Genomic DNA, 57,320 nt, shown 5'->3' on the forward strand with positions numbered 1-57,320 from the left:
GACGCACTTCCCCAGCGCCAGGTTCTCCTTCGGGCAGGGACCTCGAAGCATTCGCCTTCTCGAACAGTCATCGCCTTCTCGGAAAGTCAGCACCTTTTCGAAAAGTCATCGGAAATCATGAAAGTAGGAGCCGGAGCAATCATGGTGGATCACGAGGTGAACGAACCCTCGGATGCCGATGGCTTCGCGCACGTCCCCGTACTTCTGCATCGTGCCGACGATCTTCTCGGCCCTGCCATCACCGCCGTCGGTGACGGTGGCGAAGGCGCATACATGATCGATGCGACGTTGGGGCTCGGTGGCCACTCCGAATTCTTCCTCGGCAAGTACCCGGGCCTTCACCTCATCGGTCTCGATCGCGACACCAACGCACTCCGCATCGCTTCCGAGCGTCTGGCGCCATTCGCGGGCCGAACCACGTTCGTGCACACCACGTATGACGGGATCGAAGACGCGCTCGAACAGGCAGGTCTGCCGTCGACGGAGTCGGTTCACGCGATCCTCTTCGATCTGGGTGTGTCGTCGATGCAGTTGGACGAAGCCGACCGAGGTTTTGCGTACTCGATCGACGCCCCTCTCGACATGCGGATGGATCAGACGGTCGGGCTGACCGCGGCAGAGGTCCTGAACACCTACAGTCACGGCGACCTTGCTCGCATTCTGAGCACGTACGGCGAAGAGCGGTTCGCCGGAAAGATTGCGTCCGAGATCCTTCGGCAGCGTGAGCGTGAACCATTCACCACCAGTGCAGCTCTGGTCGAGTTGCTGTACCGAACAATCCCGGCGGCCACGCGGCGTACGGGTGGACACCCGGCCAAGCGCACCTTCCAAGCGCTGCGGATCGAAGTCAATGCCGAGTTGGATTCGCTTCGTGCGGCCGTTCCTGCCGGGCTCGATGCACTGGCAGTCGGTGGGCGAGTGGTGTTCATGTCCTACCAGTCGCTCGAGGATCGAGTTGTGAAGGCGGAGTTGGTTCCCCGCTCGAAGTCCACCAGTCCCGAAGGTCTACCGGTCGAGTTGCCGGGTATGGGGCCGGAGTTCCGCATTCTCACCCGTGGCGCAGAACGTGCGTCTGAGCAGGAAATCGAAGAGAACCCACGATCAGCTCCGGTGCGTTTGCGTGCCGCAGAACGCATTTCCAGGAGGCGGGCATGAGTCGTCAGGGCAAATCCGGTGCAGCGCAACGCGCATACGACAAGCGCACCGCACGGGCGGCAGGCCGGACCGGAACTGCCGCTGCTGCCGGCCCGTCGATCTCTCCTCGGGCGATGCTCAAGGGGCGGGTACCGTTCGTGGCCTCCGTTATCGGACTTCTGTCCATCGGTCTCGCGGTGACTCTGCTGCTGACCACTCGCGCTGCCGAGGATTCGTACCAACTCAGTGATGCACGTGCATACAACCAGTCTTTGGTCGAGCAGAAAGCAGCGCTCGAACGTGACTTCCAGTCGCGTAACTCGGCTCCGGAGTTGGCAAATCAGGCAAGCGCTCTCGGCATGGTCCCCGCCAAGGACCCTGCACGTCTGGTAGTTCATCCGGATGGTTCGGTCGAGGTCGTCGGAACGCCGACTCCCGCGACTGCCGGCGCGATGCCGCCGCTCGATGCGCCCACATCGGTGCCCGCACCGACCGCGACACCGCCGCGCACCACAACGCCGGTTGTTCCTGGAGCCACGCCGAGCGTTCCGAATAACACGCGAAACCTCGCGCAGAGTGAACAATTGGTTCCTGTGATCCCCACGACGACAGCACCCGCCACCACGACGGCGGTGCCTGCTCCGCCTGAGGAACGTCGGTGAGTCAGAACTCCCGTAACAACCCCGGTCGGCGTCCGCGCCGCTCGGCCACTGCCTCATTTCCGTTTCGTCAGCGAGTCGGTCGTATCACCATGTGTGGTGCGCTCGCCGTTGCGGCATTGCAGCTCTTGTGGATTCAGGGAATCGATGCGCCGAGCCTGGCTGCGGAATCTGCGAATCAACGAACCACGACGCAGGTCGATCCGGCCGTACGCGGCTCGATAACCGATCGCAACGGAAACCCCCTCGCGTTCACCATGGAAGCCAAGGCGCTGACTTTCCAGCCGGTGCGAGTACGCAAGGAACTCGAGGAAGCGCGCGCGAAGAGCATCGAGCAGGGCGCCGAGGGTGACAAGCAGGCGCCGGAAGTCAGCGATCGCCTCGCCGAGATCGCCGCCGGAATCCACGCCAAGCTCGGCGATACCGTTCCGGAAAAAGATCTGCTTCAGAAGATGAACAGCAACGAGACTTTCACGTACCTCGCTCGCAGCGTGGATCCGGCGGTTGCTGCCGAGATCTCGGACAAGTTCCGGGAGGTCGGCCTCGAGCGACAGGACATCCGCGAGTACCCCGGTGGCTCTCTGGCGGCGAATCTCGTCGGCGCGACCGGCTGGGACGGGCACGGTTTGCTCGGCCTCGAAGATTCGATGGACTCCACGCTCGCCGGAACCGATGGATCCGAAACGTACGACCGCGGTTCCGACGGCGCTGTGATCCCTGGTAGCTGGCGTGACAAGCAACCGGCCGTCAACGGTTCGGGTGTCGAGCTGACCATCGATTCGGACCTCCAGTTCTACGTTCAGCAGCAGGTCCAGATCGCCAAGGACAAGTCGGGCGCCAAGAACGCTTCGGTTGTGGTCATGGACTCCAAGACGGGACAGGTGTTGGCCATGTCCAACGACAGCACCTTCAACCCCGCGATCGGCATCGACAAGAACGCGCCGACAGCCGAAATGGGCAATCCGTCGGTCAGTACGCCGTTCGAGCCCGGATCGGTGAACAAGATCGTCACCGCAGCAGCGGCCATCGAGGACGGCAAGACAACTCCGGACGAAGTTCTGCAAGTCCCGGGCAGCATCACGATGTCCGGTGCCACAGTCAAGGATGCGTGGGATCACGGTGTGGCCCCGTATACCTCTACCGGTGTGTTCGGAAAGTCCTCGAACGTCGGCACCTTGATGCTCGCTCAGCGAGTGGGCGAGGATCGCTACGCAGACATGCTGAACAGGTTCGGCCTCGGACAACGCACCGACGTCGGACTTCCCGGCGAGAGCGCGGGCAGCGTCCCGAGTCGCGATCAGTGGTCCGGCGGAACCTTCGCGAACTTGCCGATCGGGCAGGGTCTTTCGATGACAACCTTGCAGATGACCGGGATGTACCAGGCCATTGCCAACGACGGTGTGCGAATTCCTCCGCGAATCGTGAAGTCGACTGTCGATTCTTCCGGCACTCGGACCGAGACGCCGCAGCCCGAGGGTGTCGAGGTGGTCAGCGCCCAGACAGCGTCGACGGTTCGGGACATGTTCCGGTCGGTCACTCAGGAAGACACCGGCAACCAGCGAGGAACTGGTGTTGCCGCGGGCGTCGAGGGATACCAGGTCAGCGGAAAGACCGGCACCGCGCAGCAAGTGGATCCCGCGTGCAAGTGCTACTCCAACTCCAACTACTGGATCACCTTCGCGGGAATCGCGCCCGCGGACAACCCCCGATTCGTGATCGGAATCATGCTCGACGCACCGGTTCGCGGTGTGGACGGCGGCGGCGGTCAATCGGCAGCACCGTTGTTCCACAACATCGCGTCGTGGATGCTGCAGCGTGACAGCGTTCCGATGTCGCCGGACCCCGGTCGCAAGTTGGTGTTGCAGGCGGACTGATTGCGGTGTGTCGGTTTCGACAGGGTCTTCGGGTGAATCCCGGACACGGTAATCTCAAACGTCGCAGTAACCTCATTCATCGCAGTACGCCGAACTTTGCTTGCGCTGCGACCGCCATAGAACAACGACCGCGATAGAACAACGACAATTGCCAGGAGTCGAGTGACAGTGCCGAATCGTTTGCAATCGTCGAACTCGGACGGCGCTCCCGGGACGCGTCCGACACAACCGGTTGCTACCGCGATCACGGCGCTCTCCGAACTGTCCGGAGCTCGCCTCGAATGGGTCGGGCAACCGGGATCACAGTCGTCGGAGGTCGTCGTCAAGGGCGTCGACCTGCGTGCGCAGGGAATCGTGGCCGATGACCTCTTCGCCGCTCTGCCCGGTGCCAGGACGCACGGCGCTCAGTTCGCCGTCGACGCTCTGGGGCGCGGTGCGACCGCGATCTTGACGGACGAGGCCGGCCTCGAATTGATCGAGGCCGCCGGCAAGGCGCCCGACCGGTCCGTCCCGGTTCTCGTTCATCCGAACCCGCGGGATGTGCTCGGTGAGATCTCGGCCGAGATCTACGGCCGGCCCTCGGAGAAGATGCAGGTCGTCGGCATTACCGGCACATCCGGCAAGACGACGACGTCGTACTTGCTCGAAGCAGCGATTGCCGGAGCCGGCCGCAAGCCCGGCCTGGTTGGCACCATCGAGACTCGGATCGACGGTCGACGGGTGCCCAGCGCTCTGACCACGCCGGAAGCTCCGCAACTCCATGCGCTGTTCGCCGTGATGGCAGAGCAGGGGATCGATACCGTCGTCATGGAGGTGTCCAGTCACGCGCTCGCTCTCGGACGCGTCGACGGCATCCGCTTCGACATCGGCGCGTTCACCAATCTTTCGCAGGACCACCTGGATTTCCATCGGGACTTCGAGGAGTACTTCCAGGCCAAGGCTCGGCTGTTCGATCCCGAGTCGACGGTGCGAGCCGAGCATGCCGTCGTCTGCGTCGACGACTTATGGGGTCGACGGATGGCTGAGCTGGCCGCGACCGACGAGAGCGATGCGGTGACCACGGTCTCGACCTCGACGGCCGAGGCCGAGTGGAAGGTCGGCGCCGTCCAGGTTGCCGAGGACGGCTCGCAGACCTTCGAGTTGGTCGGACCGGACGGACAATCGTGGCCCGTCTCGCTTCGCCTCCCCGGTCGATACAACGTGGCCAACGCAGCCTTGGCACTGACTGTCAGCTTCGCGGCCGGACTCGATCCGGACGCTGCTGTTCGAGCACTCGGAACGGTGGATGTCCCCGGACGGGTCCAGCGGATCGACCGTGGGCAGAGCTTCCTGGCAGTCGTCGACTACGCCCACAAACCGGCGGCACTCGAAGCCGTGATCGCCACCCTGCGCAATCAGGTTCCCGGCCGAGTGGCTGTGGTCGTCGGTGCGGGCGGGGACCGCGACGCCGGCAAACGCACCCTCATGGGCGAAGCTGGTGCGAGGGGCGCAGACCTGCTGATCGTCACCGACGACAACCCGCGCACCGAGGATCCCGCGAAAATTCGCGCTTCGGTTATGCAAGGCGCCATCGACGTTCCCGAATCCGAACGCGGCGAGATTCGCGAAGTGGGGGACAGGGCGCTCGCGATCGAGCAAGCAGTCCGGTGGGCGCAGCCAGGCGACGTAGTACTGGTGGCAGGCAAAGGCCACGAAGTGGGTCAAGAAATCGACGGGGTCAAACACCCATTCGACGACCGCGAGGTGTTGGGCGAAATGATCGGCCGATTCGCGATCAACACAGCACATGGAGGCAAGCAATGATCCCGATGACGCTCTCTCGGATCGCCGAGATCGTCGGAGGAACCCTGCATGACGTCGACGATCCGTCGACTCAGGTGACAGGAACCGTCGAATTCGATTCGCGCAAGGCTGGTCCAGGTGGACTGTTTCTCGCACTCCCCGGCGCACGCGTCGACGGTCACGACCATGCGGAAGCGGCGGTGGCCGCCGGTGCGGTGGCGGTGCTAGCAGCGCGGCCGGTCGGGGTTCCGGCGATAGTTGTCCCGTCGGTACCGAACGACGGTCCGAGCGCTGTGATGTTGCTCGAACATGACACAGACGGATCCGGGGCTGCCGTCTTGCATGCCCTCGGCCTCCTGGCCAGGGCCGTGGTCGACGAACTGGCAGCAGAGGGGTCGGCTTCGGGGGGCGGGCTGACGCTGGTCGGTGTCACTGGTTCGGCAGGCAAGACCTCGACCAAGGACCTGATTGCGGCGCTGCTTCGCGAGCGCGGTGAGGTGGTCGCCCCACCAGGCTCGTTCAACAACGAACTGGGTTTGCCGTGGACTGTGCTCCGCGCCGACGAGAAGACCCGCTTCCTGGTCCTCGAGATGTCGGCCCGTGGGGTCGGTCACGTCGGCGAACTGACCAAGATCGCGCCGCCGAAGATCGGCGTCGTTCTCAATGTCGGCACCGCCCATCTCGGTGAATTCGGTTCGCGTGAAGCGATCGCGGTCGCCAAAGGTGAACTGGTGGAAGCACTCCCGTCGGCAGCCGACGGTGGAGTTGCGGTCCTCAACGCCGACGACCGCATGGTCGCCGCAATGGCGAGTCGAACCAAGGCCCGGATCGTATTCGTCGGCCAGTCCGAAGACTGCGACGTTCGGGCGACCGACGTGGTTGTCGACGACCAGGCCCGGGCTTCCTTCACGCTGAACTGTTCACAGGGTTCTGCGCGTATTCGCCTGGCCGTTCACGGCGAACATCACGTGAGCAACGCTCTTGCCGCTGCGGCCGTCGCACTCGAAAACGGCCTCGCGGTTGCAGACATCGCTCGTGTCCTCGAGGGCACGAAGGCAGCGTCAGCGAGGCGGATGGAAGTCACCGAGCGCGCCGACGGCGTCACCGTCGTCAACGACAGTTACAACGCAAATCCCGATTCCATGCGCGCTGCGCTCAAAGCGTTGGTGTCCATGGCGCGATCGGATCGGCACTTCGGGCGCCGTAGCTGGGCTGTGCTCGGTGAGATGGGTGAACTCGGGCCGGAATCGGTCGTCGAGCATGACGCGATCGGTCGCCTGGCCGTCAGACTCGATGTCAGCAAGTTGATCGTCGTCGGAACGGGCCGCACCTCGCGTGCGATGCATCAAGGTGCGGTGATGGAGGGGTCGTGGGGTGACGAGTCCGTCGTCGTGCCAGACGCAGCTGCGGCAATCGCCATTCTCGAAGCGGAACTTGAACCGGGCGATCTCGTCCTGGTGAAGGCGTCCAAGTCGGTTGAACTGTGGACGGTCGCCGAAGCGATTCTGGCCGCAAAGCCCAGCGACAACACCGGTGACGCGAACACCGATGGCGAGAACGGCGATGGCGAGAACGGCGGGGATTCGCAGTGATCCAGATTCTTCTCGCCGCAGGCATCGCGCTGGCGGTCTCCATCATGCTCACGCCGATCCTGATCAAGGCGTTCTCGAAACAAGGTTTCGGGCAGGAGATCCGAACCGAAGGTCCAGCCAGTCACCAGGCCAAGCGCGGCACTCCCACGATGGGCGGCGTCGCGATCCTGACCGGAATCTGGGCCGGCTATCTCGGCTCACACCTCATCGGTCTCGGCATGGACAACGCGGAGGGACCGTCGGCGTCCGGCCTACTCGTTCTCGGTCTGACCACCGCGCTCGGTGGAGTCGGTTTCCTCGACGACTTCATCAAGATCCGCAAGCAGCGCAATCTGGGACTGAACAAGACAGCGAAGCTGGTCGGCCAGTTCGTCGCTGCCATTGCCTTCGGAATTTTGGCCCTGCAGTTCCGCGGTGACGACGGGCTGACTCCGGGCAGTGTTCATCTGTCGTACGTCCGCGACATCGCCACCGTCTCACTCGGTTCCGTGGTCTTCATCGCCTTCTGCTACCTACTGGTCAGCGCCTGGTCCAATGCCGTCAACCTGACCGACGGCCTCGACGGATTGGCCGCCGGAGCGATGAGTTTCGTTCTCGGCGCCTACGTCATCATCACGTTCTGGCAGTTCCGCTACTCGTGCGAGACGAATCCCGGTAAGGGTTGCTACGACGTCCGAGACCCGCTCGATCTCGCGGTGCTCTGCGCGGCAGGCGCCGGCGCGTGCATCGGTTTCCTCTGGTGGAATGCCGCACCCGCCAAGATCTTCATGGGCGACACCGGTTCTCTTGCCCTCGGCGGCATGCTCGCCGGATTGTCGATCACCACCAGCACGGAACTGTTGATGGTGGTCATCGGTGCACTGTTCGTCGCGGAGGCCGCGTCGGTGGTGATCCAGGTAGCGGTGTTCCGGTCCAGCCGACGGCGGGTCTTCCGAATGGCACCGTTCCATCACCACTTCGAACTCGCCGGGTGGGCTGAAACCACGGTCATCATCAGATTCTGGTTGCTGGCGGCTATTGCGTCGGCTATCGGATTGGCCCTCTTCTACAGCGAATACCTCGCAGCGCTCGGAGGCTGAAAACCATGACCAGCTCAGCGGATTCCGAGAACGACCTGTCCTGGCTCCGCGGTACGCGAGTGCTGGTCGCCGGTGGGCGGGTGTCCGGTCAAGCGACCATCGAACCTCTCGTCGCGCTCGGCGCTGTCGTGACGGTCGCCGATTCGACCCTCGACTTCGCGCAGCGCTGCGCCGAACTCGGCGCGGACATGGTGACCACCACCTCGATCGAGGATGCCCCGGATTCGATCACCGAGTACGGGCTCGTCGTCACCAGTCCGGGTTTTCGGCCGGACGCACCGATCCTTGCAGCGGCCGCCGGTCACGGGATTCCCATCTGGGGAGACGTCGAGTTCTCGTGGCGCGTCGACCACAGCGGGCACTTCGGCGGACCCCGTAAGTGGCTCGTCGTGACGGGGACGAACGGCAAGACCACGACGACGTCGATGCTGGCCTCGATTCTCGACGCCGCCGGAGTTGTCGGCCGAGCCTGCGGGAACATCGGGCTTCCGATACTCGACGCACTCGCCGAGACGTCGCCGCGCGTGGAGTACCTCGCTGTCGAACTGTCGTCTTTCCAATTGCACTGGGCGCCTTCGGTGCGTCCGGATGCCGGCGTCGTCCTCAATGTCGCCGAGGATCACCTCGACTGGCACGGCGGAATGAGCGCGTACGCCGAGGCAAAGTCGCGGGCGCTGAGTGGAAAGGTCGCGGTGGTCGGCCTCGATGACGCAATCGCTTCCGAACTGGGAACTCGCGCAACTGCAGACATTGTCACCGGGTTCAGATTGGGTGAACCGGGCGAAGGAGAACTGGGTGTCGAAGCGGGACACCTCGTGGACAACGCTTTCGGCGATCACGTCCGCTTGGCCGAAGCAGCTTCCATAGATCCGGCCGGCCCGGCAGGCGTCATGGACGCGCTGGCCGCTGCCGCTTTGGCGCGGGCACTCGGATTCGAGGCCGACGTCGTCGAACGCGGTCTGGCCGCACACAAGGTCGGCCCACACCGAGGGGCCGTGGTCGGTCGTGTCGGGTCCGTTGTGTACATCGACGATTCCAAGGCCACCAATCCGCACGCAGCCAGGCCGTCGATACTCGCGCACGACCGCGTCGTCTGGGTTGCAGGCGGTCTGCTCAAGGGCGCAAGCGTCGAGCAGTTGGTGAGCGAAGTGGGACCGAGACTGTCCGGCGCCGTTCTTCTCGGCCGTGACGCCGGTGTGATCGAGGACGCGCTGGCGCGACACGCGCCCGATGTTCCCGTGGTGCACGTGCTGTCGGGGGACGATGAAGCGGTGAGCGAAAACAGCAGCAACTCGACTCTCACCATCCGGCTGCCGTCGGGTGCCGACGCGGATGCCGTCATGGCCGCAGTGGTCGTCGAAGCTGCCGAGTTGGCGTCCCCCGGCGATGCAGTTGTACTTGCCCCGGCCGCCGCGTCCTTGGACATGTTCGCCAGCTACGGACATCGTGGTGACAGTTTCGCCGCCGCCGTAGCCGCATTACCCGATCCGTTCACGGATTCGCCTGGCCAAGCCGGGAACTTGCTATGACCAAGGGTCCCAAGACCCGAATCGGTGCCTGGTTGGCGCGGCCGTTGGCGTCGTTCCACCTGGTGGTGACGATTGCCACGATGTTGACTGTCTTGGGGCTCGTGATGGTTCTGTCTGCGTCGAGCGTCGAGCAGTACGTGTCCGGTGGCTCGGCATATTCGTTGTTCACCCAGCAGTTGATCTTCGCGATTCTCGGGGCGGTGCTCTTCTACGTCGCGCTGCGGATCCCGGCGAGAGTGCTCCGGCAGTATTCGTTTCCGCTGTTCGTCGTCGTGCTGATCATGCTGGTACTCGTTCTGATTCCGGGAATCGGCACCGAAGCGCAGGGTGCGCGTCGCTGGTTCAACGTCGGTGGATTCTCGGTGCAACCATCGGAAATCATGAAGGTCGCCTTGGCGATCTGGGGCGCGCATCTGTTGGCCTCGAGACGTCCGGACGACCGATCCGTGAAGTCGATCCTGATTCCGCTCGTGCCCGCTGCGATGCTGGTCTTCGCCTTGGTCGTCGCGCAGCCGAACCTCAGTACGACCATCGCACTGGGAATCATCGTCGGGGCCTTGCTGTGGTTCGGTGGGCTTCCACTGAAACTCTTCGGCTCGATAGCGCTGACAGGCGTTGTCGGCGCCGCTGTCCTGGCTATGACGGCGGGTTATCGATCCGACCGAGTCCAGGCCTTCTTCAACAAGAGCGATGACCTGCAGGGCAACAACTATCAGGCCAAGCAGGCCTTGTATTCGCTCGCAGACGGCGGCTTTTTCGGTCGCGGACTCGGGCAGAGCGTCGCCAAATGGAACTACCTACCGAACGCGCACAACGACTTCATCTTCGCGATCATCGGCGAAGAGCTGGGATTTTTCGGCTGCGCTGTGGTGATCGGTTTGTTCGCTGTATTCGTGTACACGGGGCTGCGGATCGCAGCCCGCAGCATCGATCCGTTCTGGCGGCTCCTGTCGGCCACCGCAACTACCTGGATCGTCGGCCAGGCGATGATCAACATCGGTTACGTCATCGGACTGCTGCCGGTGACCGGACTCCAGTTGCCCTTGGTCTCCGCCGGTGGTTCGTCCTTGGCGATCACGCTGTTCATGTTCGGCGTCATCGCCAATGCAGCGCGCCACGAGCCAGAAGCAGTTGCCGCTCTGAACTCCGGGCAGGACGGCAAGATCTCGAAGTTGCTCAGACTGCCCAAGCCGGTGCTGTACCACCCGCCGTCAGGGGGCCGGCCTATCCGTCGACCGAAGCCCGTACGACAGATCGAACCGGCACGCGGACGCGACGGCCGGCGCGCGATCGAGACGGGCGATCGACGCAAGCGGGCAGATCAAGGCGCTCGCCCTTCCGCGGATTCCAACCGAGGTGCGGCCGCTGGGTCACGGAAGCGCACCGCGGGAGGGCAGAATGGTCAGCGTCGGCAGGCGCCGACACGTAGGGCACAAGATCCACGAGAAGTTCGAGAGCGAGGAATTCGTAGGTGAGCGGCAACAAATCGGCTCTGTCGGTAGTGGTGGCAGGGGGAGGCACGGCTGGTCACATCGAACCCGCACTTGCGGTCGCGGACGCGGTCAAGGCCGCTCAGCCCGACACCAGGATCACCGCACTCGGGACAGCACGTGGTCTCGAAACCACCTTGGTGCCTGCCCGCGGGTACACACTCGAGCTCATTCCGCCGGTTCCGCTTCCTCGTAAGCCCACGATGGATCTGGTGAAATTGCCGACACGCATCCTCGCCTCGGTGCGCAAGACCCGTGAGGTACTCGACTCCGTCGACGCCGACGTGATCGTCGGTTTCGGTGGTTACGTCGCGCTTCCGGCGTATCTTGCCGCACGTGGTGGTGTTCTTCGGCGCCGACGCAAGATTCCGATCGTCATCCACGAGGCGAACGCCAGTGCCGGCATCGCGAACAAGATCGGTGCTCGCCTGGCGACGCGGGTGCTTGCCGCTGTTCCGGGTTCCGGAGTGAAGAACCGCGGCGATCAGGACGCCGAGATCGTCGGCATCCCGGTTCGCGCGTCGATCGCCAATTTCGATCGAGCGGGACTCCGCTCGCAAGCTCGCGAGTACTTCGGACTGCCTCAGGACGGTCCCGTTCTGCTCGTCTTCGGCGGATCGCAAGGCGCGAAGTCGCTCAACGACGCGGTGTCCGGCGCAGCGGAAGAACTGGCGAAGGCCGGGATCTCGGTCCTTCACGCACACGGACCCAAGAACTCCCTCGAGGTCACGCAGTACTCGGAGACGGCACCGTATGTGGCTGTTCCTTATCTTTCGCGGATGGATCTCGCGTATGCCGCAGCCGACGCGACGATCTGTCGTTCGGGCGCGATGACGGTCGCCGAGGTCTCGGCGGTCGGACTACCGGCCGTTTACGTTCCGCTGCCGCACGGCAACGGTGAACAGGAACTCAACGCGAAACCCGTTGTCGCAGCGGGCGGCGCGATCATCGTCTCCGACAACGAGCTCACGCCGACGTTCGTCGCCGGCACCGTCGTCCCGATGCTGAGCGACAGCGCGCGCCTCGACAAGATGAGCAGTGGCGCTGCCAATGTCGGGCACCGCACGGCGGCAACCGAGATCGCACGGATCGTGCTCGACATCGCGGCAAAGGAAAACGCCGTCCAGGAAAACGCAAGGGGAAACCGATGACCGCGCTGCCCGCCCACCTCGAGCGAGTACACATGGTCGGAATCGGCGGTGCCGGTATGTCCGGCATCGCTCGAATTCTGCTTTCCCGCGGGGGCCTTGTCTCGGGTTCGGACGCCAAGGAGAGCCGAGGAGTCCTGGCGCTCCGTGCACGCGGGGCACAGGTCCGGATCGGCCACGACGCCGATGCTCTCGACCTGCTGCCAGGTGGACCGACCGTCGTCGTCACGACGCACGCAGCTATCCCGAAGGACAACCCGGAACTCGTCGAGGCCGCTCGCCGCGGAATCCCGGTGATTCTTCGGCCGGCTGTCCTTGCATCACTCATGCAGGGCAATCGCACGTTCCTGGTTTCGGGAACACACGGCAAGACGTCGACGACGTCGATGCTCGTGGTCGCCCTGCAGCACTGCGGTTTCGACCCCTCGTTTGCCGTTGGCGGCGAACTCAACGAGGCGGGCACGAATGCCCATCACGGCAGCGGTGACGTCTTTGTCGCCGAGGCCGACGAGAGCGACGGGTCGCTGCTTCAGTACGACCCCAACGTGATCGTCGTGACTAACATCGAGGCCGATCACCTCGACTACTTCGGCAGCGTCGAAGCGTATGTGAAGGTGTTCGACGATTTTGTCGACAAGCTACGTCCGGGTGGACTTCTGATTGCTTGCCTCGACGATCCGGGATCTGCGGATCTCGCGAAGCGAATCGTGGCCTCGGGTCGTTCGGACATCCGTGTGCTCGGTTACGGATCAGCGGATGCGCAGGAAGTGGAAGCGGGCACTGCCTTCGAACCTGTCGACGGCGTCGAGGTCGGAGTCCGACTACTGGGCTTCCATGCACACGACGTCGGGGGAGTCCTGCAGTTCCAACTGGCCGGCGAGAGCGCCGCGCGAACCGTGCGGATGGCAGTGCCGGGTCGGCACATGGCGCTCAACGCACTTGCCGCCCTGCTGGCCGCCCGTGATGCGGGCGCCGAGACTGAGGAGATCGTCGAGGGGCTCGCCGGATTCGGTGGCGTCCACCGCCGCTTCCAGTTCACCGGCCGCGAGCGTGGTGTCCGGGTGTTCGACGACTACGCCCACCATCCGACCGAAGTTCGCGCGGTTCTCGGCGCGGCCGCGGATCTGGTTCGACCGGAAGATGATTCGTCGTCGACCAATTCGGCAGCCGGACGTGTGATCGTGGTCTTCCAACCTCACCTCTATTCGCGCACAGCGGCATTTGCCGTGGAGTTCGCGCAGGCACTGGACTTGGCCGACGAGGTAGTGGTTCTCGATGTCTACGGTGCTCGCGAAGAGCCGATGCCGGGAGTCAGCGGTGCGCTTGTCGCTCAATCGGTCACCAAACCTGTTCACTATCAACCCGATCTGTCGCAGGCACCGAAGCAGGTGGCGGCGTTGGCTCACCCCGGCGACATCGTCATCACGATGGGCGCCGGTGACGTGACCATGCTCGGCAAACAGATCCTCGATGCTTTGCGTTCGGCGCCGCATCCCGCGCCGCGATGACACCCGACGCACGAAGTCGTCGCGGGCGTCGAGATCCTCAAGCCAGGCGAGCCACCAGTACGCGTCGGCGCAGTACTCGTACCGAATCGCGATACTCGACGCGGTCGACGGAGCCGGCTCCCGAACCCACGCCGACTCGTAAGTGGTTCAAGCGACCGCTGATCGTGGCACCGCTGGCAATCGTGCTGGTGGTGGGAATTGCGCTGACGGCCTGGTTGTCTCCGGTGCTCTCGGTCCGGGGCACCGAAGTTCTCGGTGCGACGACGGTCAGTGAGGAACAGATCCTTTCGCTCCTGGCAGTACCGACCGGTCAGCCGTTGATGCGGGTCGACACCGGCGCCGCCGCCGCACGTGTAGCGACGATTCCGAAGGTTGCCTCCGCCCGAGTGCAGCGGATGTACCCGTCGACCATTCGCGTCACCGTCACCGAACGGGTACCGGTTGTCTTCGTCGACTCACCCGAGGGTGCACACCTGCTGGACGAGAAGGGTGTCGACTTCGAGATGGGAGTCCCGCCGCCGGGGGTTCCGCGTCTGGTGACACCGACGCCGGGATGGAACGACGAGCCGACGCTTGCCGCGCTCGAGGTGTTGTCGGTGTTGCCGCCGGATCTGAGATTTCAGGTGGGAGAGGTTGCCGCTCGGTCGATTTCGAGTGTCACGCTGACTCTGCTCGACGGTCGCGTCGTAAACTGGGGCGGTGTCGAGCACTCGGATCGTAAGGCTGCCGTGACGCTTCCTCTGTTGACTCAACCGGGGCAGACGTACGACGTGTCCAGTCCTGATCTTCCGACGGTCCGATAGCGCACGGTGCACCCGTGCGCCGGTGCGTGGCAAATACTTCGGTGTGTCTCGGCGCGCCTAATGGCGGAACGCGACGACGGTGCATAGCGTTTCGTTTCAGATCGAATACTTGACATAACTCTAACCCTGTGGTTGAGGTTTAGAGTTTATCTCGAACACCAGCAGTAACAAATACACCAGCAGTGACAAATACAGCAGCAGTAAAAAGACAGCAGCACTGACAAACAGCGTGAAACACGACACGGAAGGCGAGAGCCGATGACGCCCCCGCACAACTACCTCGCCGTAATCAAGGTCGTCGGCATCGGCGGCGGCGGCGTGAACGCAGTCAACCGCATGATCGAACAGGGACTCAAGGGAGTCGAGTTCATCGCGGTCAACACGGACGCGCAAGCCCTTCTGATGAGTGACGCCGACGTCAAGCTCGACGTCGGTCGTGAATTGACCCGTGGCCTCGGCGCCGGTGCTGACCCTGAAGTGGGTCGCAAGGCAGCCGAAGATCACAAGGACGAGATCGAAGAGGTCATCAAGGGCGCCGACATGGTGTTCGTGACCGCAGGCGAGGGTGGTGGCACCGGAACCGGTGGTGCCCCTGTCGTGGCAAGCATCGCCCGGAAGCTGGGCGCACTCACCGTCGGCGTCGTGACTCGGCCGTTCTCCTTCGAAGGCAAGCGTCGTGGGGGACAGGCGGATGCCGGAATCCAGGCGCTCCGGGAGTCCTGCGACACGCTGATCGTCATTCCCAACGATCGCCTGCTCCAGTTGGGTGACGCGGCCGTCAGCCTCATGGACGCCTTCCGCAGCGCCGACGAGGTTCTCCTCAACGGTGTCCAGGGCATCACCGACCTCATCACCACCCCGGGTCTGATCAACGTCGACTTCGCGGACGTCAAGGGTGTCATGTCCGGTGCAGGCAGTGCGTTGATGGGCATCGGATCCTCACGTGGTGAGGGACGCGCGATCAAGGCGGCGGAATCTGCGATCAATTCGCCTCTCCTCGAAGCATCGATGGAAGGCGCCCGCGGCGTTCTCCTGTCGATCGCCGGCGGTAGCGATCTGGGCCTGTTCGAGATCAACGAGGCGGCTTCGCTGGTGCAGGAAGCCGCGCACATCGACGCCAACATCATCTTCGGAACGGTCATCGACGATTCACTCGGTGACGAGGTTCGTGTGACGGTCATCGCTGCGGGATTCGACGGAGGAGCTCCGGCTCGTCGTCCCGTGGAGTCGACCGCACAGGGACGTGGAGCTATCGGCGCCGGGCGCGCGGGTGAGGTCGGCCGGTCACCGGTGGCCGCCGAACCTGCTGGCGAGCAGCCGATTTCCGCAGCGCGCGAGACGACGGGTTCGGGTAGCTTGCCTCCGATCGGTGGCCCACGCCATGCGCCGGTCCAGGAAGACGAGGGCGACGACGACGTCGATGTGCCTGTCTTCATGCGTCGCTGACGCAGGGCTACAAACAGTTTCGAGAACAGGGTGCCCGGAATTTCTGGGTACCCTGTTCTTGACTGGATGTCCGGTCACGTCTGAGCCGGACGACAACTTTCGACGTTTGTGAGCACACTTATCTTGAGTACCGAGAAGTCGACCACCCGCACCCGCATTCGCCGCGTCGTGACCAGCCGAGCTGGTGGTGTTTCCGCGTCGCCGTACGAGTCGTTCAATCTCGGCGATCACGTCGGAGACGATCCGGCAGCCGTCGAGGCGAATCGCCGTCGTCTGGCACGCGAAATAGGCGTCGAGCCTGACCATCTCGTGTGGATGGAACAGATCCACTCGCGCAACGTCACTGTCGTGACGGAACCGACCGACGAAGTGATTCCCGTGACGGACGCTCTGGTCACCACCGTTCCCGGCCTGGCGCTCGCCACCCTCAGCGCAGACTGTGTTCCCGTTCTGCTCTCCGACGAGGAGGCCGGTGTGATCGCGGCAGTTCATGCGGGACGGATCGGTGCCCGCATCGGTATCGTCCCGCGTGTCCTCGCGGAGATGGTGCGACAGGGCGCGGACGTCTCACGTATCGGTGCCTTCCTCGGCCCGGCAGCGAGCGGACGCCAGTACGAGGTTCCCGCCGCGATGCGTGCGGACGTGGAAAAGCACTTGCCGGGCAGCGCAACTCGCACCGAGAAGGGCACGCCGGGACTCGATCTGCGTGCGGGACTGCGTAAGCAGTTGCTCGCCGCGGGTGTGTCCGGTGTTGCCGAGGACCCGCGGTGCACGATCGAGGATCGCGCGTTGTTCAGTCATCGCCGAGAATCTCTGACCGGGCGTCAAGCTGCAGTGATCTGGATGGAAGCGCCCGCAGCGCAGGAAACCGTCTAGGCAGAAATGCGCCAGACGGATATGCGGCTGACAGAAATATCGACGGCACTCGACTCGGTGCGTGCGCGGCTGGCGGCCGCCTGCCTTGCCGCCGGTCGTGAAGTTTCCGACGTAGCACTGCTGCCAGTTACCAAATTCTTTCCGGCGTCCGACGCCCGAATCCTGTACGAACTGGGTTGCCGTGAATTCGGTGAGTCTCGTGAGCAGGAAGCAGTGGAGAAGGTCGCGGACTTCGACGGCGCTGCTCAGAGCGGCGCGATCGACGATCCGGTTCGCTGGCACATGATCGGGCAGTTGCAGCGCAACAAAGCGCGTTCGGTAGCGAAGTGGGCCTACGCAATTCACTCGGTGGACAGTGCACGACTGGCCGATGCACTCGATCGGGCGGCGCTCGGAGCTTTGTCCGACGGGGAGCGTAAAGCGCCGCTGCGGGTGCTCATCCAGGTAAGTCTCGACGGAGACCCTGCGCGTGGCGGAGTTCCCACGGGAGAGCTAACTCCTCTCGCCGAGCGGATCGAATCAGCCGAAGGTCTCGAATTTGCGGGACTGATGGCCGTCCCGCCACTTGGATCAGATCCGGACGAGCAGTTCGAAATCCTCCGCAGGGCACATCTTTTGATTCTCGAATCGCATCCTCGGGCAACCGAACTCTCGGCTGGCATGACCGGTGATCTGGAGGCCGCATTGCGCCACGGATCAACGTGCGTGCGTGTCGGAACCGCACTGCTCGGCTCACGACCAGTAATCTCGAGGTGATCGCTCAGGTGATCGCCCAACCCGTCCACACCGCTGCGACCGGTCGCAGTCGGATTGATTCCGCCGCGCCAAGGAAGGTCGATCAATGAGCAACCTGCATAAGTTCAAGGCTTACTTCGGCATGGTTCCCCTCGATGACTACGAGGACGAATACGTGGAGGAGCCCGATCAGGCTCGCCGCGCACCCCGTCGTAGTCACGACGGCTATGCCGAGCGCGACGACCGCGAGTTCGTCGAACCTGCCTTCTCGAAGGCGAGCTACGCGCCCAGTCGTCGTGACGAAGAGGACGCGGAGTTCGATCGCTACGATTCCCGGCCCCGCGTCGACACCGTTCCCAGCCGCAGTAGCCGCCCGGCGATGGCGCCGCGTCCGGCAAGCCGTGGAAACCTCGCGGTCGACGCCCGTGCAGAGCGTCCCGAAGCGCGACGTGCGCCTGTTGTCGATGACGGCGGCCCGCTCGCCAAGATCACGACACTGCGTCCGCAGAGCTACGCAGAGGCCCGCACCATCGGTGAGCGGTTCCGCGACGGCACTCCCGTCATCATGGATCTGGTCGACATGAGCAACGCCGACGCGAAGCGTCTGGTCGATTTCGCGGCCGGCCTGGCGTTCGCATTGCGTGGTTCTTTCGACAAGGTAGCCACCAAAGTGTTTCTTCTCTCACCGGCTGACATCGACGTTTCCGCTGAGGAACGCCGTCGTATCGCGGAGACGGGTTTCTACAGCCAGAAATGATGGTCTCGACCGCAGTCCGGCCCCTGAGCAGGGGTGACGTGAGCACATTCGAACGGCGGCCCGTCTCGGCGGACGCCGCATTCGGACCCATCGCCGGCCGTTACAAGACGGACTCGATGCGGGCCGGTTCCGGAATTGCTGCGGTGTGTCTGTTTTGGACACACCGCAGAAGTCAGGCAGAGTGAGGGTGTGGACGCGCTTCTCTCTGTGATCTATCTGGTGCTGGTTGTCTTCTGGCTGTTGCTGATCGGCAGAGTGATCGTCGAGTTCGTTCGTTCGTTTGCCAGAGATTGGCGACCGACCGGATTGGTCGCAGTCATTCTCGAAACCATTTTTACGATCACCGATCCTCCGGTGAAACTGCTCCGCAGGTTGATCCCCCCGATCAACCTCGGTGGAGTTCGCTTGGATCTATCCATCATGGTCTTGCTTTTCATCGTCATCATCCTGATGTCGGTTGTTCGCTGAGCGCAGTCCGAGTGAGTGGTATGCCAGAATGGAAGCCATAACTCATCCGGTGGTTCGCCACTACGTAGACTGTGTTGCAACTGAATGCTTGCTAGACCGCCAAATGACGCGTGAAGGGATCCTTCCATGCCGCAACTGACTCCAGCTGACGTGCACAACGTTGCGTTCAGCAAGCCGCCTATCGGCAAGCGTGGCTACAACGAGGACGAGGTCGACGCATTCCTCGACCTCGTCGAGCAGGCGCTGTCGCAGCTCATCGAAGAGAATGCGGACCTGCGCCAGCGCGTAGGTGAGCTGGATCAGGAGCTCGCGGCTGCCAAGAAGTCGCCGGCACCTGCTCAGCAGGCAGCACCCGTCGCAGCGCAGCCCAAGCCGGAGCCCGCTCGGGTTGTCGAACCGCCCAAGCCTGCACCCGTTGCAGCTCCGGTTCCCGCCGCCGCTGCCGTTGCAGCGCCGCAGAGTGGCGACACCCACATGCAGGCCGCGAAGGTCCTCGGACTGGCTCAGGAGATGGCGGATCGCCTCACCAACGATGCCAAGACCGAATCCGAGCAGCTGCTCGGCAGTGCTCGCACCAACTCCGAGCAGCTCATGAGCGAGGCTCGCAGCAAGGCCGACGGCATGATCGCGGATGCGCGCAACAAGTCGGAGGCAATGCTGACCGACGCTCAGACTCGCTCCGAGACCCAGCTTCGCCAGGCTCAGGAGAAGGCAGACGCTCTCAAGGCAGACGCCGAGAAGAAGCACACCGAAATCATGGCGACCATCAACCAGCAGCGTTCGGTCCTCGAGGGCCGTATCGAGCAGCTGAAGACGTTCGAACGTGAGTACCGGGTGCGCCTGAAGTCCTACCTGGAATCGCAGCTCGAAGAGCTCGAACAGCGTGGCTCGGCCGTTCCGGTCGACGGTGGACAGGATTCCTACAGCCCGTCCTTCGCCAAGGGAAACAGCTGACCGAGAGCGCCTCGTCGGCTCAGCTATCGGACCGGACAAAGGTTGATACGTGCTGGTCGTGACGTTGGTTCTCGCGGGAGTTGGCTTCGCTCTCCTGATCGTTGCCCTGACCACAGGGTCGCTGATCTGGGCGTGGGCATGTATCGCGATTTGTGTAGCAGGTGCCGTCCTCCTGCTGGTCAGTGCGCTGACCAGCAGGAAGGCGGTTCCTTCGTTGGATGACCCGATATCGGGCAGCGGCGTGTCGTCGCCTTACGGTCGAGTCGAGAGTTCCTCGGATTCCTCGACCGATGATGCAGCTACTGCCAACGACGACAATCAGGGAAACCACGGCGGGTCGCCGGGTGCCCCCGACAAGACCTAGGGCGAGTTCCGACAAGGTCCAGGACGAGTATTAGACTGTCCAACACGAATACCAGGCTGTGATCCGGCAATCACCGGGGAGCTTTCGGAAGAACGGTTGTCGACGCTTTCGTACGTGTCGAGGACCCAGTAGAACCGAACGGGTGAGCCCGTCACAGCTCGATCGAGTGGCAGCTCGAGATCCGGTGTGAAAGCACGGATCTGCGGGGTGCAAACGGGGTGGTACCGCGGTGTCGGCGCACAAGCGTCACGTCGTCCCCGTGCCGAGTCCGACTGGCACGAGGAGATCGCCATGGCGAGTAACGGGTATCCCAAAGTCGACTACGGTGTCCCCGCCGACACCGGAGTCAAGTTCCCCGAACTGGAACAGAAAGTCCTGAAACAGTGGGACGACGACGACACCTTCCGTGCGTCGGTTTCCAATCGGGACGGTAACGAAGAGTTCGTTTTCTACGACGGACCGCCATTCGCAAACGGTTTGCCGCACTACGGCCACCTGCTGACGGGGTACGTCAAGGACCTGGTGCCGCGCTTCCAGACAATGCGTGGACGCAAGGTCGAACGACGCTTCGGCTGGGATTGCCACGGCCTTCCGGCAGAGCTCGAAGCGGAGAAGCAGCTCGGCATCAAGGACAAGGCCGAGATCGAAGTCATGGGTCTGGCCAAGTTCAACGAGTACTGCAAGGCCTCGGTGCTCAAGTACACCGACGAGTGGCGTGACTACGTCACCCGCCAGGCGCGCTGGGTCGATTTCGACAACGACTACAAGACCCTGGACGTCGACTTCATGGAGTCCGTCATGTGGGCCTTCAAGGAGCTGCACGACAAGGGCCTGATCTATCAGGGCTTCCGTGTGCTGCCCTACAGCTGGTACGAGCAGACTCCGCTGTCCAATCAGGAGACTCGTCTCGACGACGCGTACAAGATGCGTCAGGATCCTGCAGTCACGGTCGACATGCCGTTGGTCGCTCCGGGTTCACCCCTCGACGGCGCAAACGCGATCATCTGGACCACGACTCCGTGGACACTGCCGTCCAACTTGGCCACTGCGGTTCATCCCGAGGTCGACTACGTCCAGGTGCTCGGCGAGGACGGAAAGCGGTACGTGCTCGCAGAAGCACGGGTAGCTCATTACGCACGTGAGCTGGGGGAGGACCCCGAGGTCGTTTCCCGTCACAAGGGCGCCGAGCTGGTCGGACTGTCGTACACACCGCCGTTCGACTTCTTCCTCGGACATCCGAATGCGCACGTCGTGCTCTCGGCGGACTACGTGACAACCGACTCCGGAACCGGAATCGTCCACCTCGCACCGGCTTTCGGTGAAGAGGATATGGACGTGGCCACGGCCAACGGTATCGAGGTCGTACAGCCGCTCGATCCGGGTGGAAAGTTCACCTCGATGGTTCCGCCGTACGAGGGCCTGATGGTGTTCGACGCCAACCCGGTCATCATCAAGGACCTCAAGGCTGCCGGAAAGCTGCTGCGGCACGAGACGATCGAGCACTCGTACCCACACAGTTGGCGCAGTGGGCAGCCGCTGATCTACATGGCGGTTCCCTCGTGGTTCGTCGCGGTCACCAAGTTCCGAGATCGCATGGTCGAGCTGAACAAGGACATCACGTGGGTGCCCGAGCACATCCGTGACGGCCAGTTCGGCAAGTGGCTCGAAGGTGCACGAGACTGGAACATCAGCCGAAACCGTTACTGGGGCAGCCCGATCCCGGTGTGGGTGTCGGACGATCCGCAGTACCCGCGTACGGACGTGTACGGCTCGCTCGATCAGTTGGAGGCAGACTTCGGTGTGCGTCCAACCGACCTGCATCGCCCGATGATCGACGACCTGGTCCGTCCGAACCCCGACGACCCGACCGGGAAGTCGATGATGCGCCGCGTTCCCGAGGTGCTCGACTGCTGGTTCGAATCCGGTTCGATGCCGTACGCGCAGGTGCACTACCCATTCGAGAACCGTGAATGGTTCGAGGGCCATTTCCCGGGCGATTTCATCGTCGAGTACAACGGGCAGACTCGCGGCTGGTTCTACACGCTGCACGTGCTGGCAACCGCACTCTTCGATCGTCCGGCGTTCAAAACCGTTGCTGCGCACGGCATCGTGCTCGGTGACGACGGACTGAAGATGAGCAAGTCCAAGGGCAACTACCCGGACGTGAAGGAGGTGTTCAACCGCGACGGCAGCGATGCCATGCGATGGTTCCTGATGTCTTCGCCGATCTTGCGCGGCGGAAACCTCATCGTGACCGAGCAGGGCATCCGCGAAGGCGTACGTCAGGCGTTGCTCCCGCTGTGGAACGCCTGGAGCTTCCTGCAGTTGTACGCGCCGGAATCCGGTGTGTGGCGTACCGATTCGGAGAACATCCTCGATCAGTACATCCTGGCCAAGCTCGCTACCACCCGCGACGTGATCACCGAGGCCCTCGAGGTCAACGACATCGCCGGCGCGTGCGACGAGCTTCGGTTGTTCTGCGACGCGCTCACCAACTGGTATGTGCGACGGTCTCGTTCGCGGTTCTGGGACGAGGATCGCGACGCGATCGACACCCTGCACACCGTGCTCGAGGTCGTGACGCGTCTCGCTGCGCCGCTGTTGCCGCTGGTGTCCGAGGTGATCTGGCGCGGGTTGACCGGGGAGCGCTCGGTTCACCTGGCTGATTGGCCGGAGGCGTCGGAGCTCCCCGCGAACCCCGAGCTGGTAGCGGCGATGGACGACGTCCGGACCGTGTGCTCCACGGTGCTGAGCCTGCGCAAGGCACAGAATCTGCGAGTTCGTCTTCCGCTGCCCGAGGTCACGGTTGCGGCGCCGGATGCCGAGCGTCTGCGTCCGTTCCTCGGACTGATTGCCGACGAGGTCAACGTCAAGAAGGTCGATCTGACCGATGACGTCGACGTGCACGGGCGCTTCGAGATCGCGGTCAACGCGCGTGCTGCAGGACCGCGTCTGGGCAAATCCGTTCAGACTGTCATCAAGGCGGTCAAGGCGGGCGACTGGACCGAGAACGCGGACGGCGTCGTAGTTGCGGCGGGCATCGAACTGCTGCCCGAGGAGTACACGCAGAAACTGGTTGCAGCCGAGCCTGATTCGACGGCTGCATTGCCAGACGGTGCGGGACTCGTCGTACTCGATTCCGTCGTGACGGAGGAACTCGAAGCCGAGGGCTGGGCGAAGGACCGTATCCGTCAGTTGCAGGATGCGCGTCGTGCCGCCGGTTTGGACGTCTCGGACCGGATCAACGTCGTACTCGAGGTTCCGCAGGACTGCAAGGAGTGGGCGGAGCGTCATCGCGAATTGATCGCCGGTGAGGTTCTGGCCACCTCGTTCTCGGTGGGTGAAGCGGGAGACGACGCCGTCGATCTCGGTGACGGTATCCGCGCCGCGATCACGAAGGTCTAATACCGCCGTAACTACTCCGGCTCCCCGATGAATGTCTGTTGTCGGGGTGCCGGAGTAGTTTGCTCTCATGAGTACGAGCAAGGAAACCGTGGCGCGCATTCTCGAGCAGTTGGAACCGCTCGACGTGCGGGCAAGGGCGATGTTCGGCGAGTACGGATTGTATTGCGACGAGAAGATCGTGGGCTTGATCTGCGGAGACGTTCTGTTCGTCAAACCCACCGAGGTCAGTACGGAGTTCGGATCAGAGGCCGATCTGGCTCCGCCGTACCCGGGAGCGAAGGATTACTACCGGGTGACGGAGCAACGGCTGCAGGACCTCGATCACCTGCACGCCTTCATTCAACGGACTGCCGACGTACTACCCCTGCCGAAGAAGAAGTCGCCCAAGAAGAAGGCGCGGACGTAAATTCTGCACCTACTTTTGAGAGAACCGTAACTCCCGATGAATCAAGGTGATCCCACACGAAGTCGCAGGTGGGTGCTGCATCTCGACATGGATGCGTTTTTCGCTTCCGCCGAGCAGTTGACGCGTCCCACGTTGCGAGGTCGGCCGGTGCTGGTCGGCGGCTTGGGCGGGCGCGGAGTGGTGGCCGGGGCAAGTTACGAAGCGAGAGTTTTCGGTGCGCGTTCGGCAATGCCGATGCACCAAGCACGCCGGATGGTCGGTGGCGGAGCGGTGGTATTGCCACCGCGGATGTCGTTGTATTCGGTTCTGAGTAAACGCACCTTCGACGCGTTGCGCCTTCGTATGCCGATCCTCGAGCAATTGTCGGTGGACGAGGCATTCGGCGAACCAGTGGAATTGGCCGGAGTCGGCGCCGACGAGGTCCGCGCGTTTTGTGAGGACCTGCGGGCGTTGATCAAAGCCGAGACCGGGTTGGTCGCCTCGATCGGTGCCGGCGCAGGTAAGCAGGTCGCCAAGATCGCGTCGGGACTGGCAAAGCCCGACGGCGTCGCAGTGATTCCTCCCGGGATGCAGCACGAGTTGCTCGATCCACTTCCGGTGCGAAAGCTGTGGGGGATCGGCCCTGTTGCCGAGGAAAAGCTCAAGCGTCTCGGCATCGAAACCATCGGAGGGTTTGCCCGCACTCCCATAGCGGAGGTGGCGTCGATACTCGGAACCACTGTCGGACCGGGGTTGCATCGGCTCGCGCAGGGGATCGACGACCGGCCGGTCGCGGAGCGTGCCGAATCCAAGCAGATCAGCGCGGAATCCACGTTCGCCGCAGACATCGTCACGATGGCGCAACTGCGCGCGGCCGTCGAAAGTAGTGGTCGCGCAGCATTTTCCAGGCTGGAGAAGGACGGAAGAGCAGCTCGCACCGTCGTACTGAAGCTCAAGAAGTCCGATATGAGCATTCTGACGCGATCCGTGACGTTGCCGTTTGCCACCATCGACCGCCAAATCCTTGTCGCGACTGCGCAGAAACAGGTCATCGACCCGCAGGAATTGGGGCCGATTCGCCTCGTCGGTGTGGGATTCGCCGGTTTGTCCACCGTTCGGCAAGGATCACTTTTTCCCGAGTTGGATCAGGATGTTCCCGGCTATCCGGTCGAGACTCTCACGGGCGCCCTCGATGAGGCCGAACTCGACGTTCCGGTGGCCGCACGCGTCCCTCAGCGCTACTGGCACCCTGGTTTGGACGTGAAGCATCCAGAATACGGACACGGTTGGGTGCAAGGCGCCGGGCACGGAGTGGTGACAGTTCGCTTCGAAACCCGTTCCAGCGGAACGGGAATAGCCAAAACCTTCGCCGAATCGGATGAGGTGCTCGAGGTAGCAGATGCGGTCGAGAGCCTTCTCTGAGGATGTCCTTAGACTTTTTCCGCTTACCGTTGGGTAATGTTGTCGACGATCCTCGAGCAAGCACGATGTTCGACTGACGCTCGAATGTGAACACCCGAATGGATAGGACTGAGAAGTTGAAGCTTCAGAAGATGACCGTTGCAGCCGTGGCGATCGCAGCAGCCCTGACGATGACCGCTTGTGGCTCGGATGACAAGACCGACTCACCCACCACGACGTCCAAGAGTGCGACGGCCACCACCAGCACCACGGACGTTGCAGCTCCCGAGCTCCCGACGTCTGCTGAGCTCAACGGCAAGGTCGCTCAGGCACTCGACGAGACCGTTCCGGCCGCAGACAAGGTCAACCTCGTCCAGGGCGCCGAGCAGGATCCCGAGCTGATCAACCAGGTCGCCGCTGCCGCCAAGGCTGCCGGCGCGCAGGTCGAGATCCTCGACCCGGTCACCGACACGGGTAGCGAGACGGCCGCAGCTTCGCTGAACATCGTCGTCAACGGCCAGCCGCTGCAGCAGGGTCTGCAGGCTTCGTTCGTCTACGAGGACGGCGTCTGGAAGCTCTCGAAGACCACCGCTTGCCAGATCGTCGGCGTTGCAGGTCTGACCTCGCCTGCTTGCGCTGCTTGATCTCTGCGCAACACCTGAAACACCAGAGCGGCCGTCGACCCCCGAAAGGGAGTCGGCGGCCGCTCTTCATGCAGTGAGCGTCGTCAGTGATGGAATCCCTCGGTGACGCGTGGCCGCGGCATCGGGCTGTCGAGTTCGTCGAGGAACGCGGTTTCCTCTTCGATGATGCGCAGCAGATTGGCTGCCAGGTCCATGCTCAGTCCGTTACGAACCACGATGCGCTGCACTGTCAGATCCGAGAGATCGTCCGGCATGGGATAGGCCGGCACCAACCAGCCCTTGCCCCGCAGCCGGTCGGACAGGTCGTACAGCGTCCAGTTGGACGTGTGGCCCTCGGCGAGGCGCCACGCGAAGACCGGGATGTCGGAACCGTCGTTCCACAATTCGAAGGCGTCGAGCTTCCCGATTCCTTCGGCGAGGAATTTCGCCACGTCCTGTGAGGACTGCTGGATCGCGCGATAGCCGTCGTGGCCGAGACGCAGGAACAAGTAGAACTGCAGGATCACCTGAGCACCGGGCCGCGAGAAGTTCAGCGCGAAGGTCGGCATACTGCCGCCGAGGTAGCTCACCTTGAACACGAGGTCGTCGGGAAGTAGATCCTGCGATCGCCAGACCACCCAGCCGAGGCCGGGATAGACGAGTCCGTACTTGTGCGCCGAGGTGTTGATGGAGTGCACGCGCGGGAGCCGGAAATCCCATTCGAGTTCCGGCTGTAGGAACGGGGCGATCATTGCGCCGGAAGCGCCGTCGACGTGGATGGGAACGTCGAGTCCCGTCTTTTCCTGGATCGCGTCGAGTGCCTTCGAGATTTCCAGGACCGGCTCGTACATCCCGGTGTACGTGACACCCATGATCGCGATTACGCCGATGGTGTTCTCATCGACGTACTTGTCCAGATCGTGACCGTCGAGGGTCCGGTGTTCCTCGCTGATCGGCACGTAGCGCGCCTCGACGTCCCAGTAGTTGCAGAATTTCTCCCAGCACACCTGGACGGCGGAACTCATGATGAGATTTGGTTTTTCGGTGGACTTCCCCGCGGCTTTTCGTGCGTGCTGCCAGCGTCGTTTCATCGCCAGGCCACCGAGCATGCACGCCTCGGACGAACCGATCGTCGAGGTACCGATTGCGTCCTTGGGGGAGGGCGAGTGCCAGAGGTCGGCAAGGATGCGCCAGCAATAGGTTTCGATCGCGGCGGTCTGTGGATACTCGTCCTTGTCGATCATGTTCTTGTCGAACGACTCGGTATACAGCTTGGTGGCGTGGTCGTCCATCCACGTGCTGACAAACGTCGCGAGATTGAGCCGCGCATTGCCGTCGAGCATCGTTTCGTCGTGGACGATCTGATAGGCGGTCTCGGGAAGCATGCCGTCGGGTTCGAGTGTGTACTTCGATGCAACCGAATCCTCGCCAGGCCTCGAGAAGATCGGATTGACGGCTACGTAATCGGTGTGATCTGACCTTCTGGGTTCCGGCATGAACTCTGGCTCCTCACATCAGTGTGTCGCGTTGGTCTGTTTCGTACCTACTCTCACCGTTCAGTGTGGACGGGCAGTTGTCAAAGGGTCTGTGGTCCCGAATCATTCGCGTAAGGCCGAGACGGGACTAATCCGCTCGTTGTCAGGGCGTTTGTGCGCGCAGGCGATCGGCGGCGGCCGACGCCATCGAGTGCAGCACGTCGGGGGCGATCGGACTCGGCGCAGTTGCGGACACCTGGGTCAACGTGGTCCCGACTGCGGCCACGATCGCATCGGCGACCAAGGTGAAACCGCCACTCTCCGTGATGATTCGGAAAGCGAAAGACGCGTCGCCGACGTTCGGGTCCGATGCTCCGCCGACGCGATAGGTGATTGTCGTTCCGTCGGCATCGGTTCCTGAATACTCCGCACACCCGGCCAGCGTGGTCTGAAGTTTCTCGAAAGCTGCTGCTGCCGCTGCGCCGTCGGCGTACGAAGCAGAGTCCTGATCGATGCTCGTGAAATCGGGGCCGGTGAACATGTCGGAGAGGTCGGCGACGGATCCGGCGGCCTGGGTGGCTATCGGTGCCAGAACCTGAGCGCAGACGGCAGGGTCGGTGCTCGACTTGTCCGCCTCCGAACTCTCCGGCGCCGGTGCGAGGCCGAGGTCGTCGACCGGGTCGGGAACTATGTCGAAGTCCGCAGGTAGTTCGGAGAGGGTGAGCGCGGCTCGTTGCAGCGCATCACGGTCGAGCGGTGCCCCGCTCAGCGGTGGGGCCGGAGCAGCTGTGAACGGCGCCAAGCCGACCTGTGGGGCGGAAACCTGCGTAGTTGTGTCAGCACTAGGAGAGTCGTCCGAGCCGCAACCGGTGACGACGAACAGTGCCGCCGTTGTTGTCAGGCCCAGTGCGAGCGACCGGCGTGTCACGATTCCCACCGAATGCTGTTGGAGATCGTCTGCCGGATCACCGAGGAGCTGTCCGGATCGCCGTACGCCTGGTCGCCGCCGACGGTCATCTGTCCGGCGATCGGCAAGGGGAGTGAGAGGTCGACGGTGAGGTTTCCGGAGCCGGCCATGACGTACTGATCGATGTTCAGCGTTCCGGCGTCACCGGCCAGGTTCCAGACCGGGCTCTGCGGGGTCTGCGATACGTCCACCGCGAGCGAAAGCCGATTGCCCTCCCGCGCGGTGAGCGTGACGGTGGTTGTCTGATCGAGCAGGATTTCACTGCTGACTTGTTGTCGAACCACCCAACGTGCGCCGACACCGACCGGAGCGTCGGGGAGTGCAACGGTCCGGTAGACCGCTTGGCCGAGCGCCTGTTCGATTGCAGCGCGGGCAGCATTGGCCGAGTTGGCGGACGGCTTCAACCGTAGGGCGGTGATGGCGCCCGAATCCGTGACCGACAATCCGGCCGCAGATCCGTCGGCCCCGCTCAGCGCTGCCTGCAGCGTTGCATCCGGCGAGGTCATCGACGACAGCGTCAGGTCTACGACAGCGGTGGGATCGTCAGCGGTCACGTTTGCCGAGAGCGGGATCGTGATCTCCGGCGAAGAGAAATCTTGTGCCGGCTGTTGATCGATCTGCTGACTCACGACCGCCTGGGTGACGAGCGTCGCCGTCTGCGTGGTGCCGACAGGCAAGTTCATGCGCAGTACCTCGCGCGGTTCGCTTCCCCCATCGAGTACCTCGACGGTGGCGGCGGTCACCGGAACAGTGACTTCGCTCGGCGACGAGGTAGGTGCGGTGGGAGGTTGATCCGAGTCGCCGCAAGCGGTGAGAACGGTGGTGAGAGCGAGGGCAGCGAGGGCGAACGGAACTCGTCGGCCGGTCGTGGACAGCAGTGGCACGCGCTCCAGGCTAGCCGCAGTTGCAGAGTGCGTGACCCGGTGCGGTGAACATGAGGGATGATGGTTGCGTGAGTACAGACCACCCAGACCGAGATGTCAACGCGGAGGATCAGCCGATTACCGAAATCTCGAAGGCCGACGAGCCCGAAACCGTGAAACCGGAAGCCGTGAAATCGGAAGACGGTGACCTGGCGGTTGCGCCGGTCGCAAAGCCCCGCCGGCTGACCATGCTCATTGCCATCGCCGCTGTCATCCTGCTCTCGGACATTCTCACGAAGGTGTGGGCCGTCGCCGCGGTCAAGCCGGGGCAGCCGATCGAAATCATCGGTGACGTGGTCACATTCACGATGGTGCGCAATCCCGGTGCAGCGTTCTCGATGGCGACGTCGATGACGTGGATCCTCACCCTCGTCGCCATCGGTGTCGTCATCGGTGTGATCAAGATCGGTCGCACGCTCCGATCACCGTGGTGGGCGCTCGGTCTCGGCCTCGTTCTCGGCGGCGCGCTGGGTAACCTCGTCGACCGATTCTTCCGCTCTCCCGGAATCATGCGCGGACATGTGGTGGACTTCGTCTCCGTCGGTTGGTGGCCCGTGTTCAACATCGCGGATTCCGCGATCGTCTGTGGCGCGATCCTGCTCGTCGTACTGACTCTTTTCGGCTTCGAACCCAACGGTGAACGCCTGCGTGATCACAAGGCGGACGACAAGAAGCTCACCGAATCGAAGGCCGCAGCCGAGGGAGAAACCAAGTGAGGGAATCCCGTTCGATGCCCGTGCCCGACGGCCTCGACGCCATGCGGGTTGATGCCGGCCTGGCGCGCCTCCTCGGACTCTCGCGCACCGTGGTCGCGACACTCGCGGAAGAAGGCTCGGTACTCGTCGACGGTGTGGCCGTCGGCAAGTCCGATCGTCTGACCGCAGGATCGTGGCTCGAGGTTGTCCTGCCCGAACCGCCGCGGCCCCTGACCATCGAGGCGACACCGGTCGAGGGGATGGAGATCCTCTACGCCGACGACGACGTCGTTGCAGTCGACAAGCCCGTCGGAGTTGCCGCGCACGCCAGCGTCGGGTGGACGGGACCGACCGTCATCGGCGGACTTGCCGCGGCCGGTTTCCGTATCTCGACGTCCGGTGCCCACGAGCGTCAGGGCATCGTCCACCGTCTGGACGTCGGAACGTCGGGTGTCATGGTGGTTGCCACCTCCGAGCGCGCATACACCTTGCTCAAGCGCGCTTTCAAGCAGCGGACCATCGACAAGCGCTACCACGCTCTCGTGCAGGGACACCCCGACCCGAGCAGCGGAACCATCGACGCCCCGATCGGACGCCACCACGGGAACGACTGGCGATTCACGGTCACGGCCGACGGCAAGCCCAGCGTCACGCACTACGACACCATCGAGGCGTTCCAGGCAGCGAGTCTGCTGGACGTGCACCTCGAAACCGGTCGCACACACCAGATCCGTGTCCACTTCTCGGCGTTGCGCCATCCGTGCTGCGGCGACCTGACCTACGGCGCGGACCCCCGACTTGCCGAGAGGCTCGGTCTCGAACGCCAGTGGCTGCACGCAGTCTCGCTCGGCTTCGCCCACCCGGCGGACGGTCGCTGGGTCGAGATCAAGAGCAAGTACCCGAAGGACCTCGAACACGCACTCGAAGTTCTCCGGTCCTCATGACACCGCGCGGGCTTACCCCCGCGCTGGCCGTCGTCGCGGTGGTGGTCGGTGTGGCGGCGGTGGTGGGCGTGGGGTTCGCGAATCCCGTGCTGACCCCGCCGATCACGACGGACACTCTCGGTCCGGACAGTGGGGAAGCTGTGCCGGACTACCTCGACCGAGCGCGAGATTCTGTCGCGTCGGTCGACGGGCCGGTGTGGGCGTTGGTCTCGTTCACGAAGGCACTCACCGTCGACGAGGTCATCACGTCGACCAGCAGTGTTCAGGTGCCGGGCGCTGAGGTCTCGGGCGTTCGCGTGTCCAGGGTCATGTTCCGAGTTCCGATCGAGCGCGTCCAGACGCCGCTCATGTCGGTGCCCGTTCCCGACAACGACGAAGCAGTGCGCAGAGCGCCCGGTGTTGCAGCCACGCGACTGATCTCGCTCGGCGGCGACACCGATCGTCAGCAACAGGTGGCGCTCGCGTCGGCGAAGCAATTGTCCGCCGGGTGCGCCTGCGCGGTGGGCGTGCTGGTGCGAGCTACTCCCGAAGGACTGGACGCGATTACACGTGAGTCGAATGTCCGTGCAGTGGAAGCATTGCCGTCCGACGCCTCGCCGTGGTTGGCGGCCGTCCGTCCCTTGCTGCCGGAGTACGTGGACGTCGTTGCTCCCGGCCCCGACGACGGCCCGGTCCCGTGAACTCCGGTTCCGTGAACTCCGGTTCTGTGAACAAGGACGGACGCGCTAGGTCCGGTTCGTCCTCGGGGATCCTCTACGGTGTGGCGGCGTTCCTGTTGTGGGGAACGTTCCCGGCATTCTTCGGACTACTCGACTTCGCCGATCCGGTCGAGATCCTTGCGCACCGAGTGGTGTGGACCCTTCTGTTGATGCTGATCGTGTTGGCCTTTGCCGGCCGCCTCGGATCGCTTCGCGGAATCAGCGCACGCACCTGGCTGCTGGTGACCGCGGCATCAGCGGCGATCGCGGTGAACTGGGGGACGTACATCTATGCCGTGGTGTCAGGTCGCGTCGTGGAGGCGGCCCTCGGGTACTTCATCAACCCGCTGGTCACTGTTCTGCTCGGCGTCGTGATCTTCCGCGAACGATTGCGCCGCGCTCAGATCGCCGCCCTCGTCCTCGCCGCCACGGCAGTTGTCGTGATCACGGTCGACTTCGGTAAACCGCCGATCGTCGCATTGGTGCTCGCCGGTTCGTTTGCCACCTACGGGCTGGTCAAGAAGGTGGTTCCGCTCGATCCCCGAACCAGTTTGACTGCCGAGGGAGTCGTCGCCGCACCCTTCGCGGTCGGCTACCTCGTGTTTCTCGGCCTGACCGGGGCCGGTGCCTTCATCAGCAGCGGCGCCGGACACAGCCTGTTGCTGCTTGCCGCCGGCCCGGTCACCGCACTGCCACTGCTCCTGTTCGGCGTTGCCGCTCAGCGAGTTCCCTTGGCGACGATGGGCATGCTGCAGTACCTCACCCCGGCGCTGCAGATGGCGTGGGGTGTGGCCGTCATGCACGAGGACATGCCGGCCTCACGCTGGATCGGCTTCGTTCTGATCTGGGCTGCGCTGGTGATCTTCACGACAGATACCTTCGTCGCCAGTCGACGTTCGCGGCGTTCGATGAGGTCGAGCGCCGAACCTGAGGTTCCGGTCACGTGATCGGAGGTGGCACACTGCGACTCCACGATGGCTGTCGCCGAACGTGTCGGCAACGCGGCATACACTCGATCTCGCTCCCAGACCTTCAGAGAGGCGCACGTGGCTGACTCGTTCGTACATCTTCACAATCACACCGAGTACTCGATGCTCGACGGTGCGGCCAAGGTCGGCGCCATGTTCGAGGAGGCCGCTCGTCTCGAAATGACCGCTGTCGGCATGACCGACCACGGAAACATGTACGGCGCCAGCCAGTTCTACAACGAGGCCAAGAGTGCCGGCATCAAGCCGATCATCGGCATCGAGGCGTACATCGCACCCGAATCCCGCTTCAACACCAAACGAGTTCTCTGGGGAGATCGCAGCCAGAAGTCCGACGACGTCTCCGGTAGCGGTGCGTACACGCACATGACGATGGTGGCCGAGAACGCCACGGGGCTCCGAAACCTCTTCAAGCTGTCTTCTCTCGCGTCAATCGAGGGACAGCTCGGCAAGTGGCCTCGCATGGACGAGGAACTCATCGCGGCGCACGCCGAGGGCATCATCGCCACCACCGGTTGCCCTTCGGGTGAGATTCAGACGCGTCTTCGTCTCGGTCACGATCGCGAGGCTCTCGAAGCTGCCGCGAAGTGGCAGGAGATCTGGGGACCGGACAACTTCTTCCTCGAACTGATGGATCACGGTCTCTCGATCGAGCGCCGGGTGCGCGAGGGTCTGCTCGACATCGGCAAGCAACTCGGTATCCCGCCACTTGCCACCAACGACTGCCACTACGTCACCAAGGACGCCGCCGAGAACCACGAGGCGCTGCTCTGTATCCAGACCGGCAAGACGCTGTCCGACCCCACTCGCTTCAAGTTCGACGGCGACGGCTACTACCTCAAGTCCGCTGCCGAGATGCGCGCCATCTGGGACAACGAAGTACCGGGGGCGTGCGACAACACCGTGGCCATCGGCGAGCGTGTGCAGTCGTACGAGGACGTGTGGGCGTTCCACGACCGCATGCCGATCTTCCCGGTCCCGGAGGGTCACACGCAGCAGACCTTCCTGCGCGCCGAGGTGATGCGCGGACTCGATCGCCGCTTCCCGAGCGGACCTCCGCAGGAGTACCTCGCCCGCGCCGACTACGAGATCGGCGTCATCAACGAAATGGGCTTCCCGGCCTACTTCCTGGTGGTCGGCGACCTGATCAACCACGCCAAGGACGTCGGAATCCGCGTCGGGCCCGGCCGTGGATCGGCTGCCGGTTCGTTGGTGGCCTACGCGATGGGTATCACCAACATCGACCCCATCCCGTACGGGTTGCTGTTCGAGCGATTCCTCAACCCCGAGCGTGTGTCCATGCCAGATATCGATATCGACTTCGATGATCGCCGTCGCGGCGAGATGGTTCGCTACGCGACGGACAAGTGGGGCAACGACAAGGTCGCCCAGGTCATCACCTTCGGCACCATTAAGACCAAGGCTGCCATCAAGGACTCGGCTCGCGTCCAGTTCGGCAAGCCGGGCTTTGCCATCGCCGATCAGATCACCAAGGCGCTCCCGCCGCCCATCATGGCCAAGGACATCTCGGTTTCCGGTATCACCGATCCGAAGCACGAGCGGTACAAGGAGGCAGTCGAGGTTCGAGCGCTCATCGACTCCAGCCCGGACGTCGCGAAGATCTACAAGACCGCGGTGGGTCTGGAAGGGCTGATCCGCAACGCCGGTGTGCACGCCTGCGCGGTCATCATGTCGTCCGAACCGCTCACCGACGCAATCCCGGTCTGGAAGCGCGCCCAGGACGGCGCCATCATCACCGGGTGGGACTACCCCTCGTGTGAAGCCATCGGTCTGCTCAAGATGGACTTCCTCGGTCTGCGAAACCTCACGGTTATCGGCGACACGCTCGAGAACATCAAAGCCAACCGCGGCATCGACCTCGACCTCGACACTTTGCCGATGGACGATGCGGCAACATACGAACTGCTCGCCCGCGGCGACACTCTCGGTGTGTTCCAGCTCGACGGCGGCGGTATGCGCGAGTTGCTGAAACTGATGCAGCCCACCGGATTCGGCGACATCGTCGCCGCATTGGCGCTGTATCGACCGGGGCCGATGGGTGTGGACGCCCACATCTCGTACGCCAAGCGCAAGAACGCCTTGGAAGACGTCAAGCCAATTCACCCCGAGTTGGAGGAGCCGCTCGCGGAGATCCTCTCGGAAACGTACGGCCTGATCATCTACCAGGAGCAGATCATGCAACTGGCGCAGAAGGTGGCCGGTTACACCCTGGGTCAGGCCGACTTGCTGCGTCGCGCCATGGGTAAGAAGAAGCTGTCCGAGCTGGAAAAGGCCTACGCCGGCTTCCGGCAGGGCATGTTGGACAACAACTTCAGCGAAGCGGCCATCAAGGCGCTGTGGGACACGGTCCTTCCCTTCGCCGGGTACGCGTTCAACAAGTCGCACTCCGCCGGCTACGGACTCGTGTCGTACTGGACTGCGTACCTCAAGGCGAACTACCCGGCCGAGTACATGGCAGGTCTGCTGACCTCCGTCGGTGACGACAAGGACAAGTCCGCGATCTATCTCGCCGACTGCCGCAAGTTGGGCATCACCGTTCTCCCGCCGGACGTCAACGAGTCACGCGTCGACTTCGCGACCGTCGGCGACGACATCCGTTTCGGTATGGGGTCGGTGCGCAACGTCGGCGCCAACGTCGTTGCCTCGATCATCAAGGCGCGCACGGAGAAATCGAAGTTCACCGATTTCTCCGACTATCTCGGCAAGATCGACGCGATGGCTTGCAACAAGAAGGTCACCGAATCTCTCATCAAGGCCGGTGCTTTCGACTCGTTGGGTCACCCGCGCAAGGGCCTGATGTTGGTCCATGCCGACGCCATCGATTCCGTGATGAGCACCAAGAAGGCAGAGGCGATCGGACAGTTCGACCTCTTCGGCGGTGCCGAGGCGGACGAGTCGATCACCTCGGTGTTCGACGTCAAGATTCCAGAGGAGGAGTGGGACTCCAAGCATCGCCTGGCACTCGAACGAGAGATGCTGGGGCTGTATGTTTCCGGTCACCCGCTCAACGGCGTCGAGCACATTCTTCGCCAGCAGTCCGACACGTCCATCGCCGCGATACTCGAAGGCGGCGTTCAGGACGGTGCCCAGGTAACTCTCGGCGGCATCATCGCCTCGGTGGACCGCCGGGTCAACAAGAACGGTCTGACCTGGTGCATCGTGCAGCTCGAAGATCTCGTGGGTGGAATCGAGGTGCTGTTCTTCCCGCAGGCGTACGCGGTGTACGGAATGGACATCGCCGAGGATGCCATCGTGTTGGTCAAGGCTCGCGTCTCGATCCGAGACGATCGGATGTCGCTGATCGGCAACGACCTTGCGGTGCCTGATATTTCGGCGATCGGGGTCGCACGCCCCCTGTCGGTCTCACTGCCCCTTCGGCAATGCACCAAGGACAAGCTCAGTGCTCTCAAGCAGGTGCTGACGAGGCACCCCGGAACGTCCGACGTCCATGTCCGGCTGATCGGCGGAACCGAGATCAGCTTGTGGAAGGTCGACGACGTCCTTCGGGTCGAACCGTCCTCGGCGCTGATGGGCGACCTGAAGGCATTGCTCGGGCCGAGCTGTCTGACGGTCTGACCGCCGATCGAGCGCACCTGAACAGAACGAAGGGACCTGCTGCATCAGCAGCAAGGTCCCTTCGTGGTTCGCGGGAGATCGGAGAGTGGAGTGATCAGGTGGTGCGTGAGTAGTACACGCGACGCGCCCACCAGGTGATCACAGCGGCTGTTGCGGCAGTCAGTACGGCTACCTGCATCGACTGGGTGACAGCTCCGGCGACCACGAACAGCACAAAACCGACCGCGAGAGCTTCGATCTTGTACAGCGGCCACTGAGTCCCGGCCAGATCGACGAAATGGTCGGACGAGGGGCGTGATTCGCGAGTGGAGATATCTGCGGTAGTCATCTCGTCCCTTTCTCGGTGCAGTCTGTTCTCGATGCGGCTTGGCTAGCGATACGGCTGTTCGAAGCTGTGGTTTCAGAGTAGCCAGAGATGAGAGTTCGGGCAAGCGAACTTTATTGATCGGCAGCTCACTTAATCGATCAACCAGGGGAGTGTGCCGACGACGGTCCTGGTCGGTGTGGTTCGGTGGCCAAGGTGCTCGAGTGGGTGTTCACTGGTACACATGCCAATCACAGGTGAGTACGAACCCAGTCCAGCGTCGTGGGCCGCCGATCAGGTCGCACGCATCGAGAACTCCGGTGGCACCGAGGGAAACGACATGAACGGCATGCCCGTCGTCGTTCTCACGACCGTCGGGGCAAAGTCCGGCAAGGTCAGGAAGACGCCGCTGATGCGCGTCGAGCACGACGGCTCGTATGCCGTTGTGGCTTCGCTTGGTGGCGCTCCGAAGAATCCGGTTTGGTACTACAACGTCAAGGCCGATCCGCACGTCACGCTGCGTGACGCGACGCAGGTCTTCGACCTGGTTGCTCGTGAAGTCACCGGAGACGAGAAGGCGATCTGGTGGGAGCGCGCTGTCGCTGCGTACCCCGACTACGCCGATTATCAGACGAAGACCGATCGTGAGATCCCGGTGTTCGTGCTCGAACCCAAGTAACGCACTGCGGTCCTCACGAAACGGCAGTCCACAAGAAGCACTGCATAAACCACAAGCAAATCGTCACTCGCGGGGGTCGGCGATCCCGACTCCCGTGAGTGTGTCATGGAGGTCTGATGAGTCCGAAAACCGTTGCAGATCAATTGGTTCAGCAGCTCGTTGACGCGGGTGTCAGTCGGATCTACGGAATTGTCGGTGACAGTCTCAATCCCATCGTCGATGCGGTACGTCGCACCGGTGGTTCCGAAAAGGGCGGAATCGACTGGATACACGTCCGTCATGAGGAAGCAGCTGCGTTTGCGGCCGCAGCGGATGCCCAGATCACCGGGAAACTCGCAGTGTGTGCCGGATCCTGCGGTCCCGGAAACCTTCACCTGATCAACGGCCTGTACGACGCTCATCGTTCGGGCGCGCCGGTCCTCGCGATCGCCTCACACATCCCCAGCGCCCAGATCGGAATGGGCTACTTTCAGGAAACGCATCCCGAGCGGATCTTCATCGAATGTTCGAGTTACACCGAACTCGTCAGCACGGCAGTCCAATCACCTCGCGTGGTGCAGTCGGCGATTCAGCATTCGGTGGCTCGAAACGGCGTCTCGGTGATCGTGCTTCCCGGGGACATCGCCGATTGTCCGGCAGAAGGCACCCCGCCGACGCTCGTCGAAACCCGAAGGCCGACAGTCGTTCCGGATGCCGGTGACGTCAAGGCGTTGGCAGATGTGATCAACGGCTCGCGTAAGGTTGCGATCTTCGCCGGCGCAGGCGTGCGAGACGCACGCGCCGAGGTGTTGGCGCTGGCCGAAACCGTCGGGGCTCCCATCGGGCATTCGCTGCGCGGCAAGGAATGGATCCAGTACGACAACCCGTACGACGTCGGGATGACCGGATTGCTCGGTTACGGTGCGGCGCACGACGGTATCCACGGCGCCGATCTCCTGCTCCTGATCGGTACGGACTTTCCTTACGACCAGTTCTTGCCCGATGACGTTCGTACCGCTCAGATCGACATCGCGGCCGAGCGGTTGGGGCGTCGAACCAGCCTGGACCTGGCGGTGCACGGTGACGTCGCGAGCACCTTGAGCGCACTGATTCCGCAACTCGATCGAAAGACCGACCGCGGGTTCCTGGAGGATACGCTCGCAAAGCACAACACTCTGATGACCAAAGTGGTTGGTGCGTACACGGATCCGGTCAAGCAGCGCACACCCATTCATCCCGAGTATGCGGCCTCGATCCTCGACGATCTGGCGGCCGACGACGCGATCTTCACCGCCGACACCGGGATGTGCAACGTGTGGACGGCGCGCTATCTCAATCCGAACGGATCGAGACGCTTCATCTCCTCGGCGCTGCACGGATCCATGTCCAATGCGCTCCCACATGCGATGGGTGCGGCATGGTCGAGTCCGGGGCGTCAGGTCATCTCGGTGTCGGGCGACGGTGGATTGTCGATGCTGCTCGGTGAGTTGGTCACCGTCGCGATGTACAAGTTGCCGGTCAAGATCGTGGTGTTCAACAACTCGACGCTCGGAATGGTCAAGCTCGAGATGCTGGTCGACGGCCTTCCGGATTTCGGGGTCGACGTGCCCGCGGTCGACTACGCGGCGGTTGCTGCTGCGCTCGGTATCTTCTCGCGCCGAATCGAGAATCCCGCGGACATCGAAGCGGGCCTACGCGCCGCGCTCGATCACGACGGTCCGGCCTTGGTTGATCTGGTGACCGATCCGCTGGCATTGTCGTTGCCGCCCACCATCACCGGTGGTCAGATGAAGGGCTTCGCTTTGGCGATGTCGAAGATGGTGATGAACGGCGGCGTCGGCGAGGCTGTGCAGATGGCCAAGTCGAATCTGCGGAACGTGCCACGTCTCTCACAGTTGGATCCTCGCGGCTGACCTACCCGCCGCCCTGCCTCGCAGACCATGTGGGGCGGGGTGGTGGGAAGGTTGATCCCCGACGTGCGAAAATGGCGGAGTGTCTAACTCGCCCGATGTCGTAGTAACGAAGTCCACCGTCCCCGCGCTCGACGCGCAGGAGATCGACGCGGCCATCGAGCGAATTCAGCACGTCATTGCGGCGACACCCCTGCAGTACAGCGACCGTCTTTCGGCGTTGACCGGCGCGCACGTGTACCTCAAGCGCGAGGACCTCCAGGGCGTTCGTTCGTACAAGATTCGTGGCGCGTACAACCTGATCGCTCAGCTCAACGAGGCCGAGCGCGCGGCCGGCGTGGTGACTGCCAGTGCCGGTAACCATGCGCAGGGTGTTGCCTTCGCGTGCCGAACGATGCAGATCAAGGGTCGGATCTACGTTCCGGCAAATACCCCCAAGCAGAAGCGTGATCGCATCCGCGCCCACGGTGGAGCGTTTGTCGAACTGTTCATGATCGGTGAGACCTATGACGCCGCCGCTGCTGCGGCCGCGGAGGACGTAGCCGAAACCGGCGCAACCATGGTTCCCCCGTTCGACGACGTGCGCACCGCTGCGGGGCAAGGAACCATCGCAGCGGAGATTCTCACGCAACTGGACGCACCTCTCGACACGATCGTCGTGCCGGTCGGCGGCGGCGGTTGCATCGCGGGCATAGCCACCTATCTGCACGAGCGATCGCCCAAGACGTCGATCGTCGGGATCGAGCCGTCCGGCGCGGCGTCCATGACGGCCGCTCTCGTTGCCGGGGGCCCGGTGACTCTTCCCGACGTCGATCCATTTGTCGACGGGGCAGCGGTCAAGAGGATCGGCGATGTTCCCTACGAGGTCGTCTCACGTCTGGGTGCCGCCGTGGTGTCGCACGCGTCGTTGCCGCTCGTGGCTCGTCAACTTCAGACACGGTCCGGTTCGGGATCGTTTGTCGTCAATCAGATCGACGAGGGCGCTATCTGCACGGCGATGCTCGAGCTGTATCAGAGCGAGGGCATCATCGCCGAACCCGCGGGAGCGCTTTCCGTTGCGGCACTTCAGAATTTGACGTTCGAGCCGGGTTCGACCGTCGTGTGCCTGATTTCCGGTGGCAACAACGACGTATCCCGTTACGGCGAAATCCTCGAGCGTTCGCTCGTTCACCTTGGGCTCAAGCACTACTTCCTGGTGGACTTTCCGCAGGAACCGGGAGCGCTCCGTCGCTTCCTCTCGGACGTGCTCGGGCCGGACGACGACATCGCGCTGTTCGAGTACGTCAAGCGAAACAATCGCGAGACGGGTGCCGCGTTGGTGGGTATCGAACTCGGTTCCGCCGACGGGTTGGCGGCGTTGCTCGAGCGGATGGAGCGCGCGCCGATGCAGTCCGAGAGGCTCGAGCCGGGAAGCCCGGCGTACCGCTATCTGACGTAAGGGACGCCCCCGGTCAGGGCCGCAGTCGCTCGACCACCTGTCGATGCAATTCGGGATCTGGCTGGGGGAGCCCGAGCATGGCCGCCAAGTACAGACCGTCGCCGACGAGTCGGATGATCTCGGCTTGTATGGGATCGGCGATCTCGGTCTGAAGGCCCTTGTCCCAGCTGCGCATCACGTGGGTAACGGCTTTCTGGATCTCGTCGTGTTGTCCGTCGACTGTTCTCAGTGCCGCGATGATCGACCGGAAGAGTGAGAGTTCTTCGCTTTCGTTCGCATCGGGGATCTGCAGATAGAACTCGGTGACCGTCGTACCGCCTGCTACGGCGTCTTCGAGTTGCTGATCCGAGCGTTCTCCGAGTCTGCGGACCATCGCCGCGAGCAGTGCTTCCTTGCTGGGGAAGTGATAGAGAAGTCCGCCCTTGGAAACCCCGGCTTCGGCAGCAACGCCTTCGAGCGTGACTTGGGCAACGCCGCTGACCAGCAGCAGCTTCTCCAGTGCGTCGAGAATTCGATCGCGAGTGTCGGCAGCCATGTGATGTGACCCTACCCGGAAATAACTTTACCGCTTGGACGGTTCACTGTTACCGTAGACCTACTGTACCGGCTGGACGGTTCAGTGAAATCTTTTCGAAAGAACTCAGAGAAAGTCGCAGGGGAGCAATGTCAGTGTCGGCAGATCAGACGTCTGCAATCAATCCCGACGAGGTTCGGGCGACAAAGCGTGACTGGGCGGGCTTGATAGTCCTTGCCATTGCTGTGTTGCTCATCGCAGTCGACGGCACGGTGCTCGATCTTGCGCTTCCGTTCATCAGCGCCGATCTCGAGCCGAGCAGCACGCAGTTGCTGTGGATCATCGACGTCTATTCGTTCGTGCTCGCCGGTCTGCTCATCACCATGGGTACGCTCGGTGACCGGATCGGTAGGAGAAAACTGCTCCTGATCGGCGCAGTCGGCTTCGGTCTCGCCTCGATCATCGCCGCTCTTGCTGTCAGTCCCGAGATGCTCATTGCCGCACGCGTGCTGCAGGGTATTTCCGGTGCAACGCTGATGCCGGCCACCCTCGGTCTGATCCGCACGATCTTCGTCAACCCGCGTCAGCGCACCGAGGCAATCGGTGTCTGGGGCGCGATGGCCGGTGGCGGTACAGCGGCAGGCCCTTTGGTCGGTGGTTGGTTGCTCGAGCACTTCTGGTGGGGTTCGGTCTTCTTGATCAACATCCCGGTCATGATCGCGCTGGTAGTACTCGGCCCGATCCTGATCCCGGAGTCGAAAGACCCCAACCCGGGTCGATTCGACCTCATCAGCGCTGGTCTGTCGATGGCGACCATGTTGCCGTTGGTGTACGCGGTCAAGGAATCCGTGGTGCACGGCGTCAGCATCACGTTGCTGGTGATCGGCCTTGTGGGTCTCGCCGCCGGCTACGTGTTCGTGCGTCGTCAGCGGATGCTGAAGGATCCGATGTTGGATCTGAAACTGTTTGCCAATGCGTCGTTTTCCACCGCCGTCATCACCAACCTGCTCTCGATCTTCGCACTCGCCGGTGTCCTGTTCTTCGGCTCGCAGTACCTGCAGTTGGTGCTGGGTAACTCGGCGCTCGACGCCGGCCTGCTGATGCTCCCGGGTATGTTGCTCAGCGCATTCACCGCGGTTGCGGCGGCCTGGTTGATTCGCCGGTGGTCGGTGTCTCACGTGCTCAGCGCAGGCCTCGCGGTTGCCGGAATCGGTGCTGCGATGCTGCTCGCCCTCGGGGTGGACAGCGGCCCGTTGATGTTCGTGATCGGCTTCGGTCTGGCCGGTGCAGGTGTCGGTGTCGCACTGACCCTGACGTCGGATCTTGTGGTCAGTTCGGTGGAACCCGAGCGTGCCGGCGCTGCGTCCGCGGTGTCGGAGACTGCGTACGAACTCGGTATCGCGCTCGGTGTGGCGATCCTGGGCAGCGTGGTGATGGCGATCTTCCGCAAGGGAATCGACACGTCCATGCTCGAAGCAGATCAGGCGCACGCTGCGCAGGGCACCCTCGGCGGTGCGCTGCAGGAAGCGACGTACCTACCTGGTGAACTCGGTTCGGTGCTTGCCGATTCCGCGAAGGCGGCGTTTGTCGACGGTATGCACGTTGCCGCCGGCGCAACCGCTTTGGTTCTGTTCGTCAGTGCCGCATTGGCATTTGCGGATGCTGCGGAGTACACCAGAGAACGCGAAGCGTTGATGCGTGGAACGGTAGAACGCGAAGCGCTAGCTCCTGCAGAATCCGGGTAGTCAGCTTTCGAGTACGACGAACGAGTGCCCAGGCACGACTGTTGCGGACGCGGTCTCGTCCTGTGTCGGCGGATCCCACCAGAGGATGGGGGTTCCGCCGGCTGGGACCGAGGCCGCGTCCGTTCCCAGATTGCACACGATCTGTAATGCGCCGCGGCGCAGGGTGATCCACTGGTCGTCCTCGTCGTAGTCGACGTGCAGGTGCCCCAGCCAGGGGTCGGTGATCTCGATTCGCTTCTTGCGCAGGGCAAGGAGATCGCGATAGCACGCCAGGACGCGAGCATGTGTCTCGTCGGTTCGCTCGTCCCAGTCCAGTTTCGATCGCAGAAATGTCTGTGGATCTTGCGGATCCGGAATGTCGTCGCTGTTCCAGCCGTGTGCCGCGAACTCCGCCTTACGGCCCTTGGCGGTGGCCTCGCCGAGTTCCCGTTCCGGATGCGAGGTGAAGAACTGGAACGGAGTGGAGGCTCCCCATTCTTCTCCCATGAACAGCATCGGCGTGTACGGCGAGAGCAGGACCAGTGCTGCCTTGATCGCCAATTGTCCTGGCGTCAGATAGGCGCTCGGGCGGTCGCCGATCGCTCGGTTGCCGATCTGATCGTGAGTGCACGTGTATGCAAGCAGAGCACTGGCGGGCTGATGCGTGATGTCGATCGGCCGGCCGTGAACCCGCCCACGGAACGAGGAATACGTTCCGGCGTGGAAGAACCCGCGCCGCAATGTACTTGCAAGGGATTCCAAGGATCCGAAGTCGGCGTAATAACCCTGACGTTCGCCGGAGACGGCTGTGTGAATGGTGTGGTGGATGTCGTCGTCCCACTGCGCGTCCAAGCCGAACCCGCCCGCCGCTCGTGGCGTGATCAGAGTGGCGTCGTTGAGATCACTTTCGGCAATCAACGTGAGCGGTCGGCCCAGATGGGCCGACAATGTTTCCGTTCGGACGGCGAGTTCCTCGAGGATGTGCGTTCCGGTGTGATCGACCAACGCGTGGACGGCGTCGAGGCGTAGGCCGTCGATGTGGAAATCACGCATCCATCGCAGGGCATTTCCGATGATGTATTCGCGAACCTCGCCCGACTGCGGGCCTCCGATGTTGATCGTTCGGCCCCAGGTGTTCGCGCCATCGGCAATGTAGGGGCCGAACTTTTCGAGGTAGTTGCCCGACGGGCCCAGGTGGTTGTAGACCACGTCCAGAATCACGCCGAGTCCACGTTCGTGGGCTGCATTCACCAAGCGCTGTAACCCGTCCGGGCCACCGTAGATCTCGTGGACCGTGTACCAGAGCACACCGTCGTAGCCCCAGTTGTGAGTTCCGTTGAAACCGTTGACCGGCATGATCTCGACGAACCCGACACCGAGGTCGACGAGGTGATCGAGACGCTCGATCGCGGCGTCGAAAGTTCCTTCGGGGGTGAACGTTCCGATGTGCAGTTCGTAGACCGACGATCCTGGGAGTTGCCGTCCGGTCCACTGAGAGTCGGTCCAGGACGCCTCGTCGAGTAGGTGCAGTTGGGAGCGGAGATGCACGCCTTCGGGCTGTCGCGGTGATCGTGGATCCGGAAGTGTTTCACCGTCGACGACAAAGCCGTAGCGAGCCTGGTTGTCGCAGTCGACCTCGCCTCGCCACCACCCGTCGTCGGTCCGCTCCATGTCGTGCGTGATGCCATCGACTTCGACCCGGACCGATTCCGGCGTTGGCGCCCAGACCTCGAAAGTATGCACACGATCAGCATGCCTTGTTCGGTCGGATGTGGCAGCCCGGCGGGGTGGATCCGTCGTCATGGACTGTTTCTAGCCGCGGGTGTTGCCAGACGGAGCGGACAACGTGATCAGTTCCGGAGTGGGTGCGCCGCAGCATCCGCCCTCGGCTTCCCCGCCTTCGGCTTCCGCTGCGTCAGCTTCGTCGAAAACACCTGCACCGCCGCAGACTCCGGTCTCCGGAAGGATCAGCTCGACGCGGGCTGCCGCTTCGTGATCGCCGGCGAGTTCGGCGGCGATGCTGCGAACCTGCTCGTAGCCGGTCATCGCCAGGAAGGTGGGTGCCCGGCCGTAGCTTTTCATTCCTGCCAAGTACACGCCTGGCTCCGGATGGCGAAGCTCCTTCGCGCCATGCGGGTACACCGTGCCGCACGAGTGGACGTTCGGGTCGATCAGTGGAGCCAACTCGACCGGTGCTTGTAAGACCGGGTCGAGGCCGAGTCGAATTTCCGAAAGCCAGGAAAGATCGGGGCGGAATCCGGTCAGCGTTATGACGTTGTCCACGTTCTCGATGCGATCACCGGCATCGGAGGCAAGTACGAGTTGTCCCGAAGGGGTTGTTGTCACCTCTGCGGTGCGGAAGCCGGTGACCACTCTCAGTAGTCCGTCCTCGACGGCCTTCTTTGCGCGCAGTCCCAGGGCGCCGCGCGCGGGCAGTTCGTCAGCTTCGCCGCCACCGAACGCTGAGCCGACGTTTCCTCGGCGGACCGCCCAGATGATGCGGGTGCTCGGAGCCTGCTCCGCCAACCCCGACAGCGCAACGATCGCCGTCAGCGCAGAGTGGCCGCTCCCCGCGATGACCGTGTGTTTTCCGGCAAACTGTGCACGCACCGCCGGATCGTCGAGATCAGGAACCCGGTACCTGATCGCAGTGCCCACAGCGCCCTCGCCGAGGGCGGGAAGACCTTCACCGCCGAGCGGGTTGGGAGTACCCCAGGTGCCGGATGCGTCGACAACCGCCTGGGCGAACACGCGGTCCTCGGTTCCGTCACGGCGGCGCAGATGAATCGAGAGGGGTTCGGTATCGCGGCCGGCGTCGACGACCAGGTCACGTCCGCGTCGGGCTACGCCGATCACTTCGGTGTCGAACTGGATGGCGTCGCCGAGTGTTGAGGCGAGTGGCCCGAGGTAGAGGTCGCGCCATTGCCGGCCGGTCGGGTACGTCTCAGCGGCGGGAGAGCGCCATCCATTCTGCTCGAGGAGTCGCTGCGCGGCGGGGGAGACGAGTTCGGACCACCGGGAGAACAGTCGAACGTGATTCCACTCGGAGATCGCAGCACCGGCTGTGCTTCCGCGCTCGAAGACAAGGGGTGTGAGTCCGCGTTCGCGCAGTTCTGCTGCGGCTGCCAGGCCGATCGGGCCGGCCCCGATCACGACAACGGGTAGGGGGTTCATCTCGTACCTTTCATCGACGATTATCGATCTTAGTGGAACTGTATCGACAATCATCAATGTAGGCAACCATCGACAGCTGTCGATATAGTGGAGAGATGACATCGCTGCAGACTCCGACGGTGCGCGTCGGTGATTCGGACCCGGATCAAATTGGTTCTTCCGTCCTCGCGCAGGGCGATGCCGATACCTACGCGCAGTGGTTCGCCTGCCTTGCCGAGCCGATGCGCGTCCGATTGCTTCACCGGGTGGCGAGCGCGGTCGGTGGTATTACCGTCGGAGCGCTCGCCGAAGCGTTGGGGATCGGACAACCGACGGTGTCGCACCACCTGCGCAAGCTCGCCGATGTGGGTTTTGTGACCATGCGTAAGGAGGGGACGAGCACGGTCGTCGCGGTGAATCCGACGTGTTGCGTTGCCTTGCCGCAGGCGGCGGACGTGGTGATGGGAGTCCTTGCTCCGCGTCCTTGCTGCCCGAGTGATCTGCCCGACGATGTCTCTGTCCGGGCCATGATCGACGACGACTGGGATGCGGTTCGCCGTATTTACGGCGAGGGAATCGACACCCGAAATGCCACCTTTGCTACTGAGGTCCCCTCGCGTGAGCATCTCCACGAACGGTGGCTGTCGAAGCATCGGTGGGTCGCGACTATCGAGGGTGTTGTTGTCGGTTGGGCTGCGTTGAGTCCAGTTTCCGAGCGTGACTGCTACCGCGGGGTGGCGGAAAACTCCGTGTACGTCGCGGGCGGAATGCGTGGTCGGGGTGTCGGAAAGGCGTTGTTGCGCAAGCAAGTCATGGCCGCTGATGTCGACGACCTCTGGACACTGCAGACGTCGATATTTCCCGAGAATCGCGCCTCCATCTCGCTGCATCATTCGGCCGGGTTCAGAACTATCGGTCTCCGCGAGAAGATTGCCCAGCTCGACGGTGTGTGGCGTGACACTGTTCTGCTCGAACGACGTGCGGTGACCGCCGAGGGGTGAGTCCGGGATCCGGCCGACCGGGCACTCGATTGCGCGTTGATTCGATATCTGTCAATATCGAAGAATGTCGAATCAAGAGCCACCGGAGTCCGAGGCTTGCTGCACCCCGCTCGTCCGTGAACCGCTGACCGAGGATTGGGCCGGCGACCTGTCGCGGATGTTCAAAGCTCTCGGCGATCCGGTTCGCCTCCGCTTGCTCAGCTTGGTGGCAAGTCACGAGGGTGGTGAAGCCTGCGTCTGCGACATCTCCGACTCGTTCGATCTGTCTCAGCCGACTATCTCGCATCATCTCAAGGTGTTGCGTCAGGCCGGGCTGCTTGACTGTGAACGTCGCGGGACCTGGGTGTACTACTGGGTGATTCCTACTGCACTGCAACAGCTTTCCGCCGTTCTACTGGTTGAAGGTACGAGCGTGAGTGTCGCGGACGCATGCGCAGAGGTCAGCGCATGAGCAACACCGCTGTCACCACCGAACACCCCGCAGTCGTCGGAAAACTCTCCACCCTCGACCGCTATCTGGCGGTCTGGATCGGCGTGGCCATGGTCGTCGGCCTGCTGGTTGGACGCTGGATCCCCGGTGTGAACACTGCCCTGGACAAGGTGCAGATCGACGGCATCTCGTTACCGATCGCCCTCGGCCTGCTGATCATGATGTACCCGGTGTTGGCGAAAGTTCGCTACGACCGCCTCGACACAGTCACCGGGGACAAGAAACTCCTCGCAGGCTCCCTGTTCCTGAACTGGGTTCTCGGCCCGGCGCTGATGTTCGCCCTCGCCTGGCTGTTTCTGCCTGACCTGCCGGAATACCGAACCGGTTTGATCATCGTCGGTCTCGCTCGCTGTATCGCGATGGTGATCATCTGGAACGACCTGGCCTGCGGAGACCGCGAAGCCGCCGCGGTGCTGGTCGCCATCAACTCGGTGTTTCAGGTGATCATGTTCGCCGTGCTCGGTTGGTTCTACCTCTCGGTCCTGCCCGGGTGGCTCGGCCTCGAACAGACCACCATCGACACCTCGCCCTGGCAGATCGCGAAATCGGTCCTGATCTTCCTCGGTATCCCGCTGCTGGCAGGTTTTCTGTCCCGCTTCTTCGGTGAACGCGCCAAAGGCCGCGACTGGTACGACAACAAGTTCATCCCCAAGATCAGCCCCTGGGCGCTCTACGGTCTGCTGTTCACCATCGTCGTGCTCTTCTCGATGCAGGGCGAACAGATCACCTCCCAGCCTTGGGATGTCGTCCGGATCGCGCTGCCCTTGCTCGCGTACTTCGCGCTCATGTGGGGCGGAGGCTACATCCTCGGCGCCGCAATCGGATTGGGCTATGAACGCACGACGACCCTGGCGTTCACCGCAGCGGGCAACAACTTCGAACTCGCGATCGCCGTAGCCATCGCCACCTACGGCGCCACCTCGGGGCAAGCTCTTGCCGGTGTTGTCGGCCCGCTGATCGAGGTACCGGTGCTCGTCGGGCTGGTCTATGTCTCCCTTGCTCTACGCAAACGCTTTGCAGTCAAAGAGGTTTCATCCAGTCGAGAAAGAGCGAGGTCATGAGCAAACCATCGGTGTTGTTCGTCTGCGTCCACAATGCCGGCCGATCTCAGATGGCCGCGGGATTCCTGAGCCATCTCGCAGGCGACGCCATCGAGGTCCGTTCCGCCGGATCCGCACCCGCCGAGACCGTCAATTCGGCAGCGGTCGAGGCGATGGCAGAGCACGGTATCGATATCTCAGCTCAGTCTCCGAAGATCCTCACCGTTGACGCCGTCCAGGATTCGGATGTCGTCATCACCATGGGCTGCGGCGACACGTGCCCGATCTTCCCCGGCAAGAGCTACCGAGACTGGGTTCTCGACGATCCGGCCGGACAGGGCCTCGAAGCGGTTCGCCCGATCCGTGACGAAATCGAGCGTCGCGTTCAAGCCTTGATCGCTGAACTCACCACTGCCGCGAAGTCTCCCTGACCGATCGGGGAATCGACAGGATCATTCGTCGGCGGGCTCGATGTGTTCGGCACCGAGGACCGAGAGTCGGTATTCCTGTGCGTCCTGCTCGGTTTCGAAATCTTTCTCTTCGAGGAGGTTTCGATCGGCGTCGAGGTATCGGTAGGTAGTCATTCCTCCACCGTGCCACTGATGTCCGGTTCGTGCTCGGATACCGGTTCGATTTCGTCGACGACTGTTTGAATCAGACTTCCGTAGCGCCAGATCAGGTCCTTCGACGACAACGAATCCTCACCGAGGAGTTCGAGCGTTCGCATGCCGGTGGCAAGTCCGAGCAACAGTGAGACGACGACCTGGCTGCGAACCAAACCGGGCTCGGTGTCGCCGATGCGCCGCGCGATCCCGTGAACGTATCGTTCTTTGATCTCTGCCCGGGCGGCGTCCGGATCTGGCGCCTCGTGAACGTGTACTGCGAGCATTGCCCACGGATCGGTTTCGTCGGATTCTCTACGAGCGACAAGTTTCTCGACCAGTTGACAGCCGATGTTTCCGGTGGCGTCGGCATTCGGATCCTCGTCCATCGGAGGTGCGGACGGGATCGCAGCCGAATACAACCGAGCTTTGCTGCCGTAGATCTTCATGACCAGGGCAGGGGAGTAACCGGCTGCGACCGCGATGTCCTTGATGGTCGTCGATGCGTAACCTCGTTCCGCGAACAAGGTTTTTGCTGCTGTGAGGATGCTGGCTTCACCGCTGCTCATGCCGCTCGCCTCGATATCCGATCGCCATGCGTTTGGTTGCTCATACTGTCGTCAACGGCTCGGCATCGACGGGTACGTCGAAGTCGACGACGGTGGACTGCGCGATGACCGCTATCTGACGAGCCAATGTGCCGTGTCCACTCTCGGTCAGCGCGGTCAGGATGTACCGGCCGGATGTCGGGAGTGCGATTCCGTAGTGCCCGGTTCCGTCGGTGACGGTGGATGCGACGAATTCGCCGGTCGGTTTCGTGAGTGTGACGACGGTTCCCGAGGTTGTTCGGCCGTCGACTCCGACCGTGCCGGAGATGGTGAGGCGGTCGCCGAGTTCGACGGTGTGCGTCGATTGCGCGCTGTCGAAAGCGATCACCTGCGACCGAGGGGACCAGCCGTCGGCACTCGTCACTACCAAGTACCGTCCGGGCCGGGGTAGTGCGAGGCAGAAGTTGCCCTCGTTGTCGGCGCGACTCCAGTCGATAGGTCGCCCCTCCATATCCATCACGGTGACAACAGCCTGCCGGATCGGTCGGCTGTCGGCTCGGACCACACGACCGGCAACCACAATTTCCGTTTCGGACACGGCGGCGTCGGGAAGCTCGAACCCTTCCGGGGTCACCGGGCGAAGCGCCGTTTCCGGTTTTGCGCCGCGGCGAGGAATGAACGCAGCGGCAGCGGCAGCAGCCACGGCGGCGAGGGCGGCCAGCCAGAAGATGTTCTTGAAGGCGTCGATCGACGGAAGGCCCTCGCCCGGCCCGGACGGGATGACCATCGAGGTGAGCATGGCGGCAACCACTGCACTGGATGTGGACGTACCGACTGAGCGGAGCAGCGAATTGAGGCCGTTTGCCGACGCGGTTTCGGTGATCGGAACCGATCGCATGATCAGCATCGGCATCGCGGAGTAGGCGATTGCAGTTCCGATGCTGACCACCGCCGCGCTGATGATGATCAGTGCTATCGAGCCGGTCAGGAACACGCGCGCGATGTAGGCGAGCGCGAGCACAGTGCCGCCGACGATCAGGGTGATCTTGGCTCCGAATCGTTTCGTGATGTTCGCGGAGACGGGAGCGAAGAAGACCATCGCGAGGCCTGCCGGAATCATGCACAGTCCGGCCGCCATCACTCCCAGTTCGAAGCCGTAGCCGGAGATCTTCGGCATCTGGAGTTGTTGAGTGGTGGAGAGGTTGTTCGCATACATCGAGAAGCCGACGAGGATCGAGGCGACGTTGGTCAGGAGAACGGGCCGCTTGGCCGACGTTCGCAAGTCGACCATCGGCTGGGTGACGCGAAGTTCGTACGGGAACCACAGTGCGAGCGTCACGATTCCGATGACGAACATGAGCAATGTCAGTTCGCTCGTCCATCCCCAACGGGCGCCCTTGGAGATGGCGAGGAGGATCGCCGTGAGTGCTGTCGAGAGCATGACCGCGCCGAGGAAGTCGAATTTGCCGCGGGTGCGAACACTCGATTCCGGGACGACGGCGGCTACCGCGATGATCAACAGGACGCCCACGATTGCCGAGAGCCAGAAGATGGCGGGCCAGCCTAGATGCTCGAAGATCAACCCGGACAGGGGGAGCCCGAGTGCGCTGCCGATTCCGAGAGTGGCACTCATCAAGGCTGTTGCCGACGCCACCTTCTCCTTGGGCAGTTCGTCGCGCATGATGCTGATTCCGACGGGGATCATCGAGATCGCGAAACCCTGGAGACCACGTCCGATCAGCAGGGCGACAAAGTTGCCGCCGATCGCCGCGACCAGTGATCCGACCACGATCATCGTCATCGAGATCAGCATCATGCGTCGTTTTCCGAACATGTCCGCCAGGCGGGAGACGATCGGAGTGGCGACGGCGCTCGTGAGGAGTGTGACGGTGACGAGCCAGGAGGCGTCGTCAGCGCTGACGCCGAGGATTTTCGGGAAATCTGGCAACAACGGAATGACCATCGTTTGCTGCAGCGCGACCACGGTGCCGGAAAGACAGAGAATTGCGGTGATGAGCCGACTTGAACGGCGAGTGGTCGGAGACGAGTGCAATGCCAAGAGACGGTCCTTCACGCGGCGGTGGTGAACGGTAATTCACCCATGAGTGAACCACTGTTCACCCCTCGTTGTCACCTTCGGTGAATATGCGATTCCTCACGACGGCAACCCGCCCAGGGTTTCCAAGTCGGTATCGCGGGAACAACGTCAGTGGTTGGTCTGCGCCCGCGCGAGCGGGCAGCGAGGAGGAGTGATGCATGCCGAAGTGGGTGACCGTCTCCATGTCCAGGGGCGCGTGGTTGGGCAGGCGGAGGTAACTGCCGAGGTCCTCGAAGTCCACGGGGAGGACGGAGGGCCGCCCTATCTGGTCAGGTACGACAACGGGCACGAGGCGTTGGTGTTTCCCGGTAGCGACGGCTGGATAGATCACCCCGGAAAAGGCTCCTGAACTGCACGATTCTTTCCATGCATGGCCGTTGCATCGAATGCGGCTAAAGTGTGCGCAATGGAGGGCAGACGCCAGTACCACTCCCGCGTGCGTGAAGCTTCCGCACAGCGAACGCGTGAACTCATTCGTGATGCGGCGACGACCTTGTTTGTCCGAGACGGATACGTCAGTGCCACCGTCAAACAGATTGCCGACTCGGCCGGCGTCGCCAATCGGACGGTGTTCACAGCCTTCCCGGGCGGGAAGCTCGAGATCTTCGAAGCGGCCCTCGCCGCGGCGCTCGATGCCGACGAGGTTCCACTCGGCGCGCCGAACCTGGCCTCGGACCCCGATGACGTTCGCCGGATCGTCTCCCAGATCGTGGCACAGGGCATCGGACTGCTCGAACGTGCCGGCGCTCTGATGATGGTCGCGGTCGAATCGTCAGGTGCGGATGCCGACATGCGGCGACTGTCCGAGGAATCGTCGGATCAGTCGGCCGTCAATGCGATGTCGATAGCCGAGGGTCTGTCCGAGCATGGATTGTTGAGGCCCGAGATTTCGCTCGAGAAAGCCGCGGGCATACTTGCCGCTTTCGTCTCGCCTCAGCTTCATCAGCAATTGCGTCGGGTCAGTGGATGGGATGTCGATGCATACCGAGGATGGCTCGAGTTCAACATTCGGCAGAATCTAATGTACTAATCGGTCTGTTTTCGTTAGCATGGCGAGGGTTTTTTATTCTCGGGAGGAATCGCCAGCGTGCCCTATGCCTTGTTCGGCCTCATCACGATGTTGCTGTGGATTTTCTGCATCGTCGACGCCATCACGAGAGATGACGCCTACATCCAGTACCTACCCAAGGTCGTCTGGATTCTGATCATCATCTTCCTTCCCACCTTGGGGTCCGTTCTGTGGCTGGTGGTCGGGCGCGGACAGAACGCGCCCCGCGGTTACGTCGGCCCAACCGGTTACGGCGAATACGAGCGTCCGGGACGCGCCGTTGCGCAGGATCCGGCGGCGGACGAAGCATTCTTGCGTCAGTGCCGCGAGCGGGCGGAAGAGCAGCGTCGAATTGCCAAGCAGCAGCGCCACGACGGCGACGCTGATCGGATTTGAGTTATCGGTAGGCCGTGAGGCGGTCCAGCACGAGCCGAAGCGGCGGCCACGACGATCGGCCGCGACGCGTCACCGCATAGGCGGTGAGGATGACAGGCGGATCGGTCAGCGGCACGACGCGTACGCCTTCGCGGGTCTTGCGTTCGAGTGGCATCAGCCCCACGCCGTAACCACTGAGGATCAAGAGTTCGACCAAGTCGAGACTGTCGATCTGGTGAGTGATCCGAGGGGTGAATCCAGCCAGTGACGCGAGGGTTCGCACGGCCCGCTCGTCGGCTGTATTTCGCGAGTTCACTATCCATGGTGTGTCTGCGAAGGCACGCAGATCGATCCCGGATTTCGTGGACTCGTCGGGTGTGTGGGCGTTGTCGGGAACGCATAATCCCCACGGCGTCGACCAGAGCGGTAGTGCTTCGAGTAACGAGCTCGGGGATGCGGGGGCGAGGTTGTAGTCGTACGTCAGCGCGAGGTCCAGGTCGTCTCGTTCGAGTAGGGCAAAAGCCTCGGCCGGTTCGTACTCGCAGATCACCACGTCTACCTGTGGATGGCTGTGTTGCAGGCTCAGGGCGACGGGGAGCATCGCGGTTCTGACGGCAGTAGCGAATCCGCCGACTCTCAGTGTCCCCTCCGGTTCGGCGGTCGGATCGAGGTCCAGGCGTGCTGCATCGACGGCTGCCAGGATGGTGACCGCATGATCGGCGAGTCGTTGACCGGCAGGTGTGAGGCGAACGCGTCGGCCTTCCGGTTCGATCAATGCAGTACCGGTTTCCGCGGTCAAAGCCGCGAGCTGTTGGGACACTGTCGATGTCGTGAGGTTGTGAGCTTCGGCGACCGCGCGCATGGAACCCAAGCGGGAGAGTTCGAGGAGGAGATGGAGTCGACGGGTTTCCATCGTTCGATCATTCACTAATCGTGAACATAATGTAGGTCAAAATCGCGTGGACACGAACGGTTGGCGTCCCGTTCAATTCAGCTATGGATACGAAAGCGCGGGCCGGAGTGGGCCTGGCTGTTCTGGCGATGTTGTGCGTGCAGCTCGGGCTCGCCGTGTCGGTGGGTCTGATCGATCAGCTCGGAGCAGACGGAGCAGCGTGGATACGTCTCGCCTGGGCGGGCATCATTCTTCTGATCATCGTCAGGCCCCGTCCCTCCGCGTTCACTCGCAAAGCGTTTCTGGCCTGCGTGGTCCTGGGTGTGGTCACCGCCGGAATGACGCTGTTGTTCATGGCGGCCGTCGAGCGTCTTCCTCTGGGAACGGCAAGCGCGCTGGAGTTCTTGGGTCCGCTGACGGTTGCTTTGCTCCGGGGGCGTGGCCGCGTTCTGTGGCCGGTTCTGGCAGGCGTGGGCGTAGTCCTTCTCACCGAACCGTGGGCAGGGACAGTCGATCTGGTCGGTGTGGCGTACGCACTTGGCGCGGCGCTCTGCTGGGCGATGTACATACTGCTCACCCAGCGGGTCGGCGACGAGGTTGCCGGTATCAACGGGCTGGCGGTGTCGATGGCGGTTGCCGGGTTGGCCGCGACAATTGCCGTGGGCCACTCGGCCATTGGGCGGCTGACCCCGCACCTGGTTCTCGTGGGCCTCGGACTTGCGATCTTGCTGCCCGTCGTGCCGTTCGTTCTGGAGATGGTCTCACTGCGGCGGCTGTCGACGGCAGCATTCGGCACGCTGATGAGTCTCGAACCCGCTTTCGCGCAGCTCATCGGTCTTGTTGTGCTGCAACAGGTTCCGAGTTTGCTGGCGGTGGCAGGTATCGCATGCGTCGTCGTCGCGGGGATCGGCGCGGCCCGCGGGGGTGCTCGGGGTGGTGGCGGGAAGCCGGCAGGCCCACCGTCCGATTCCGAGCGAACGTACCTTTCGGCGCCTTCATGAGACCGAGAGTGCCGTTCGCTCAGGGCATGTCAGCTCAGTGCACGGCTGCCGCAGCGATTGCTCCGGCGAACACGTCGGCGACCTCGCCGAGGGAATCGAGGATCGGTTGACCTGATCGTTCGACGCGAGCCCGCACCAGCGAACCCTCGAGTGCGGACACTGCCAGGACGGCAAGCCGTTCCGCTCGAGTGCGTGCGACACCGGACTCGATCAGTGAGTCGCGCAGTAGCGAAGTCCACTGTCGGTAGACCGCCTGTCCTGCGGCTGTCACGCTCTCCGAATCGGGGGCAAGTTCCAACAACACCGTCGTGATCGGCGAGCCTTCGTGGAAGTCCGAATCGCTCACCCATCCAGCGAGCAACCGCGCATACTCGCGCAGCAGTGCTCCGGCGTCCGGGTGGTTGTCGGCGAGTTCGGTCAGAGTGTCGGTGACCAACTGCCCGCCGACGCGGACGACCTCTTCGCCGATCTGCTCTTTGCCGCCGGGAAAGTAGTGGTAGAGCGAACCTTTCGGGGCGCCACTCGACTTGAGGATCTCGTTGAGCCCCGTAGCCGCATACCCCTGGCGGCGAAACAGATCGGCTGCAGCTCGTACCAGTGCTTCGCGGTGTTTCGGGGGAGTCGCCACGAGTTGGAGCTTAAACACCCCAGCGATCCACCACAATCTATGTAGACTGGTCTACATGGAAAATTCGGAAATGCTGGAACAGTTGCGCGCAGTCAACGCCTCGGCGGCCTTCAACCGGTGGGCCGGATTCGAAGTGACGGAGGCCGAACCAGGACGTGTCTGCCTGCGGCTCGAATGGCGTGAGGATCTCGGCCAGTACTCGGGACACTTGCACGCTGCGCTTGTGGCGGGACTTATCGACACTGCGTGCGGATTTGCTGCCTTTACACAGGTTGGTGTCGTGGCGGCGTCCAACTGCGCGGTCAATTTCGTGAGCCCGGGAGTAGGAACGGCATTCGTCGCCACGGCACGCTCGGTCAAGGCTGGGCGCAAGCAGGTGTTCGTCACTGCCGAGGTACATGCCGAACGCGAAGGCGAATCCGTGCTCGTCGCGTTCGGCACTACCCTCTTGGTTCCACTCGCCGTTCAGGCTTAGGGAACCTCAGGGAATGAGGATGAACTTCCCGGCGGGATGAGAACTCTGCAACTCGGTGTGAGCGAGTGCGACGTCTGCGAGCGGGAAGGTCTTGGCGATCTTCACGGTGAGGTGTCCGGACCCGGCTTGTTCGACCAGTTCGGAGCGAGCCTTCAAACGTGCTTCGGCACTTGCCGGATTGCCTCCGCCGACAGACGCGAAGCCGTCGGTCTGGGCGCGTCCGAACGCGACGATGGTGACGATACGGCTCTTGTCGGCGACCAATGTCAGAGATGTATCGACGGCTTCGTCAGTTCCGGCGGTGTCGAAAGCGGCGTCGACACCGTTCGGTGCGAGTTCACGAACGCGGGCTTCGAGGCCCTCGCCGTAGAGCACCGGCGTGGCGCCGAGCGAGCGCACGTAGTCCTGATTCGATGCTCCCGCAGTGCCGATCACGGTGGCACCGCGTGCTGCGGCGAGCTGAACCGCAATAGCGCCGACGCCACCGGACGCGCCGTGGATGAGGACGGTGTCCCCGGAGCCGACGCGAATGGTGTCGAGGGCGTCGACTGCAGTTCCGCCGACGAGAAGGAGTCCGGCCGCCTGTTCCCAGCTGATGCCGGCGGGCTTCGCGGTGATCGAGGAGACCGGAACGACTACCTGTTCGGCGTAAAGACCGTTGCCGGGGCTGACGATCACCTCGTCGCCGACTGCAACACCGGTAACGCCGTCGCCGACCGCCGAGACGACGCCCGCTGCCTCGCCGCCGAGGCGGATCGGAAGTTTCTCGGGATCAGTGCCGAAAGCACCGCTGTAGAGCTTGAAGTCGAAGGGATTGACGCCGATCGCCTTCACGTCGACCAGGACTTCGCCTGATTTCGGTGCCGGTAAATCGATGTCCACCAGCTCCAGGACCTCGGGCGTGCCGTACGTCTGCGCTACAACAGTTTTGGTCATGTCTCGCGCAACCGTCCTCGGGGAAGCGATATTCCCCGAGGACGGGAAAAACTCGAGAAGATTCGATCAGCGGATCAGGGTGCCCAGATCGAGCGGCATCGCGATGCCGGTGATGTGATGGGCCTCGTCGGAACCGAGGAACGCGACGGCTGCGGCGATGTCCTCCGGCTGGCTGACCGGGTCTGGCA

Annotated in this window: 54 protein-coding genes (1 of these 54 running past the window's edge); 40 read left to right on the forward strand and 14 right to left on the reverse strand. The window is 63.0% G+C overall.

Annotated features, from left to right (window positions below; all coding sequences use genetic code 11):
• The first annotated feature begins 141 nt into the window (after positions 1-141).
• From rsmH to QMA15_RS06135, 22 genes are all read left to right on the forward strand, one after another.
• The gene (gene rsmH / locus QMA15_RS06030; protein ID WP_029255554.1) at positions 142-1,155 is read left to right on the forward strand and encodes a 16S rRNA (cytosine(1402)-N(4))-methyltransferase RsmH; all 1,014 of its coding nucleotides are present in this window, start codon (positions 142-144) and stop codon (positions 1,153-1,155) included.
• On the forward strand, positions 1,152-1,796 hold the full coding sequence (locus tag QMA15_RS06035) for a hypothetical protein (protein WP_019748878.1): 645 nt from the start codon (positions 1,152-1,154) through the stop codon (positions 1,794-1,796). The genes rsmH and QMA15_RS06035 overlap by 4 nt, the downstream gene beginning before the upstream one ends.
• The gene (locus QMA15_RS06040; RefSeq protein WP_020908076.1) at positions 1,793-3,667 is read left to right on the forward strand and encodes a penicillin-binding protein 2; all 1,875 of its coding nucleotides are present in this window, start codon (positions 1,793-1,795) and stop codon (positions 3,665-3,667) included. Before QMA15_RS06035 ends, QMA15_RS06040 begins: the two co-directional genes overlap by 4 nt.
• A 168-nt stretch (positions 3,668-3,835) precedes the next feature.
• Complete coding sequence (locus tag QMA15_RS06045) at positions 3,836-5,470, forward strand: UDP-N-acetylmuramoyl-L-alanyl-D-glutamate--2,6-diaminopimelate ligase (RefSeq protein WP_019748876.1); 1,635 nt, start codon at positions 3,836-3,838, stop codon at positions 5,468-5,470.
• The gene (murF, locus tag QMA15_RS06050) at positions 5,467-7,041 is read left to right on the forward strand and encodes a UDP-N-acetylmuramoyl-tripeptide--D-alanyl-D-alanine ligase (protein WP_021334092.1); all 1,575 of its coding nucleotides are present in this window, start codon (positions 5,467-5,469) and stop codon (positions 7,039-7,041) included. Before QMA15_RS06045 ends, murF begins: the two co-directional genes overlap by 4 nt.
• Positions 7,038-8,120, forward strand: a complete 1,083-nt coding sequence (gene mraY / locus QMA15_RS06055) for a phospho-N-acetylmuramoyl-pentapeptide-transferase (RefSeq protein ID WP_003941699.1) — start codon at positions 7,038-7,040, stop codon at positions 8,118-8,120. Before murF ends, mraY begins: the two co-directional genes overlap by 4 nt.
• 5 nt (positions 8,121-8,125) lie before the next feature.
• Positions 8,126-9,649: a UDP-N-acetylmuramoyl-L-alanine--D-glutamate ligase gene (murD, locus tag QMA15_RS06060; protein ID WP_290283763.1), complete on the forward strand. Its 1,524-nt coding sequence runs from the start codon at positions 8,126-8,128 to the stop codon at positions 9,647-9,649.
• Complete coding sequence (ftsW, locus tag QMA15_RS06065; RefSeq protein WP_290283764.1) at positions 9,646-11,124, forward strand: putative lipid II flippase FtsW; 1,479 nt, start codon at positions 9,646-9,648, stop codon at positions 11,122-11,124. Before murD ends, ftsW begins: the two co-directional genes overlap by 4 nt.
• Positions 11,121-12,290 carry an undecaprenyldiphospho-muramoylpentapeptide beta-N-acetylglucosaminyltransferase gene (murG, locus tag QMA15_RS06070; RefSeq protein ID WP_019748872.1) on the forward strand — a complete coding sequence of 390 codons (1,170 nt, stop codon included), beginning with the start codon at positions 11,121-11,123 and terminating at the stop codon, positions 12,288-12,290. The genes ftsW and murG overlap by 4 nt, the downstream gene beginning before the upstream one ends.
• Positions 12,287-13,795: a UDP-N-acetylmuramate--L-alanine ligase gene (gene murC, locus QMA15_RS06075; RefSeq protein WP_019748871.1), complete on the forward strand. Its 1,509-nt coding sequence runs from the start codon at positions 12,287-12,289 to the stop codon at positions 13,793-13,795. Before murG ends, murC begins: the two co-directional genes overlap by 4 nt.
• A complete protein-coding gene (locus QMA15_RS06080; RefSeq protein WP_019748870.1) occupies positions 13,792-14,598 on the forward strand; it encodes an FtsQ-type POTRA domain-containing protein in 807 nt (268 codons plus the stop codon). The genes murC and QMA15_RS06080 overlap by 4 nt, the downstream gene beginning before the upstream one ends.
• Positions 14,599-14,856: 258 nt before the next feature.
• Positions 14,857-16,044: a cell division protein FtsZ gene (ftsZ, locus tag QMA15_RS06085; RefSeq protein WP_290283765.1), complete on the forward strand. Its 1,188-nt coding sequence runs from the start codon at positions 14,857-14,859 to the stop codon at positions 16,042-16,044.
• 108 nt (positions 16,045-16,152) lie between these two features.
• Positions 16,153-16,920, forward strand: a complete 768-nt coding sequence (gene pgeF, locus QMA15_RS06090) for a peptidoglycan editing factor PgeF (protein ID WP_047890079.1) — start codon at positions 16,153-16,155, stop codon at positions 16,918-16,920.
• A gap of 6 nt (positions 16,921-16,926) precedes the next feature.
• Positions 16,927-17,676: a YggS family pyridoxal phosphate-dependent enzyme gene (locus QMA15_RS06095; protein WP_290283766.1), complete on the forward strand. Its 750-nt coding sequence runs from the start codon at positions 16,927-16,929 to the stop codon at positions 17,674-17,676.
• An 85-nt stretch (positions 17,677-17,761) separates the two neighbouring features.
• Positions 17,762-18,412 carry a cell division protein SepF gene (locus tag QMA15_RS06100; RefSeq protein WP_003941752.1) on the forward strand — a complete coding sequence of 217 codons (651 nt, stop codon included), beginning with the start codon at positions 17,762-17,764 and terminating at the stop codon, positions 18,410-18,412.
• Between the two features lie 189 nt (positions 18,413-18,601).
• Complete coding sequence (locus tag QMA15_RS06105) at positions 18,602-18,880, forward strand: YggT family protein (protein WP_003941780.1); 279 nt, start codon at positions 18,602-18,604, stop codon at positions 18,878-18,880.
• A gap of 126 nt (positions 18,881-19,006) precedes the next feature.
• Entirely contained in the window at positions 19,007-19,834 is an 828-nt protein-coding gene (locus QMA15_RS06110; protein ID WP_003941722.1) for a DivIVA domain-containing protein, read from the forward strand.
• Between the two features lie 49 nt (positions 19,835-19,883).
• A complete protein-coding gene (locus tag QMA15_RS06115) occupies positions 19,884-20,198 on the forward strand; it encodes a hypothetical protein (RefSeq protein ID WP_020908069.1) in 315 nt (104 codons plus the stop codon).
• Positions 20,199-20,489: 291 nt separating this feature from the next.
• Positions 20,490-23,603, forward strand: coding sequence for an isoleucine--tRNA ligase (gene ileS / locus QMA15_RS06120; protein ID WP_020908068.1), 3,114 nt, complete (start codon positions 20,490-20,492; stop codon positions 23,601-23,603).
• 67 nt (positions 23,604-23,670) lie between these two features.
• The gene (locus QMA15_RS06125; RefSeq protein ID WP_290283767.1) at positions 23,671-24,009 is read left to right on the forward strand and encodes a TfoX/Sxy family protein; all 339 of its coding nucleotides are present in this window, start codon (positions 23,671-23,673) and stop codon (positions 24,007-24,009) included.
• A 36-nt stretch (positions 24,010-24,045) separates the two neighbouring features.
• A complete protein-coding gene (locus tag QMA15_RS06130) occupies positions 24,046-25,410 on the forward strand; it encodes a DNA polymerase IV (RefSeq protein WP_092763438.1) in 1,365 nt (454 codons plus the stop codon).
• 131 nt (positions 25,411-25,541) lie between these two features.
• Positions 25,542-26,033, forward strand: a complete 492-nt coding sequence (locus tag QMA15_RS06135) for a hypothetical protein (protein WP_228117853.1) — start codon at positions 25,542-25,544, stop codon at positions 26,031-26,033.
• A gap of 83 nt (positions 26,034-26,116) precedes the next feature.
• On the opposite strand, the gene QMA15_RS06140 is transcribed toward QMA15_RS06135, so the two are convergent.
• From QMA15_RS06140 to QMA15_RS06150, 3 genes are all read right to left on the reverse strand, one after another.
• Complete coding sequence (locus QMA15_RS06140; RefSeq protein ID WP_020969851.1) at positions 26,117-27,508, reverse strand: glutamate decarboxylase; 1,392 nt, start codon at positions 27,506-27,508, stop codon at positions 26,117-26,119.
• Positions 27,509-27,650: 142 nt separating this feature from the next.
• Positions 27,651-28,415, reverse strand: a complete 765-nt coding sequence (locus QMA15_RS06145; protein WP_240190414.1) for a sensor domain-containing protein — start codon at positions 28,413-28,415, stop codon at positions 27,651-27,653.
• Positions 28,412-29,338, reverse strand: a complete 927-nt coding sequence (locus tag QMA15_RS06150) for a hypothetical protein (RefSeq protein WP_060938914.1) — start codon at positions 29,336-29,338, stop codon at positions 28,412-28,414. Before QMA15_RS06150 ends, QMA15_RS06145 begins: the two co-directional genes overlap by 4 nt.
• A gap of 68 nt (positions 29,339-29,406) precedes the next feature.
• On the opposite strand from QMA15_RS06150, the gene lspA reads away from it, so the two are divergent.
• The 5 genes from lspA to dnaE all read left to right on the forward strand — a co-directional run bounded on the left by lspA (position 29,407) and on the right by dnaE (position 36,297).
• Positions 29,407-30,093: a signal peptidase II gene (gene lspA / locus QMA15_RS06155; RefSeq protein WP_021344550.1), complete on the forward strand. Its 687-nt coding sequence runs from the start codon at positions 29,407-29,409 to the stop codon at positions 30,091-30,093.
• The gene (locus QMA15_RS06160) at positions 30,090-31,016 is read left to right on the forward strand and encodes an RluA family pseudouridine synthase (protein WP_007733161.1); all 927 of its coding nucleotides are present in this window, start codon (positions 30,090-30,092) and stop codon (positions 31,014-31,016) included. The genes lspA and QMA15_RS06160 overlap by 4 nt, the downstream gene beginning before the upstream one ends.
• Positions 31,013-31,696 carry a hypothetical protein gene (locus QMA15_RS06165; protein ID WP_172932069.1) on the forward strand — a complete coding sequence of 228 codons (684 nt, stop codon included), beginning with the start codon at positions 31,013-31,015 and terminating at the stop codon, positions 31,694-31,696. The genes QMA15_RS06160 and QMA15_RS06165 overlap by 4 nt, the downstream gene beginning before the upstream one ends.
• A gap of 26 nt (positions 31,697-31,722) precedes the next feature.
• Positions 31,723-32,661, forward strand: coding sequence for an EamA family transporter RarD (gene rarD, locus QMA15_RS06170; RefSeq protein ID WP_047890087.1), 939 nt, complete (start codon positions 31,723-31,725; stop codon positions 32,659-32,661).
• A 99-nt stretch (positions 32,662-32,760) separates the two neighbouring features.
• A complete protein-coding gene (gene dnaE, locus QMA15_RS06175) occupies positions 32,761-36,297 on the forward strand; it encodes a DNA polymerase III subunit alpha (RefSeq protein WP_007733155.1) in 3,537 nt (1,178 codons plus the stop codon).
• A gap of 94 nt (positions 36,298-36,391) precedes the next feature.
• Here the strand turns inward: dnaE and QMA15_RS06180 are convergent, their stop codons facing one another.
• On the reverse strand, positions 36,392-36,625 hold the full coding sequence (locus QMA15_RS06180; RefSeq protein ID WP_020908060.1) for a hypothetical protein: 234 nt from the start codon (positions 36,623-36,625) through the stop codon (positions 36,392-36,394).
• A 220-nt stretch (positions 36,626-36,845) separates the two neighbouring features.
• On the opposite strand from QMA15_RS06180, the gene QMA15_RS06185 reads away from it, so the two are divergent.
• The 3 genes from QMA15_RS06185 to ilvA all read left to right on the forward strand — a co-directional run bounded on the left by QMA15_RS06185 (position 36,846) and on the right by ilvA (position 40,607).
• Positions 36,846-37,280, forward strand: a complete 435-nt coding sequence (locus QMA15_RS06185) for a nitroreductase family deazaflavin-dependent oxidoreductase (protein WP_019748853.1) — start codon at positions 36,846-36,848, stop codon at positions 37,278-37,280.
• A gap of 116 nt (positions 37,281-37,396) precedes the next feature.
• On the forward strand, positions 37,397-39,172 hold the full coding sequence (locus tag QMA15_RS06190; RefSeq protein ID WP_290283768.1) for a pyruvate dehydrogenase: 1,776 nt from the start codon (positions 37,397-37,399) through the stop codon (positions 39,170-39,172).
• A gap of 79 nt (positions 39,173-39,251) precedes the next feature.
• Positions 39,252-40,607: a threonine ammonia-lyase IlvA gene (ilvA, locus tag QMA15_RS06195; protein ID WP_019748851.1), complete on the forward strand. Its 1,356-nt coding sequence runs from the start codon at positions 39,252-39,254 to the stop codon at positions 40,605-40,607.
• A gap of 13 nt (positions 40,608-40,620) precedes the next feature.
• On the opposite strand, the gene QMA15_RS06200 is transcribed toward ilvA, so the two are convergent.
• Positions 40,621-41,142: a TetR/AcrR family transcriptional regulator gene (locus tag QMA15_RS06200; RefSeq protein WP_019748850.1), complete on the reverse strand. Its 522-nt coding sequence runs from the start codon at positions 41,140-41,142 to the stop codon at positions 40,621-40,623.
• Between the two features lie 128 nt (positions 41,143-41,270).
• On the opposite strand from QMA15_RS06200, the gene QMA15_RS06205 reads away from it, so the two are divergent.
• Complete coding sequence (locus QMA15_RS06205; RefSeq protein WP_290283769.1) at positions 41,271-42,866, forward strand: MFS transporter; 1,596 nt, start codon at positions 41,271-41,273, stop codon at positions 42,864-42,866.
• Here the strand turns inward: QMA15_RS06205 and treZ are convergent, their stop codons facing one another.
• Both treZ and QMA15_RS06215 read right to left on the reverse strand, forming a co-directional pair.
• Positions 42,867-44,588, reverse strand: a complete 1,722-nt coding sequence (gene treZ / locus QMA15_RS06210; protein WP_172932066.1) for a malto-oligosyltrehalose trehalohydrolase — start codon at positions 44,586-44,588, stop codon at positions 42,867-42,869.
• 69 nt (positions 44,589-44,657) lie between these two features.
• A complete protein-coding gene (locus tag QMA15_RS06215) occupies positions 44,658-46,019 on the reverse strand; it encodes an NAD(P)-binding domain-containing protein (protein WP_021344542.1) in 1,362 nt (453 codons plus the stop codon).
• Between the two features lie 95 nt (positions 46,020-46,114).
• On the opposite strand from QMA15_RS06215, the gene QMA15_RS06220 reads away from it, so the two are divergent.
• From QMA15_RS06220 to QMA15_RS06235, 4 genes are all read left to right on the forward strand, one after another.
• Complete coding sequence (locus tag QMA15_RS06220) at positions 46,115-46,999, forward strand: metalloregulator ArsR/SmtB family transcription factor (RefSeq protein ID WP_069146869.1); 885 nt, start codon at positions 46,115-46,117, stop codon at positions 46,997-46,999.
• Between the two features lie 64 nt (positions 47,000-47,063).
• The gene (locus QMA15_RS06225; RefSeq protein WP_042952095.1) at positions 47,064-47,450 is read left to right on the forward strand and encodes a metalloregulator ArsR/SmtB family transcription factor; all 387 of its coding nucleotides are present in this window, start codon (positions 47,064-47,066) and stop codon (positions 47,448-47,450) included.
• Entirely contained in the window at positions 47,447-48,550 is a 1,104-nt protein-coding gene (gene arsB, locus QMA15_RS06230; protein ID WP_069146870.1) for an ACR3 family arsenite efflux transporter, read from the forward strand. Before QMA15_RS06225 ends, arsB begins: the two co-directional genes overlap by 4 nt.
• The gene (locus QMA15_RS06235; protein ID WP_021333708.1) at positions 48,547-48,960 is read left to right on the forward strand and encodes an arsenate reductase ArsC; all 414 of its coding nucleotides are present in this window, start codon (positions 48,547-48,549) and stop codon (positions 48,958-48,960) included. The genes arsB and QMA15_RS06235 overlap by 4 nt, the downstream gene beginning before the upstream one ends.
• Positions 48,961-48,981: 21 nt before the next feature.
• Here QMA15_RS06235 and QMA15_RS06240 read toward each other — a convergent pair whose 3' ends face one another.
• The 3 genes from QMA15_RS06240 to QMA15_RS06250 are packed head-to-tail and all read right to left on the reverse strand — an operon-like array spanning position 48,982 to position 51,753.
• Positions 48,982-49,113 (reverse strand): hypothetical protein, encoded by a 132-nt coding sequence (locus QMA15_RS06240; protein WP_256922339.1) that lies wholly within the window; start codon positions 49,111-49,113, stop codon positions 48,982-48,984.
• Positions 49,110-49,700 carry a TetR/AcrR family transcriptional regulator gene (locus QMA15_RS06245; protein WP_134999732.1) on the reverse strand — a complete coding sequence of 197 codons (591 nt, stop codon included), beginning with the start codon at positions 49,698-49,700 and terminating at the stop codon, positions 49,110-49,112. The genes QMA15_RS06240 and QMA15_RS06245 overlap by 4 nt, the downstream gene beginning before the upstream one ends.
• 40 nt (positions 49,701-49,740) lie before the next feature.
• Positions 49,741-51,753 (reverse strand): MFS transporter, encoded by a 2,013-nt coding sequence (locus QMA15_RS06250; RefSeq protein WP_172932065.1) that lies wholly within the window; start codon positions 51,751-51,753, stop codon positions 49,741-49,743.
• A gap of 178 nt (positions 51,754-51,931) precedes the next feature.
• Between QMA15_RS06250 and QMA15_RS06255 the strand changes: the two genes are divergently transcribed.
• The 3 genes from QMA15_RS06255 to QMA15_RS06265 are packed head-to-tail and all read left to right on the forward strand — an operon-like array spanning position 51,932 to position 53,221.
• Positions 51,932-52,126 (forward strand): DUF1918 domain-containing protein, encoded by a 195-nt coding sequence (locus QMA15_RS06255; RefSeq protein WP_003941743.1) that lies wholly within the window; start codon positions 51,932-51,934, stop codon positions 52,124-52,126.
• Between the two features lie 57 nt (positions 52,127-52,183).
• Entirely contained in the window at positions 52,184-52,807 is a 624-nt protein-coding gene (locus QMA15_RS06260; RefSeq protein WP_019748839.1) for a TetR/AcrR family transcriptional regulator, read from the forward strand.
• Between the two features lie 57 nt (positions 52,808-52,864).
• A complete protein-coding gene (locus QMA15_RS06265) occupies positions 52,865-53,221 on the forward strand; it encodes a PLD nuclease N-terminal domain-containing protein (protein WP_070386481.1) in 357 nt (118 codons plus the stop codon).
• A 1-nt stretch (position 53,222) separates the two neighbouring features.
• Here QMA15_RS06265 and QMA15_RS06270 read toward each other — a convergent pair whose 3' ends face one another.
• A complete protein-coding gene (locus QMA15_RS06270; protein ID WP_070386480.1) occupies positions 53,223-54,113 on the reverse strand; it encodes a LysR family transcriptional regulator in 891 nt (296 codons plus the stop codon).
• An 83-nt stretch (positions 54,114-54,196) separates the two neighbouring features.
• Here QMA15_RS06270 and QMA15_RS06275 point away from each other — a divergent pair, with 83 nt between their 5' ends.
• On the forward strand, positions 54,197-55,093 hold the full coding sequence (locus QMA15_RS06275) for an EamA family transporter (RefSeq protein WP_070386479.1): 897 nt from the start codon (positions 54,197-54,199) through the stop codon (positions 55,091-55,093).
• Positions 55,094-55,127: 34 nt separating this feature from the next.
• On the opposite strand, the gene QMA15_RS06280 is transcribed toward QMA15_RS06275, so the two are convergent.
• Positions 55,128-55,721 carry a TetR/AcrR family transcriptional regulator gene (locus QMA15_RS06280; protein ID WP_019748835.1) on the reverse strand — a complete coding sequence of 198 codons (594 nt, stop codon included), beginning with the start codon at positions 55,719-55,721 and terminating at the stop codon, positions 55,128-55,130.
• 55 nt (positions 55,722-55,776) lie between these two features.
• Between QMA15_RS06280 and QMA15_RS06285 the strand changes: the two genes are divergently transcribed.
• A complete protein-coding gene (locus QMA15_RS06285; RefSeq protein ID WP_020908051.1) occupies positions 55,777-56,196 on the forward strand; it encodes a PaaI family thioesterase in 420 nt (139 codons plus the stop codon).
• 6 nt (positions 56,197-56,202) lie between these two features.
• Here the strand turns inward: QMA15_RS06285 and QMA15_RS06290 are convergent, their stop codons facing one another.
• Positions 56,203-57,132 (reverse strand): NADP-dependent oxidoreductase, encoded by a 930-nt coding sequence (locus QMA15_RS06290; protein WP_060938919.1) that lies wholly within the window; start codon positions 57,130-57,132, stop codon positions 56,203-56,205.
• Between the two features lie 66 nt (positions 57,133-57,198).
• Positions 57,199-57,320: the 3' portion of a mycofactocin-coupled SDR family oxidoreductase gene (locus tag QMA15_RS06295; protein ID WP_019748832.1), read on the reverse strand. The gene runs 691 nt beyond the window's last position; only the last 122 of its 813 coding nucleotides appear in the window; its start codon lies beyond the right edge, outside the window — the gene reads right to left on this strand; the stop codon is at positions 57,199-57,201.

The sequence above is a fragment of the Rhodococcus sp. APC 3903 genome (genome assembly GCF_030407755.1).
In the GTDB taxonomy this organism is placed as follows: domain Bacteria; phylum Actinomycetota; class Actinomycetes; order Mycobacteriales; family Mycobacteriaceae; genus Rhodococcus_F; species Rhodococcus_F erythropolis.

What these genes read in the sequence shown, in the direction of transcription:
- rsmH (WP_029255554.1), top strand. Translation starts at nt 142, where the DNA reads ATGGTGGATCACGAGGTGAACGAACCCTCGGATGCCGATGGCTTCGCG.
- QMA15_RS06035 (WP_019748878.1), top strand. Translation starts at nt 1,152, where the DNA reads ATGAGTCGTCAGGGCAAATCCGGTGCAGCGCAACGCGCATACGACAAG.
- murF (WP_021334092.1), top strand. Translation starts at nt 5,467, where the DNA reads ATGATCCCGATGACGCTCTCTCGGATCGCCGAGATCGTCGGAGGAACC.
- murD (WP_290283763.1), top strand. Translation starts at nt 8,126, where the DNA reads ATGACCAGCTCAGCGGATTCCGAGAACGACCTGTCCTGGCTCCGCGGT.
- ftsW (WP_290283764.1), top strand. Translation starts at nt 9,646, where the DNA reads ATGACCAAGGGTCCCAAGACCCGAATCGGTGCCTGGTTGGCGCGGCCG.
- murC (WP_019748871.1), top strand. Translation starts at nt 12,287, where the DNA reads ATGACCGCGCTGCCCGCCCACCTCGAGCGAGTACACATGGTCGGAATC.
- QMA15_RS06080 (WP_019748870.1), top strand. Translation starts at nt 13,792, where the DNA reads ATGACACCCGACGCACGAAGTCGTCGCGGGCGTCGAGATCCTCAAGCC.
- ftsZ (WP_290283765.1), top strand. Translation starts at nt 14,857, where the DNA reads ATGACGCCCCCGCACAACTACCTCGCCGTAATCAAGGTCGTCGGCATC.
- QMA15_RS06095 (WP_290283766.1), top strand. Translation starts at nt 16,927, where the DNA reads ATGCGCCAGACGGATATGCGGCTGACAGAAATATCGACGGCACTCGAC.
- QMA15_RS06100 (WP_003941752.1), top strand. Translation starts at nt 17,762, where the DNA reads ATGAGCAACCTGCATAAGTTCAAGGCTTACTTCGGCATGGTTCCCCTC.
- QMA15_RS06110 (WP_003941722.1), top strand. Translation starts at nt 19,007, where the DNA reads ATGCCGCAACTGACTCCAGCTGACGTGCACAACGTTGCGTTCAGCAAG.
- ileS (WP_020908068.1), top strand. Translation starts at nt 20,490, where the DNA reads ATGGCGAGTAACGGGTATCCCAAAGTCGACTACGGTGTCCCCGCCGAC.
- QMA15_RS06125 (WP_290283767.1), top strand. Translation starts at nt 23,671, where the DNA reads ATGAGTACGAGCAAGGAAACCGTGGCGCGCATTCTCGAGCAGTTGGAA.
- QMA15_RS06130 (WP_092763438.1), top strand. Translation starts at nt 24,046, where the DNA reads ATGAATCAAGGTGATCCCACACGAAGTCGCAGGTGGGTGCTGCATCTC.
- QMA15_RS06135 (WP_228117853.1), top strand. Translation starts at nt 25,542, where the DNA reads ATGACCGTTGCAGCCGTGGCGATCGCAGCAGCCCTGACGATGACCGCT.
- QMA15_RS06140 (WP_020969851.1), bottom strand. Translation starts at nt 27,508, where the DNA reads ATGCCGGAACCCAGAAGGTCAGATCACACCGATTACGTAGCCGTCAAT.
- QMA15_RS06165 (WP_172932069.1), top strand. Translation starts at nt 31,013, where the DNA reads ATGACACCGCGCGGGCTTACCCCCGCGCTGGCCGTCGTCGCGGTGGTG.
- QMA15_RS06180 (WP_020908060.1), bottom strand. Translation starts at nt 36,625, where the DNA reads ATGACTACCGCAGATATCTCCACTCGCGAATCACGCCCCTCGTCCGAC.
- QMA15_RS06185 (WP_019748853.1), top strand. Translation starts at nt 36,846, where the DNA reads ATGCCAATCACAGGTGAGTACGAACCCAGTCCAGCGTCGTGGGCCGCC.
- QMA15_RS06190 (WP_290283768.1), top strand. Translation starts at nt 37,397, where the DNA reads ATGAGTCCGAAAACCGTTGCAGATCAATTGGTTCAGCAGCTCGTTGAC.
- QMA15_RS06200 (WP_019748850.1), bottom strand. Translation starts at nt 41,142, where the DNA reads ATGGCTGCCGACACTCGCGATCGAATTCTCGACGCACTGGAGAAGCTG.
- QMA15_RS06205 (WP_290283769.1), top strand. Translation starts at nt 41,271, where the DNA reads ATGTCAGTGTCGGCAGATCAGACGTCTGCAATCAATCCCGACGAGGTT.
- QMA15_RS06215 (WP_021344542.1), bottom strand. Translation starts at nt 46,019, where the DNA reads ATGAACCCCCTACCCGTTGTCGTGATCGGGGCCGGCCCGATCGGCCTG.
- QMA15_RS06220 (WP_069146869.1), top strand. Translation starts at nt 46,115, where the DNA reads ATGACATCGCTGCAGACTCCGACGGTGCGCGTCGGTGATTCGGACCCG.
- QMA15_RS06225 (WP_042952095.1), top strand. Translation starts at nt 47,064, where the DNA reads ATGTCGAATCAAGAGCCACCGGAGTCCGAGGCTTGCTGCACCCCGCTC.
- arsB (WP_069146870.1), top strand. Translation starts at nt 47,447, where the DNA reads ATGAGCAACACCGCTGTCACCACCGAACACCCCGCAGTCGTCGGAAAA.
- QMA15_RS06235 (WP_021333708.1), top strand. Translation starts at nt 48,547, where the DNA reads ATGAGCAAACCATCGGTGTTGTTCGTCTGCGTCCACAATGCCGGCCGA.
- QMA15_RS06240 (WP_256922339.1), bottom strand. Translation starts at nt 49,113, where the DNA reads ATGACTACCTACCGATACCTCGACGCCGATCGAAACCTCCTCGAAGAG.
- QMA15_RS06245 (WP_134999732.1), bottom strand. Translation starts at nt 49,700, where the DNA reads ATGAGCAGCGGTGAAGCCAGCATCCTCACAGCAGCAAAAACCTTGTTC.
- QMA15_RS06255 (WP_003941743.1), top strand. Translation starts at nt 51,932, where the DNA reads ATGCATGCCGAAGTGGGTGACCGTCTCCATGTCCAGGGGCGCGTGGTT.
- QMA15_RS06260 (WP_019748839.1), top strand. Translation starts at nt 52,184, where the DNA reads ATGGAGGGCAGACGCCAGTACCACTCCCGCGTGCGTGAAGCTTCCGCA.
- QMA15_RS06270 (WP_070386480.1), bottom strand. Translation starts at nt 54,113, where the DNA reads ATGGAAACCCGTCGACTCCATCTCCTCCTCGAACTCTCCCGCTTGGGT.
- QMA15_RS06275 (WP_070386479.1), top strand. Translation starts at nt 54,197, where the DNA reads ATGGATACGAAAGCGCGGGCCGGAGTGGGCCTGGCTGTTCTGGCGATG.
- QMA15_RS06285 (WP_020908051.1), top strand. Translation starts at nt 55,777, where the DNA reads ATGGAAAATTCGGAAATGCTGGAACAGTTGCGCGCAGTCAACGCCTCG.
- QMA15_RS06290 (WP_060938919.1), bottom strand. Translation starts at nt 57,132, where the DNA reads ATGACCAAAACTGTTGTAGCGCAGACGTACGGCACGCCCGAGGTCCTG.